The organism is Flavobacterium saliperosum (assembly GCF_900100625.1).
Classification (GTDB): domain Bacteria; phylum Bacteroidota; class Bacteroidia; order Flavobacteriales; family Flavobacteriaceae; genus Flavobacterium; species Flavobacterium saliperosum.
This window is the reverse complement of sequence record NZ_FMTY01000004.1, coordinates 162498-220168: the sequence shown is the minus strand read 5'-3', so window position 1 is coordinate 220168 and position 57671 is coordinate 162498. Positions and strand designations below refer to the sequence as shown.

Genomic DNA, 57671 nt, shown 5'->3' with positions numbered 1-57671 from the left:
CGGCTAACGCACCACAATAGATTTGTTTTTTTTAAGATTGGTTAACTAAACCGACACAACTGTAAAAAGCCTCAATTTGAGGCTTTTTTTAATACGATAAGGGTTTGGGAATAAGATTTTTTGTAGGTTTACTTTTTAAACAAAAGCATGAAGGCAAGCAAAAAATCGGCAGCAGTTGGATTTATATTTATAACGATGTTAATCGATATTATCGGATGGGGAATCATCATACCGGTAATTCCGAAATTGATTGCCGAACTCATCCATGGCGATATCAGTGTGGCATCCCAATACGGTGGCTGGTTAACGTTTGCTTATGCAATTACCCAATTTTTATTCGCGCCGCTAATCGGAAACCTGAGTGATAAATTCGGGCGCCGTCCCATTATTCTGATATCCCTTTTCTTTTTTGCCATGGATTATCTTTTACTGGCTTTTGCGCCAACAATCGCCTGGTTGTTTATCGGAAGGATTCTTGCCGGATTAACAGGAGCCAGTATAACAACGGCCGCCGCTTACATTGCTGATGTGAGTGACGAAACCAATCGCGCCAAGAACTTCGGGATGATTGGGGCAGCTTTTGGGTTGGGATTTATCATCGGTCCGGTTATCGGTGGGATTTTAGGACAATACGGCTCGCGGGTTCCGTTTTATGCCGCAGCAGTGCTTTGTTTTATTAACTTTTTATACGGTTATTTTATCCTTCCGGAATCCTTATCCAAAGCAAACCGAAGAGCTTTCAGTTGGAAACGGGCCAATCCGGTAAGCGCATTGCTCAACCTGAAAAAGTACCCGTCTTTAATCGGATTGATTGCCGCGTTGGTGCTGGTGTACATTGCCAGTCATGCGGTACAGAGCAACTGGAGTTATTTTACCATGTACCGTTTCAACTGGAACGAACGGATGGTTGGGATTTCATTGGGTGTTATCGGTTTGCTGGTGGGAATCGTGCAGGGCGGATTGATTCGATGGATTAATCCGAAATTGGGAAACAGTAAAAGCATTTATTTCGGATTGTTTTTGTATTCCATCGGAATGTTTCTCTTCGCATTCGCCACACAAGGCTGGATGATGTTTGTGTTCCTGATTCCGTATTGTTTGGGAGGCATAGCGGGCCCGGCTTTGCAGTCGGTCATTTCGGCTACCGTTCCCGCTTCGGAACAGGGGGAAATACAAGGGACGTTGGCGAGTTTGATGAGTGCCACATCCATTATTGGGCCGCCGTTAATGGCAAATACCTTTTACTTCTTCACCCACGATGAGGCACCGTTTAAATTTGCGGGCGCGCACTTTATTTTAGGCGGAATCCTGATGATTGTCAGTAGTATGATTGCCTACAGGACACTCAAAAAAAATTTTTGATTTATTTCAGATACAGATAATGATTGTAATAATCAATAATGGCTTTTCCTTTCAAAAGAATATCGGCGCCAATTATACCATGAACCGCTTTGGCTTTATATTGTTGCAATGCCAGATTCACATGACTCATGTCAAAAATCACCAATGAAAAAGCGTTGGTTTTCCAATGGGAAAGCTGGAGTAAATTATCGGTAGCCATTTGGGTATACATTCCCGTTGCTCCGGCGCCGGCCGCTTTGGTGGGCGAATCTTGGGCAATAATGTTAAAATAATCCACACTCTCAAATCCGATGCAGCTGTTGGAAGCGCCGGTGTCAAGAATGAAGCTGCCGGATACCCCATTGACCTTTGCTTTAATCAAAAGATGCTGGGTTTTGGAAACTTTGAATTTCACTTTCTTATACCCTTTTTTTCTAAGTAGTTCCTGCAGATTTTCCATGACTCAAAAATAAGGAAAACAAATTCAAAGTCATTAACTTTGCACCAAATTACAACTAATGATTTTTACCGATACGCATACCCATTTGTATTCCGAAGAATTTGCCGATGACCGCAGCGAAATGATTGAACGCGCCCTGAATAATGGTGTAAAACGTTTTTTCATTCCGGCTATCGATTCGTCGTACACGAAAAAAATGTATGATCTGGAACAGCAATATCCCGACAATATTTTCCTGATGATGGGACTGCATCCGTGTTATGTGAAAGAAAATTACGAAATCGAATTGGCCCATGTGGAAGCCGAATTGAAGAAGCGTAAATTTACCGCTATCGGAGAAATCGGAATTGATTTGTATTGGGATAAAACCACGTTGGACATTCAGAAAATCGCTTTTCAGAAACAGATACAATGGGCAAAGCAATACCAATTACCCATCAACATTCACTGTCGGGACGCTTTCGATGAAATTTTCGAAGTGTTGGAGCTGGAAAAATCACCCGATTTGTTCGGTATCTTTCATTGTTTTTCGGGAACCTACGAACAGGCCTTGCAGGCAATATCGTATAATATGAAGTTGGGAATTGGCGGCGTGGTCACCTTCAAAAACGGAAAAATCGACCAATTTTTAAATCAAATCGACATCAAACATATCGTTTTGGAAACCGATTCGCCGTATTTGGCGCCGGTACCGTATCGCGGAAAACGCAACGAAAGCAGTTACGTAACCTTGGTGGCCGAAAAGCTTTCAGAAATTTATCAGTTGCCGGTAGCGGAAATTGCCCGAATTACAACCGAAAATTCGCGTGAAATTTTCGGGATTTAACAAAGAAATCGCCTTTCATTCATAAAAATTTCGTTCATTTGTGAATTGTTAAAAATTAACTAATGCCAAAGTTCGACTCGATTCGCCAGTTTTATGACAGCGAAGTAAATACAGCCATTCAAAGCGTTGCGAATCATCCCATGATGAAGGCGCTGATGAGTTTTACTTTTCCCGATGTGGAAGAATCAGTTTGGATGGAACAGTTGAAAAGAACACATTCCATTCGTGATTTTCAGGTTAATTTCATTTATCAGTCCATTCAGCGCGTTTTGGAACGCAGTTCGGACGGACTGACAACGTCGGGTTTTGAGAAATTGGAACCCAATACCTCTTATCTTTTCATCTCCAATCACCGCGATATTATTCTGGACACGTCGTTGTTGAATGTCAGCCTGTTCGATCACGGATTGATAATGACGGCTTCCGCTATCGGAGACAATCTGGTGCAGAAATCCTTTTTGTTGACACTTTCTAAGTTAAATCGAAATTTTCTGGTACGCCGGGGATTGTCGCCAAGAGAGTTGTTACAGAGTTCGAAACTGATGTCGGAATTCATCTATCATTTGCTTTCCAAAGAGAACCGTTCGGTTTGGATTGCGCAGCGTGAAGGAAGAACCAAAGACGGGAATGATGCCACACACCAAGGGGTGTTGAAGATGTTGGCGATGGCTTCGGATGAAAAAAACCTGATGAACTATTTTAAGAAAATTAAGATTGTTCCGGTTTCCATTTCCTATGAATACGATCCTACAGACGCCCTGAAAATGCCGCAAATCATGGCAGAAGCCAACGACGAAATCTATATCAAGGAGAAAAACGAGGATTTTATCACGTTAATCAGCGGCATCATCGGTCAGAAAAAACGAATTCACATTCATGTGGGCGATGTTCTGGACAAGGAACTGGATAAGATTTCGGCTGAAAACGACAACAATAACAAACAGATTCAGGCGTTGGCACAGGTAATTGACGATTCGATTTTGTCGACGTATAAACTATGGCCCACGAATTTTATCGCATACGATTTGATTAACAATACCGATGAATTCTCAAATCAATATACCGAAAAAGAGAAGCAGCTTTTTGAACGCCGACTGGAAATGCGTTTGGGAAGCGAAGTGAATGCTTTGAAAGACAGTTTTTTAGCTATGTATGCCAATCCGGTAGTTAATAAATTGAAATATCAGAATGTCAACTAAGCCGAGAATATTATTGGTCTATACCGGAGGAACTATCGGAATGGTAAAGGATTCCGAAAGTGGCGTGCTTAAAGCGTTCAACTTCGACGAATTATTGCACAACATTCCCGAGTTAAAATTATTGGACTGCCACATTGAAACCTTTTCGTTCAAAGAGCCAATTGACTCTTCCAATATGAATCCGGAAAAATGGGTGGCGATTGCCGAAGCTATTGAAGAACATTACGATACTTTTGATGGTTTTGTGGTGCTCCACGGTTCGGATACGATGTCGTATTCGGCCTCTGCTTTGAGTTTTATGCTTGAAAATTTGACCAAACCGGTCATTTTTACCGGCTCGCAGTTACCAATTGGCGACTTGCGCACCGATGCGAAAGAAAACCTGATTACCGCCATTCAAATTGCGTCTTTGCAAAATAAAAACAAGCCAGTGGTTTCCGAAGTCGGACTCTATTTCGAATACAAATTATACCGCGGCAACCGTACGACCAAAATCAGTGCGGAACATTTTAATGCTTTCGCCTCGCCCAATTATCCGGAACTTGCCGAGTCTGGAGTGGATTTGAAAGTGAATACGGAGTTGTTGCTGAAAAAAGCACCCGGTAAAAAATTAAAGATCAACAAAACATTTGACGATAATGTTGTGGTGGTAAAAATGTTTCCGGGAATCAACGAAAGCGTTTTGTATGCCATTCTGCACATCCCAAATTTAAAAGGGGTCGTGCTGGAAACCTATGGTTCGGGGAATGCGCCCACAGAAGAGTGGTTCATTGCCATTCTGAAAAAAGCCATTAAAAAAGGGCTTCATGTGGTCAACGTAACCCAATGTTCCGGAGGAAGTGTGAATATGGGGAAATACGAAACCGGAATGCAACTGAAAAAAATCGGAGTGATTTCGGGTCACGACATAACCACCGAAGCCGCCATTACGAAGTTGATGTACCTTCTGGGTCAGCAAGTTGCGCCGTCCGTATTTAAAACGGTTTTTGAAACCGCTATACGAGGAGAATTAACGTAAAAATTTTTGAAATAAAGCTTCGAAATAACAAAATAAAATCGTTATTTCGCAATCTGAATTTAGAGAGGTGTCCGAGTGGTTGAAGGAGCTAGCCTGGAAAGCTAGTATATGGGTAACTGTATCGAGGGTTCGAATCCCTTCCTCTCTGCTAAATTTTAAAAGGCAATCTACGGATTGCCTTTTTTTATTACCTTAGTACAGAAAATCAAACAGTATGCATAAGTTTTTATTGTTGGCTTTATTTGTCATTACTCCTTTTCTCCTTTTTTCTCAGGAAACAGGTTCCAATGAAACGAAAACAGAAAATCTGAAAGTCGTCGATTCGCTTTTCAGAGAAGATCAGTTTTATGTGGCGTTAAGTTACAATTTGGTTCAGAACAGTCCGGCGGGTTTTAAGCAGTTTTCGTTTTCTCCCAGTATTTCTGCCGGTTTTCTGAGGGATTTCCCGATTTCCAAAAACCGCCATTGGGCTATTGCTCCCGGTATCGGATATTCCTATAACAACATCAAACAGTTTATCAGTACCGACGATCTTTTCCCTGAAAATCCACCGGTTCCGGCCGAAGAGGTTAAGACGAAAATAGTATCACACAGTATCGAAATTCCGTTGGAAATCCGCTGGCGCAATGCGAGCTACGACAGTCATAAATTTTGGAGAGTCTATACCGGTTTTAAAGCGCGTTATATCTTAAGTACAAATTTAAAATTGGAATCGGCCTCCATAGGCAGTGAGTCCTCAAACGTTGACGACAACATCAATAAATGGCAATACGGCATGTACATGTCCACCGGATACAATACCTGGAATATTCACGTCTATTACGGTTTGAATCCGATATTTAAAAACGGTTCGAAACTGTCGGATCTGAACATCGGCTTCATGTTTTATATTTTATAGCCAAAAATACCAAAGCGCAATCTGAGGGAGTGCGCCCACAAGAATTCCCACCAGCAATTCCCGCATCGTATGCGCCTGCATGTACAAACGGGACGACGCCACAAAACCAATCATTACGATAGAAAAAGCCACTAAGCTCACAAACGGAATGCCATAGTGAATCGAAATCGCCATGATAAACAAGGTCATGCCGGTAATGGCAATCATGTGGATGCTGGCTTTAAAATGGAGCACAATAAGCACTAAGGTTAAAATCGTGCTGATTAATGCCCCGAGAAAGAAATAGTATAATTCGGGAACCACTACCGTAGAAAAACTGTGTTCAATCAATACCAGATAAAACATCGCCTGAAAAGCCAGAGGCAAACGCCGCTCTTTTTTCTCATGCAGCATGATGCTGGATTTTGCCAGACCCAACGACTTTAAAAGGAAATACATCGAAATCGGTAAAAATACCGTCAGTATGGCAATCTGGAATAAAATCAGAAAGATTTCATACGGATAGAAAAAATCCTTGGTGACAAAAAAGTAAAACAAGGCCGCATACACCGAAACGAACAACGGATGAAAGAGATAGGAAAAGAAAGGAAGTATCTTTTTTAAATCCATTTTTTTAGTTTTTGAAGCGAATGGTTCGCGACGGTTTGGTTTCGCAGTTCCTGCTGTGCGCTTTATCTCCCGCCAGGGCGGGAGGATGCCGCTTCCATCAGGTCTGGGCGGTTTTCGTCTTTTTTGTCGGGCTACTTAAATTTTCTTGCGCATACGGGCTACCGGGATATCCATCAGTTCACGGTATTTCGCAATGGTGCGTCGGGCAATCGGATAGCCTTTTTCTTTTAGGATTTCGGCTAATTTATCATCCGGTAACGGTTTTTGTTTGTCTTCTTCTTCAATGACCGTTTTTAGAATTTTTTTGATTTCTATCGTAGAAACGTCTTCGCCCTGATCGTTTTTCATCGCTTCCGAGAAGAATTCCTTAATCAGTTTTGTTCCGTAAGGTGTTTCTACGTACTTACTGTTCGCTACTCGGGAAATGGTGGAAATGTCAAGGCCAATCATGTCGGCGATGTCTTTCAGAATCATGGGTTTCAGTTTCGATTCGTCCCCGTCGATGAAATACTCCTGCTGGTAATGCATAATCGCGTTCATCGTAACCAAAAGCGTTTCGTTACGCTGTTTGATGGCATCGATAAACCATTTCGCCGAATCCAGTTTCTGTTTGATGAACTGCACGGCATCTTTTTGGGAATTCGATTTTTCTCTCGAATCCTTATACGTTTGCAGCATTTCCTGATAATCTTTGGAAACGTGCAATTCCGGTGCATTTCTTCCGTTAATGGTCAGTTGTAATTCACCGTCCACCACACGTATTGCGAAATCGGGCACCACATGCTCCACGGTTTTGGAACTGCTCTCGAAGGATCCGCCCGGTTTTGGGTTCAGTTTTTCGATTTCGTCAATCGCTTTGCGCAACTGTTCCTGGGAAACGTCAAATTTCTGTAATAATTTATCGTAGTGTTTTTTCGTGAATGCGTCAAACTGCTGCTCGATAATGGAAATAGCCAGACTCACTGAATCTGTTGGGGTTTTGTGACGCAATTGTAACAGCAAACATTCCTGTAAGTCACGTGCGCCCACACCGGTAGGTTCCAGTTGGTGAATGATATGTAAAATGCGCTCCACGTTTTTCTCGTCAGTATAAATCCCCTGAGTAAACGCCATATCATCCACAATATCCTGAACGGTTCTGCGGATGTACCCCATGTCGTCAATGCTTCCTACCAAAAATTCGGCAATTTCGCGTTCGTCTTCCGACAGGATAAACGTATTCAGCTGATTGATCAAATCCTGGTGAAAACTAACCGGTGCAGCGAAAGGCAGGCTTCGGTCTTCATCGTCATCGCTGTAGTTGTTCGCCTGAAGTTTGTAATCGGGTGTTTCGTCGTTGCTCAGGTACTCGTCGATGTTGATTTCATCGGTATCGATTTTCTCGTTGTCAAAATCATCATAGTCATCGTACTCGTCTTCCGTTTCGTATTCGTCACTTTCCAACGATTCTTCCTTGCCGGCTTCCAAAGCGGGGTTCTCCACCAATTCCTCTTTCAGACGTTGTTCAAAAGCTTGTGTAGGCAATTGAATCAGCTTCATCAGTTGGATTTGCTGAGGCGATAATTTTTGGGATAACTTGAATTGTAGATTCTGTTTGAGCATTTACAGTGGGTTTTATGTAAAAGTTCCAAGCCTAAAGTTAATAAAAAACCCGAAACTTGGAACTGTAAACTATAAACTAAATTTTTATTAGAACTCGGCGTTTTGCGGTGTTCTTGGGAACGGAATTACATCACGGATGTTGGTCATGCCCGTTACGAACAATACCAAACGTTCGAAACCTAATCCGAATCCGGAGTGAACCGCACTTCCGAAACGTCTGGTGTCCAAATACCAGTACAATTCTTTTTCGTCGATGCCCAACACTTTCATTTTTTCCAAAAGCACATCGTAACGCTCTTCTCTCTGGGAACCACCTACAATTTCTCCGATGCCCGGGAACAGGATGTCCATCGCGCGTACGGTTTCTTTGCCAGGTTCCGTATTGTCATTCAAACGCATGTAGAACGCTTTGATGTTCGCCGGATAATCGAAAAGAATTACCGGACATTTGAAGTGTTTTTCCACCAGGAAACGTTCGTGCTCACTTTGTAAATCCACACCCCAATCGTCGATAGGGTATTGGAATTTTTTGTTTTTATTCGGTTTCGAATTTTTCAAAATGTCAACCGCTTCGGTGTACGAAACCCGTTTGAAGTTGTTGTCCATAACGAAGCTCAGTTTCTCCAATAAAGCCATTTCGCTTCGGTCGGCCTGAGGTTTTGATTTTTCTTCTTCCAACAAACGTTGTTCTAAGAATTTCAAATCGTCGCCGCATTTGTCCACCGTATATTTGATTACGTATTTGATGAAATCTTCCGCCAAATCCATATTGTCTGCCAAATTGTTGAACGCCACTTCCGGCTCAATCATCCAGAATTCTGCCAAGTGACGGGAGGTGTTCGAGTTTTCCGCACGGAATGTTGGTCCGAAGGTGTAAATCTGACCCAAAGCCATCGCATAGGTTTCACCTTCCAACTGTCCGGAAACGGTTAGGTTGGTTTCTTTTCCGAAGAAATCTTCTTTGTAATTTACTTTTCCGTCTTCGGTTCTCGGTGTTCCATCGAAGGGTAACGCGGTTACTTTGAACATTTCTCCAGCACCTTCCGCATCCGAACCGGTAATGATTGGCGTGTTTACATAGAAAAAGCCTTTTTCCTGAAAATATTGGTGTACCGCAAACGCTAATGTGGAACGCACACGCATGATGGCGCCAAAAGCATTGGTGCGGATTCGTAAATGCGCATTCTCTCTAAGGAATTCCAAAGAGTGTTTTTTAGGTTGCATCGGATATTTTTCGGCATCCGAATCGCCTAAAATTTCGATTTTGGAAACCTGAATCTCCACTTTTTGCCCGGCACCCTGACTTTCGGCCAAAGTTCCTACCACACAAACTGCGGCTCCGGTTGTGATTCTTTTTAAGGTTTCTTCGGGTGTGTTTGCAAAATCAACCACACACTGAATATTATTGATGGTTGAACCGTCGTTCAACGCGATAAATTGATTGTTTCTAAATGTTCTAACCCATCCTTTTGCTTTTACTTCATGCAGTCCCGGCGCGCTGTTTAGCAGGTCTTTAACTTTGGTGTGTTTCATTTTTAGATTGTTTTTTTATTCAATTTTCCGATAAAACTGAATTTTCAATAAATAAAAAATTAAATGCCTGCAAATGTAGTAAAAAGGCTGAAGAATTTAACCTTTTGAAGTTCAGATTTTAGAAAAGATTAAGGTTTCAAACACTATCTTTACCGGTAAATTAATTTCAACAACAATGAACTGGATTTTATTGGTTATCGCGGGTTTTTTCGAAGTGGGTTTTGCCTCCTGTCTGGGTAAAGCCAAAGAAACTTCGGGAACAACATCGACCTTGTGGATGGGCGGTTTTTTCGTTTGTCTGACCATCAGTATGTTACTCTTGTATAAGGCGACACAAACATTGCCGATAGGAACGGCGTATGCGGTGTGGACAGGAATTGGTGCCGTAGGGACGGTTTTAGTGGGGATTTTCGTATTTAAGGAGCCGGCTGATTTCTGGCGTGTCTTCTTTTTAACAACCCTGATTGCGTCTATTGTGGGGCTGAAATTCGTTTCGTCTCATTAGAATCCCAAATCAAGGACAAAACTTAGTTTTACAGAGATATTGTCGTTGAATGTAGGTAAGGCATTGTCTCCATAACGGTAGAATCCGGAAATTCCCAATCCGTTGTAAATGTTATTGAACTCCAATCCCGATTCGAAATAGCCGTCTTTCAGTGTTTTGTAGGCAAAGCCGCTGTGGTTAATCTGTTTTTTCGAATCTCCTATTGTTGCCCGGGTTACAAGAACGGTTGTCGGGTTCACCTTTTTAAACAGTTTTATCTTTCTTAATGCGTGTTTGAAGTGCAGTGCCACGTATTCGCTGGAGAAAAATTCATTGAAACGCATGGTTTCAAAACTGTTTTTTCCGGTAATGTTTAAACGTTGCAGGATGGCGTCGCGGTCTTGCGTGTTAGGAGAAATACTGTAAAGATGCGTGATGGGCACATCCCCAAAAGCAATTCCGGCCTGAAAGAGAAAGGAGGTTTTCTGCCCGTCAAGGTATTTTTTTTCGATTTCGGTTCGGAAGTCAAATTTTCCGAAATTCAGGTCATTGCCAAAAACTCCGGGTAAGGTATTCGAAAGTTGAAATGTGAATTTCGGAAATCTTTTTTCCGATTCGATTCTTCCGGATGGGGTTTGCATGTAATCGCTAAACGGATTCCATTGTACGGACAACGATGCGGTTGTTAAATTGTAATTGTTGTAGAATTTGTCCCCTGCCTGAAAGGTATAGTCGAATTTAGGGTCGATGTACGTTTGGGTCAGTTGCCAGACACTTTCCGTTTTTGGGATGATTTTGGTTTCCAAAAAAGCTTTCCAGGTTTTATGACTGAAAAACGTGGTTAAGTTGAAAGGCCGTGGGTCGTACAATCGGAATCGTTTCCGGTCAATATCAAAAATGGTACTACCAATTTCCTGTAAATCATCGGTATAGGAAACACTTATCCAGGAACCTGAAAAATTACCGATACGTGTCGATTGGCCCACACTGTATTTGAACCCGTCGTCTTTTAAACCATAAGCACCGTAGCCGTTCAGTCGAATGATTTTTGAAAATCCATCGTTGGTTATTCCGCCCAAGCCAAAACGAAATCCTTCGTAGTTGTTGTATTTTATCAATTGGCGGAGTTCCAGATCGACCGGACCTAAAGGAATAAATCCATTGATGACCTTTCGTCCGATTTTAATTTTTTGCTCGTATCCTTCTTTGGTTACCAAACTGTCTAAAGTGGAGTAGGTACTCATGCTTCTTACATCCAGACTGTCTTTGCGGAAGGGCGTCCAGTAGCTTTCGTTTTTTGAAATCGCATCTTCATTAATGTCAATGGCGATGTACTGGTGTTTGATTTTTACGGGCGTATTGAATTCGGTCTCAAAGTTTTTGGATTCGGAAAGGATATACACGAAATCGGAGGCAGATTTTTTTTGTTTTTTGCTTTCGTCTTCCACTTCTTCCTCATCGGGTGTGAATTTAATGGTTTCCCCTAAAATTTTCACGTCTCCCTTGTTGCTTCCTTTTACGATTTTAAAGGTGTTCTTTTCAGGAAACCAAGTGTCGTCTTCCTTGTAATACGTCAGGTAATTGGTGGCACTGATGTCGAGAATTCCTTTGGAACGGTATACGGATTTCGCTACGGCAAAACTTTCTTTATCGATGTACAGAATGCCCTCCAGTTTCGCCTTTCTGTTTTGGTTTTTATGCTTGAAATGAATCATGAATGCTTTTCGGTTGCCCAAAAATACGGTATCCAGAATTTTGTAATTGTAGTAACTTAAGGCGTCGTTGGCAATGGGATTGGGGTATTTGGTTTCGAAAAGTTCGATTTTGTCATCGTAAACGGAATACGATTGCAGTTTCAAACCGATGTACTCGTAAATGGGTTGTTTAAAACCCGCCATTCGGGTGGCCAAAACGGTTTCTTTCATGCCTTGCTGCTGACTGAACTGAATGTGCGATACTTTTTCCGTTTGATACAAATGCTGTTTCTGAATGATTTTCTTGAATTTGAAATCGGACGAATCCAGTTTCTGAAGTCGGGCCCCTACTTTTTCATAGATAAAAACGGAATCAATATCTCCTCTGATGGAATCCGGATTGGCGGTTATGATGAGTTTGTTGTAGGTTTTAAACTGAAAGCTGTTAAGTTTTTTCTGCGGATTGTTGATGTCCTTATAAATGATGGTGTTTTTGATGATGTCCAATGCCGGATTTCCACCGATGACCAGTTCATTGAGTCGCTGTGCTTTTTCGGAGAGTTTTACCGAATAAAATTTCTGATTGGTTTTTAATACAATGGTTTCCGGCTGAAATCCGGTATAGGAAACCGTGAAATTGTTAACGCCGGCGGTGTTTTCTATAATGAATTTTCCGTCGACATCCACAATGATGGTTTTTCCGTTACTCAGATGAATGGTGGCAAAAGGCAATGGTTTGTTGTTGCTGGTATTGCGAACAATTCCGGAAACGGGGTTCTGGGCATTACCTAAAATGCTGAATGTAAAAAACAGAAAGAGAAAAATTCGCATCAAAATAAGACGGACTTTCGGAATAATGGTTACAAAAGTAGGGTAAAGGTATGAAATAAAAAATCCCGATTAAAAATCGGGACTTAAATTATACTTTCATGATTTCAGCTTCTTTAATGGCTAAATGCTCATCGATTTTTTTGATGTATAGATCGGTAAGTTTCTGAACATCGTCTTCCGCTGTTTTACAGATGTCTTCCGAAGTTCCTTCTTTTTCCAATTTCTTGATGTCGGTATTGGCATCTTTACGGGCGTTACGGATACTTACTTTCGCGTCTTCCGCTTCCGCTTTGGCTTGTTTGACCAATTCTTTACGACGCTCTTCTGTTAATGGCGGAACGCTGATGATAATGTTGTCTCCGTTGTTCATCGGGTTAAAACCAAGATTGGCAATCATAATCGCTTTTTCGATAGGGTGCAGCATGTTTTTTTCCCAAGGGGTAACCGTAATGGTTCTCGCATCAGGAGTATTCACATTGGCTACTTGTGAAAGCGGGGTTTGTGAACCGTAATAATCCACGAAAACACTTCCCAACATTTGAGGAGACGCTTTTCCGGCACGAATGTTTAAAAATGATTTTTCCAGGTGTGCAATAGAACCACTCATGGATTCTTTCGTGCTATCTAAAATAAAAATGATTTCTTCAGTCATGATACTAATTTTTTATAAATCAATATTAAATATTTACTGTTGTTCCTACGGTGGCGCCTTCACAAACTTTCAATAAATTGCCTTGTTTGTTCATGTCGAAAACGATAATCGGTAATTTGTTTTCCTGACTCAAGGTGAAGGCTGTGGTATCCATGATATTCAATCCTTTGCTCAACACATCGTCAAAAGTGATGTAATCGTATTTTACGGCATCGGCATTTTTCTCCGGATCCGAATCGTAAACCCCGTCTACACGGGTTCCTTTTAAAATTACGTCGCAATCTACTTCAATTCCTCTCAAAACGGCTGCCGTATCCGTTGTAAAATAAGGATTCCCGGTTCCGGCTCCAAAAATTACAATTCGGTTTTTTTCCAAATGACGCACCGCTCTTCTTTTGATGTATGGTTCGGCAATCGCTTCAATTTTCAAGGCGGTTTGCAAACGGGTCTGCATTCCGGCATCCTCCAAAGCGCCTTGTAACGCCATTCCATTAATAACGGTAGCCAGCATTCCCATATAATCGCCTTGTACCCTGTCCATTCCGTTACTTGCACCGGCAACGCCTCTGAAAATATTTCCGCCTCCGATTACGATGGCAATCTGAACGCCTTTGTCGTGAATTTCTTTTATCTCGGCAGCATATTCAGCTAAGCGTTTCGGGTCGATTCCGTATTGTCTGTCTCCCATCAGTGCTTCGCCACTCAGTTTCAGAAGAATTCTATTGTATTTCATTGTTGCCTGTTGTTATTTCTCAATGGTCACACGGAACTCGGTTCCTCGTTTCATTGCGGTGTTTTGTTTAATGGTGCAAATATAGTTATAATCTGTTTTTTTGAAATAGGCAAACCAAAAATTATAATGCAAGTTCTTCGAATGATTTTTTTGCGGCATTGTAGCCAATATTGAAAATCGCATCCATTTTGGCTTTGCTGGTTTCAAACGTACTGTAAACGGCGAGTTCTTCCGGTTCAATAACCCAGTCACAAATGTTGAATTTGTGCATATTGGAATTGGCGGATAGCAGGTCGAAAGCCCTTGTGGTTACGGCTTTGATTGAGGACAAATCTTTAGCTTCAATTTTTTGTATCGGACTGACATAAACACCAATCAGTGTTTCACATCTTCCCTGCAGAATATCGGTCGGAAAATGGTTGAGAATGCCACCGTCGCTATACAGTTTTCCGTTCATTTCATAAGGCGAAAGTACTCCCGGAAACGAGGAGGAGGCTAAAATGGCGTCCACCACTTTGGTATCGGGGCCGAAAATTTTCAGTTTTCCTTTCACCAGATCGGTTGCGGTAATGTGGGTGTGAATTTTTAAATCGCCAATGCGCGTTTCTCCAAAAATGGCATGGAAGTAAAATTTAAAGGCATTCGAGTCGATTATTCCTGCCTTTTTAAACGTAAAATGTTTCCAGTTGAAAAAATAAATGGATTTGAAGAATTTCAGAATTTCTTCGGGGGACTTTCCGTTCGCATATAAAGCCGCGACTATGGAACCCGCACTGGTTCCGGCAATGTGATTCGGACGAATGTTCTTTTCTTCCAGAAATTTGATGGCTCCGGCGTGCGCCAGCCCTTTTGAGCCACCACCCGAAAGTACCAACCCTAATGATTTTGTTTTTAAATCCATTTGCAATCTTTGGCATAAAATTACACTTTTTGACCTTTCAAATGTGACTTTTATCACATTTCGAATCTGATTTTTGAAGTAACTTTGTAGTTAAAATAAGAAAAAATGAAATTCATCATACAACAGGCCTTGCAAAACAGTTGCAATTATGCCGACTACAGAGCAAAAGTGTCCCAGTTATTGAGCGAGGGGAAGTCGTCCGGAAATGAACAATCGGAAGATTTACTGCATTACAGTCAGCTGAACGAAGTGCGCATGAACCGTCTGGATAAAACAATCGTCGTTCCGGAAGACGTAAAACGCTCCTTGGCCAATCTGAACAAAAAATACATCTGGTTGGTATTGGCGGAAGGCTGGTGTGGGGATGCGGCCCAATTGTTGCCCATCATGCATAAACTGGATGAAATTGCAGCCCCAATTGATTTGCACATTGTTTTTCGTGATGAAAACGATTCGCTAATGCAGGAATTTTTAACCAATGGCGGAAAAGCAATTCCCAAATTGATCATACTGAATGCAGACAGCCATGAAGTATTAGCGGCGTGGGGACCAAGACCGGAAGGTGCTTCCCGACTGATCAAAGAATTTAAGGCGAAATTTGGGGTCGTAAATGAAGTGGCTAAAACCGAACTGCAGAAATGGTACCTGCACGATAAAGGGTTGTCGACCATGGAAGAAATTACGAAAATTATGCTTGCTTTGGACTAACCGAGGCTTCGAAATCAGTTGCTAAGATGGCGTTTTCTACCGAGAATTCGCCAATTTTTGTTCGGCGTAAGGCCGTTAAATGGGAACCGGAACCCAATGCCAATCCAAAATCAAAAGCCAGCGAACGGATGTACGTTCCTTTGCTGCACACTACTCGGAAATCAATTTCAGGTAAGGCGATTCGGGTCAGTTCGAATTCATGAATGGTGGTTTTCCGATGCGCGATTTCCACTTTTTCTCCGGCGCGGGCGTGTTCATACAAGCGTTTTCCGTCTTTTTTAATAGCCGAAAATACCGGTGGTTTCTGGTCGATTTCGCCTACGAAGCTTAGTCGTGCTTTTTCAATCAGCTCAGGGGTAATGTGTTCGATGGGAAAAGTGGCATCGATTTCGGTTTCCAGGTCATACGAAGGGGTCGTGGCACCGATGTGAAACGTTCCCGTATACTCTTTGGGCATTCCCTGCAATTCCGTAATGCGTTTGGTGAATTTTCCGGTGCAGACAATCAGTAAGCCGGACGCCAACGGATCCAATGTTCCCGCGTGTCCTATCTTGAATTTCTTCGGAAGTCCCAATTTGTTGATTAAGGTATATTTCAACTTATTCACCGCCTGAAAGGAGCTCCATTTTAAGGGCTTGTCAATCAGCAGAATTTGTCCGTTTATGTAATCTTCGGGAGTCAGCAAAGCGTATTATTTTAAATAGGTGAAGTAAACCAAAAGTCCGATGCCAACCACAATGCGGTACCAACCCCAAGGTTTGAAACCGTATTGTTTGATGATTCCGATGAAAAATTTAATCGCCAATATTGCTACGATAAACGCCACAACATTGCCAATCAGGAACAGTTTTATATTTTCGTCTGATAGTAGAATCAGTTCGTAACCTTTCATTTGGGAATGCTCGTAGGTTTTGATGAAAACCGAATAGCAAGTCACCGCCAACATGGTAGGAACGGCTAAGAAAAAGGAAAATTCCGCCGCGGCATGACGGGTCAATCCCTGCTGCATTCCGCCAATAATCGAAGCGGCCGAACGACTCGTACCGGGCATCATGGCCAAACACTGCCATAAACCGATGGTTACCGCTTTTTTTATGGTGATGTCTTCTTCATTCGCGATGGTTGGGTTCTGAAAACGGCTGTCGATGAAAAGCAGAATCACGCCACCAACAATCAATACAATGGCGATGGGAATCGGGTTACCTAAAACGGCCTCGATTTTATCGTCGAAAAATTTTCCCAACACCAAGGCAGGAATTACGGCACAGGCTAATTTTATGAAGAAATTCAGCTTGGAGAAATCGAAAAATTTCTTCCAATACAAAGCGACTACCGCCAAAATGGCGCCAAACTGTATGGAAACCTGAAACAGTTTCACGAAATCGTCTTCCTGTATGCCGAAATACGAACTGGCAAATACCATATGGGCTGTTGAAGAAACCGGCAGATATTCGGTTAAACCTTCAATAATGGCAATGATTAGGGCTTGAAAAAGATCCATTTTTTTAGACTTTCTTAGACTTCTTAGATATTGGATTTCTTAGATTTTTGGACTTCTTAGATTTTGGATAAAAGTCTAAGGAGTCTAATCTTCTAAATGGTCTAAGTTAGTCTATTTGTTTACTTTTCTTAAAAATCGAATAAATCGTGATTCCGAAACCGATTAAAACCACCGTAGGTGCCAAACGGATTCTGCGGAAACTGAAAATATCTTCGCTGAACACTTTCGGGTCATCGCTTCCGCCGCCAGCCATCAGGATAAACCCTAACGCAATCACTCCCAATCCGATTAAAAGAATTTTATAGTTGCTGCTTTCAAAAAGAAAGTCCGGTTTTTGTTTGTTTTCCATACTGTCATTGCGAGGAACGAAACAATCTCATCCTCATTGTTAAGTTCTAAATTAATATAAATCGTCAGTTCTCAGATTCAAAAAGCGCTGTGTTGCGAAGAACGTACTAATCCACGTAATCACGATTCCTATAACCAAAATACCCAGGGAAATTATCGCCATGGATACATAATCTTTGGCAATGCCAAGACTTGGGAACAAGCCGTCCACATAGAACGTTAAGGCAATAAGCGCCACGATGGCCAATCCGGCACCGATTAATCCCAAGCGGATACTTTTCCAGATGAATGGTTTGCGAATGAACGATTTCGTCGCACCCACCATTTGCATCGTTTTGATGATAAAACGGTTGGAATACACCGACAAACGCAACGAACTGTTAATCAACAACATCGAAATCACTCCGAAAACACTGCTGATAATCAAAATCCAAAAACTGATTTTTTTGATGTTTTCATTCGCCAATTCCACCAGTTTCTTATCGTAAATCACTTCCGTAACCATTTCATTGGTCTTGATGTCGCTTTCAATCTGTCTGATTTTAGCCGCTTCCACGTATTCTCCTTTCAGGTGAATGTCGAACGAATTCGGTAGCGGGTTCATACCAAGAAACTCAAGGAAATCTTCCCCTACAATGTCTTTGTTGTTTTTGGCCGCCTCATCTTTGGAAACGAAAACGAAATCTTTCACGAACGCCGAACTTTTCAGTTTCGCCTCGAAAGCCTTCAAAATCGTATCGTTCGCCTCGTCTTTGAAGTAAACCGACATCGGAATGTCCTCTTTAAAACTGTTCGATATTTTTTCGGAATGGATTACAAACATGCCCAATGCTCCCAAAAGGAACAGCACTAAAAAAATGCTCAAAACCACAGAAAAATAAGAAGAAATAAGTCGTCTTTTTTGAAACTTCTCGAAGGATGATGCCATATAACTCTAAATTAAGCCGTAAAAATAATAAAGAAAATCGTTTTTAACCTTTATAACGTCCAAAGTTTTAACTTTCTTATAATATAATGTAAATTTGCCGCACAATTTTTTAGTCCGGAGCGTCCCGATAGCTATCGGGAGTTTCGGGCTGTATCGGTTGTCCTTATTCCCGCTTTCCGTTCCTCCCGATGAAAAATCGGGATCCACTGCAATCGGGGCTATTAGAAAAACTATTGAACTATTTATAAACTCAGCAACTCAGTTACTTAGTAACTCATAAAGAATGAAGTATTTTCACAACGAAATCGAAGCCAAATGGCAACAGTATTGGGCAAAAAATCTAACGTTTGCCGCGCAAAACAATTCCGATAAACCAAAATATTATGTTTTGGACATGTTTCCCTATCCTTCCGGAGCGGGATTGCATGTTGGGCATCCGCTTGGGTATATCGCCTCGGATATTGTGGCGCGATTCAAACGTCATAAAGGATTCAATGTGTTGCATCCGCAAGGCTACGACTCGTTCGGATTACCGGCCGAGCAGTATGCGATTCAAACCGGGCAACATCCCGATACAACCACGAAAGAAAATATTGCCCGTTACCGCGAGCAGTTGGATAAAATCGGTTTCTCGTTTGATTGGAGTCGCGAAGTGCGTACCTCGAATGCCGATTACTACAAACACACCCAATGGATTTTCATTCAGTTGTTCAATTCCTGGTACAACATCACTTCGGATAAAGCCGAAGACATTTCCACATTGGTAGCCCTTTTCGAAAAAGAAGGGAATGCTAATGTGAAAGCCGTTTGCGATGACAACATCACACCCTTTTCAGCAACGGAATGGAACGCGCTTTCCTCGGAAGCACAACAAAGAATCCTATTACAATATAGATTAACCTATCTGGCGGAAACCGAAGTAAACTGGTGTCCGGCATTGGGAACCGTTTTAGCGAACGACGAAATCATAAACGGTGTTTCCGAACGTGGCGGTCATCCGGTCATCCGTAAAAAAATGACCCAATGGTCCATGCGCATTTCGGCTTATGCAGAACGTTTGTTGCAAGGTTTGGAGACCATCGACTGGACCGAATCGTTGAAAGAATCGCAAAGAAACTGGATCGGAAAATCAGTCGGTGCTTCGGTGACTTTCAACTTGAAAAATCATGATGAGGTAATTGAAGTATTTACTACCCGTCCTGATACGATTTTCGGGGTAACGTTTATGACCTTGGCGCCGGAACACGAATTGGTGATACAAATCACCACTCCGGAACAAAAAGCAGCGGTAGAAGCGTATGTGGAAGCCACCGCAAAACGTTCGGAACGTGAGCGTATGGCTGATGTAAAAACCATCTCCGGCGTTTTCACTGGAGCCTATGCCGAACATCCATTCACCAAAGAACCGATTCCGGTTTGGATTGGCGATTACGTGTTGGCAGGCTACGGAACCGGGGCGGTTATGGCAGTACCTTGCGGCGACGAAAGAGATTATGCATTTGCCAATTTCTTCAAAGGCACCCACGGGATGCCGGCGATTAAAAATATTTTCAATCAGGACATTTCGGAAGCAGCGTTCGGAGCCAAAGAAGGTTTCGAATTGGTGAACTCCGATTTCCTAAACGGTTTGGATTACAAAACCGGAACGAAAAAAGTAATCGAACAATTGGAAGCCATCGGCGCCGGAAAAGCGAAAGTGAACTACCGTTTGCGTGATGCGGTGTTTTCCCGTCAACGTTATTGGGGCGAACCGTTCCCGGTATATTACGTGAACGGCTTACCGCAAATGATTGCCAAAGAACACTTGCCAATCGTTTTACCGGAAGTGGAAAAATACTTACCGACCGAAGACGGCCAGCCACCATTAGGTAACGCTACCGTTTGGGCTTGGGATACTGTCAATAATGTAGTAGTTGCCAACGAAAAGATAGACAACCAAACTGTTTTCGCTTTAGAATTAAACACCATGCCGGGTTGGGCAGGAAGTTCGTGGTACTGGATGCGTTACATGGACGCACAAAACGACAACGAATTCGCCAGCCAGGACGCCTTACAATATTGGGAAAACGTGGATTTATACATCGGCGGAAGCGAGCACGCGACCGGTCACTTATTGTATTCCCGTTTCTGGAATAAATTCCTGAAAGACCGCGGTTTTGCCCCAACCGAAGAACCGTTCAAAAAACTGATTAATCAGGGAATGATTTTGGGGATGAGTGCGTTTGTGTATAGAGTTCAGGATTTTAATGCAAAATCGAAAAATGAGAATTTAAAAATCAATCTATTGGATAGATTATATGTCGTTTCTCATTCTATTCTAAAAGATCAAGAAAAATTAAAAGAAATTTATATTGAGGTGGCTAAAATGAGTCCTGAAAATAATTCTTTTCAAAAAGTTGTTTCAAATATAGAAGATTTCGAATTAGAGTTAAGTGTTAGTCCAATACATGTTGATTTATCAGTTATTAATGATATTACCAATGAATTAGATATTGAAGCATTTTTGAATCATCCTCTTTATTCGGATTTTGAAGGAGCTGAATTCATGACAGACAACGGAAAATACATCGTAGGTCGCGAAGTGGAAAAAATGTCCAAATCCAAATACAACGTAGTCAATCCGGACGACATCTGCGAGCAGTACGGCGCCGATACGTTGAGACTTTACGAAATGTTCTTAGGTCCATTAGAGCAGGCCAAACCTTGGAACACGGCTGGAATTACCGGAGTATCCGGCTTCCTGAAAAAACTATGGCGTTTGTATTTCGACGATAACGGTTGCATCGTAACCAACGACGAGCCAAGCGCCGATATGTACAAATCGCTACATAAAACCATCAAAAAAGTAACCGAAGACATCGAGAATTTCTCGTTCAACACTTCGGTTTCGCAATTCATGATTTGCGTGAATGAACTGGCACAAGCAAAATGCCATCACCGTGCGATTTTGGAGCCGTTAGCGATTCTGGTTTCACCATACGCCCCACACATCGCCGAAGAATTATGGAGCGCCTTGGGTCACGAAGGATCCATCGCCACCGTAGCCTTCCCGATTTTTGAAGCGAAATATTTAGTGGAAAGCGAAAAAGAATATCCGGTTTCCTTCAACGGAAAAATGCGTTTCACAATTAAGTTGCCGTTGGATTTATCCGCCGCCCAAATCGAGGAAATCGTCATGGCCGACGAAAGAACACAACAACAATTGCAAGGCAGAACGCCAAACAAAGTAATTATCGTTCCGGGGAAAATCATCAATTTGGTTGGATAAGTTTTTCACCGCTGATTCGCAGATTTTTTTCGTTGGATTACCCAGTTATTAATTGGGTTTTTTATAGAGAAAAAATATACAATTGAAACAATTCAAAGGGAATTACCAAATTTGATTCTACAACGATTTATTGTGATTTGGTTATGATGTTGTTTAATAACTTTTAAATCAGTAAAAAAAATCTGCGCATCTGCGGCTTAATAAAAGTTTTAAAAAGCGAACCCGAATTCTAACAAGAATTTGGGTTTTTCTTTTGTAACATTTTACAGTTTTTACGTATAATAAGAAAGCTAAAAAAATGAAGAAACACGAAGTGCATATTTTGAAAAAATCGGCCGGTTTTGGCGGAATGAAAGAAGAGCTGTCCAAAGAAGTGGAACATTTTCTGAATAAGAAATCGGCAGAAGGCTATGAGGTAATCAATGTGTCGTTTACCTATTACGAAGCGACGGAGCTTATCGCTTTCATCACGCTTTGCCGTTAATTTAATAAAACTTTAACCTGTCAAAATTGCATTAACCGTCTGTCAGATTTGAATTTGGCGTGTAATTTGAGTAACTTTCATAACTTAAATAAGTAAAAAAGAAAAACACTATGTTAGGATATTATATTTTATTGGGCGCGATTGCGCTGGCGAGTTTTTTGGTGAGTTCGCGATTAAAGAGTAAGTTCGCGAAGTATTCGAAAGTGCATTTGCGCAACGGGATGTCCGGTGCCGAAATCGCCGAAAAAATGTTGGCCGACAACGGTATTTACGATGTAAAAGTCATTTCCACACCGGGAATGCTAACTGACCATTACAATCCGGCGAACAAAACCGTGAATCTGAGTGAAGGCGTTTACAACCAACGCAATGCTTCGGCGGCGGCGGTAGCGGCGCACGAATGCGGTCACGCGGTGCAACACGCGCAGGCGTACCAATGGTTAACGATGCGTTCGCAAATGGTACCGATGGTCAATGTGTCTTCCTCGTTATCCCAATGGTTAATTATGGGTGGGTTGATTTTGGGTATCGGTGCAAAATCGTCCATCGGATTTTATGTGGCGGTGGCCGGTTTGGTTTTAATGGCTATTGCTACCGTATTCAGTCTGATTACGTTGCCGGTGGAGTATGACGCGAGCAACCGCGCGTTGGCATGGCTCAAAAGCAAAAACATGTTAGGTCAGGAAGAATATGCCGGAGCCGAAGACGCCTTAAAATGGGCAGCCAGAACCTACGTAGTAGCCGCTTTGGGTGCCGTTGCTTCCCTGTTGTATTGGGCGCTGCAGGTTTTCGGAAGAAGAGAATAAGCACTGTATTTATAAAGCATGAAATCCGTTACATAGTAGCGGATTTTTTTTTTGGAGCGAAGGTTTGGGCTTTTTTGCAGTCCTTGTTCCCGCTTTCCGTTGCAATTACCTTTGTCAAAGTTCAAAACTTTGACAAAGGTAATTTACACTGCAATCGGGGCTAGGTAGGAAACCATTTTTCTTTTTGTGTCGTTTCAAATAACCAAATCCACCAATAACCAAATTACAATTGTATCTGTCGTTCAATCTGTTGGTCCAGCGATATAAACGTCTCCGTTCGGGACACCCCGTCAATCGCCTGGATTTTTTTGTTCAGCAGTTGCATCAAGTGTTCGTTATCCCGACAAATGATTTTAATTAAGATACTCCAGTTTCCGGTGGTGTAATGGCATTCCAGTACTTCCGGTATTTTTTTCAGTTCTTTCACTGCTTCCGGGTTTCGCGCCGCTTTGTCCAGATAAATCCCCACAAAGGCCATCGTGCTGTAGCCCAAAACCTTGGTGTTTAACACAAATTTCGACCCCGAAATCACGCCGGCCTGTTCCAGCTTCCGCAACCGCTGGTGAATCGCGGCACCGGAAATGCCGATTTTGTTGGCAATCTGTAAAATGGGTTTTCGGGCGTCTTCCATCAGGTCGCGCAGGATCTGTTTGTCAATACCGTCGATTTCTATTTGTAAGTGATTTAGTTTCATTGTTGATAATATGAAAGTTATTATAGCTTTAACGATTTAAATATAGTCATAATTTTTAGTTAAAGGTTCAAATTTTTTAAAAGTGTAAAAAATTACGCATCTATATAGTAAGGAATGTTTCGTTATCCGTGAAGCAATTTCAATTTAGTGTCAATTTACTACTAACCCCAAATCTAGTAAAATGAAAAATTCAATTTTTAAATTAGTTTTTGCAGTGATGGTTTCACTGTTGAACGGTGTTGCGGCAACGGCCCAGAATATTGAGGCGGTTCCCGAAAAGCCGATTACCAAAAAAGCACTGGAAAATCAAATGAGTCAGATTTTGGTCAACTCTGCCAATTACAACGATGTGAAGCTGGTTAAGAAGGTGGCTTTGGAAGAATTGCATTCCGATGTAATGACCCTGCTTTCCCGAAACGAAAACGACTTATCCGATGCCAGAACCATCATCGAAAACAAGAACTCCGAGATAAAGAAACTGAAAAGCGACGTGGCGGCAGCCAATGCTAAGGTTGTAGCGTCCGATACATCCAATGAAACTTTCCTGTTTTTCGGAATGCAACTCGACAAGAATCTGTATCATGCCATCATGTGGTCGTTGGTGTTAACATTGCTGATCACCGTAATTTTTTCTGCCATTCGATTCAAAAAAGCAAACGAGATTACCAAGAATTCAAAAACCATATTAACCGAAGTGGAAGACGAGTTGGAGACCTTTAAGCGCAATGCCATCGAAAGAGAGCAGAAACTGAGACGCCAGCTTCAGGACGAAATCATCAAACAAAAGAAAATGGCAGAAGCCTCATAAAAAAATCCCCCGTTACAAGCGGGGGATTTTTTTATTTATAGCCTTTGTATTCGACTTCTTTTTCATGGAAAATCACACCGTATTCCTCAAGCTCTTTTAAAATAGGAAGATACACTTCTTTGTTTAACGGTAATTGCACACCCGGTGTTTTGATGTTGCCGTTCAGGATTTGTAAGGTTGCCATCGCTACGGGTAATCCTACCGTTTTGGCCATTGCGGTATACGTTTGGTCGTCGCCAAGGCAAACCATGGTGGCATCGATTTGTTTTTTCACGCCGTTCAATTCGTATCCGAATTTGTGGTACATTACGATCATGTCCTTGTCGTCGGGTTGTAACGACCAGCTGTCGGTTAAAATTTTCTCCAGAATTTGTGCCGGAGTCGCGTTTTTCAGACCTACAATCTTATTTGGGTTGAACAAATCCAGTTCCAGTAACTTGTCCCACATCACATCATCCTGATCGATTTTCAGTTGGTGACGCAATTTGATTTCCACGGAATCCGTTGGATGATACGGTAAAAATAAATTGATGAATTCTCGGTAGCTCATGGTTTCCGAATCGTCAATAACATACGAATCGTCCGTCATGCCCAATTGCACGAACATGTCCCAGGCTTTGGAGTACCCTACACGACGAATTGTGCCTCTGAAAACCGTTGATGCATCGTTCAATCCGTAAACGCTTCGGTATTTTAACGAATCGCGGTTGGCATACCCTTCGAATCTTCCGTAGCCATCCACTTCAAGAAACTCAGTTCTTCGGAACAATTTGTTGTACGGAATGTATTTGTATTTGCCTTCCTGAATGAATTTGGCAGCGCCGCCCTGTCCGGCCAAAACCACATTTCTTGGGGCCCAGGTAAATTTGTAATTCCAAAGATTGGTATCCGATTCCGGAGCAACCAAACCACCACAGAACGATTCGAATAAAATCATTTTTCCGCCTTTTTCACGAATCTCATCAATCACTTTCATAGCGCTCAAATGGTCGATTCCCGGATCAAGTCCGATTTCATTCATGAAAATCAGGTTGTTTGCTTTTGCCGCTGCATCCAATTCCTGCATGGCATCGGAAATGTAAGAAGCCGTAACCATGTGTTTTTTGTAAGTAATACAGTCTTTGGCTACCTCAATATGTAAATGCGCGGGCAACATCGAAATTACGATGTCCGCTTTCTGAATTTCTTCTCTGCGCTGGGTTTCGTTAAAGATGTCTAATGCGATAGCCGTGGCATTTGTATGGTTTTGTGTTTTTTTCTGCGCCAATTCCAAAGACAAATCGCCAATGGTAAGATGCAGGTTTTCACTTTCCGATTTTTCCAACAGGTATTTAATAAGCGAAGACGCCGAACGACCCGCTCCGATAATCAGAATATTTCTCATGATGAGGTATGTTTTAAAAAGTCCACGAAAATAAGAATTTGTTATATTCTTTGGAAGCAGAAAACAAGATAAGTTTCATTATTTAACTTTTAAATTGTGCTAACTTTGGGCATAATTTGAAATTATGGATAAAAAAATCATTGGTGTCGCTGCTTTTATGGGGGCAGTGGCTATTGTCTTAGGCGCTTTCGGAGCACACGGCTTGAAAGAGGTTTTAAGTGAAACGGAGCTGATTACTTTTGAAACCGGTGTCCGATATCAGATGTATCATGCGTTGTTTCTTCTTTTTGTGGGGACAACAGGTTTGATTGACGGGAAAACCAAGAAAACAATTCTTTGGTTGACAGCTGTTGGTGTGCTTTTCTTTTCGGGATCCATCTATCTTTTGGCAACCGCTTCACTCGCATCTCTTAACGTGAAATTTCTCGGTCCGATTACACCGATTGGAGGGCTGTTAATGATTTCGGCGTGGATAGTGCTTTTTGCTAAAATTCAGGGTAAAAAAACAGAATAATTGGTTAAAAAAACCTATCTGAAATTAAATTTTTTTATTTTTGCGTTCTTAAAAACAAACAAACAACACATTTTAATTATGAATGTTACCAAAACAATTTCATTAGAGAAATACGGAATTAATAACACAGTTGAAATTGTCTACAATCCGTCATTTGATTTCTTGTATAATGAAGAGCTGAATCCTGCGTTGGAAGGGTATGAGAAAGGGCAGTTGTCTGAACTTGGCGCAGTAAATGTAATGACTGGTGTATTCACGGGAAGATCTCCTAAAGATAAATATATTGTAAAAGATGATGTTACCAAAGATACGATTTGGTGGACTTCTGAAAAAGCAGTAAACGATAACAAGCCAATTACACAGGATACCTGGAATGCTTTAAAAGAAACTACGGTGAAGCAGCTTTCAGGAAAACGATTATTTGTGGTGGATGCTTTTTGCGGCGCCAATGAAGATACCCGTTTGAAAGTACGTTTCATTATGGAAGTGGCCTGGCAGGCACATTTCGTAAAAAACATGTTCATTCGTCCTACGGAGGCAGAATTGGAAAACTTCGGTGAGCCTGATTTTATTGTAATGAACGGTTCCAAAACCAGTTTCAAAGACTATGCGGCGCACGGATTAAATTCGGAAGTATATGTGGCGTTCAACCTTACCGAGAAAATCCAGTTAATTGGAGGAACGTGGTACGGTGGAGAAATGAAAAAAGGTTTGTTCTCCATGATGAACTACTACCTTCCGTTAAGAGGAATTGCTTCCATGCACTGTTCTGCCAATAAAGGGAAAGACGGTGATGTTGCGGTATTCTTCGGCTTGTCCGGAACAGGAAAAACAACCTTGTCAACCGATCCGAAACGTGAATTAATCGGAGACGATGAGCACGGATGGGATAACGACGGGGTTTTCAATTTCGAAGGCGGTTGTTATGCCAAAACCATCGATTTAAGCAAAGAAAATGAACCGGATATTTACGGAGCCATCAGAAGAAATGCATTGCTTGAGAATGTTACTCTGGATGCTGACGGTAAAATTGATTTTAAAGACGGTTCCGTGACACAAAACACACGTGTTTCATATCCTATCGATCATATTGAAAATATTGTAAAACCGGTTTCCAAAGCAGGTCACGCTTCAAAAGTGATCTTCTTAACGGCAGATGCTTTCGGAGTAATGCCACCGGTTTCCAAATTGACTCCGGAACAAACAAAATACTATTTCTTATCTGGTTTCACGGCTAAATTAGCAGGAACGGAAAGAGGGGTGACACAACCGGAGCCAACGTTCTCTGCGTGTTTTGGCAAGGCATTCTTGTGTTTGCACCCAACAAAATACGGGGAAGAATTGGTGAAGAAAATGGAAGAACACAATGCAACGGCTTATATGGTGAATACAGGCTGGAACGGAACAGGAAAACGTATTTCAATTAAAGACACGCGTGCCATCATCGACAGAATCTTAGACGGTTCATTGGAGAAAGCGGATACGCAAATCGTTCCAATCTTCAACTTGGAAGTACCAACGGCTTTGGAAGGGGTAAATACGGAAATCCTTGATCCAAGAAATACGTATGCGGAGGCTTCCGAATGGACTGCAAAAGCAGAGGATTTGGCGAGAAGATTTATCAAAAACTTCGTTCAGTATACGGATAATGAGGAAGGCAAGAATCTTGTGAATGCAGGACCTCAATTATAAAAATAAACAGTATTGATATAAGGATCCCAATCGAAAGGTTGGGATTTTTTTTGTTTAAAACGGATATGCTAAATTTTAAAGTAAGTATACCGCCACAAATTTACTGATTTATTCATTGCTTTTTCAATCTGCGAATTTGCAAATGTCATTTGGAAATAAAAAAAAGCAGCCAAACGGCTGCTTTTTCAATATAAAAAGTAAAGTTATTTGTCCTTAGATTCTTTATTAGCTTTAATAATGTATTTTTCCAAAGCCATGGTCATCGAAGGTGTTTCCGGTGTTGGCGCCATGATGTCGACTCTTAAACCGTGTTCCAAGGCTTCTTTTTGGGTGGTACTTCCGAAAACGGCGATACGGGTGTTGTTCTGAACGAAATCAGGGAAGTTTTTAAATAACGACTTGATTCCTGTCGGACTGAAAAACGCCAAAACATCATAATATACGTCTTTTAAATCGGAAAGATCACTCATTACGGTTTTGTAGAAAGTTCCTGGTAACCAGTTTACTTTTAAGGCGTTTAAGGTTTGTGGGATATCCGCATTCAATTGGTCGGATGATGGTAAAAGGAATTTCTCGTCCTTGTATTTTTTAATAAGTGGCGACAAATCGACAAAGTCTTTCTGACCCACATAAATTTTACGTTTTCTGTAGACTACATACTTCTGTAAATAGAAAGCGATGGCTTCCGACTGGCAAAAATATTTCAAATCTTCCGGCACTTTGTAGCGCATTTCCTCTGCGACTCTGAAGAAGTGATCTACCGAGTTTTTGCTGGTTAGGATAATCGCCGTGAAATTGTTCAGGTCGATTTTCTGTGCGCGGACTTCTTTGGCCGAAACGCCCTCTACGTGAATAAAAGGCCTAAAGTCAACTTTAATTTTCAGTTTTTGCTGAAGCTCAAAGTACGGTGAATTCTCCACTTTAGGCTCTGGTTGAGAAACCAAGATAGTTTTCACTTTCATATTTTAAATAAAATCAATTATTCTAACTTTTTGTAAACCAATAGTACATGAAATAATAGGGCGCTATTTCAAGTGCGCAAAGATACAAAATAAAATAAAAGAACTTACTCAGAATTAAGTTTTGATAATTCTTTAATGAAAAGAAGTATGTTATCATGTTAATTATCAAAATGATAGAAATAATAACGAGAAGCAGTGTTTTTGACAAGAAATCGTTATAGAAAAGCAAAACGTTCAGCGGTAAAACCAACAATCCGACATAGGTCCGGTAATTCACTTTCTGTAAATTAAACTGTTCGTTGAATTCTTCAATATTGAAAGTGGTGGCGATAATTTTCTCAATCAGGTATTTCGAAAGAATAAAAACCCCTAATAAAGTGATAATCTGGATATAGGAAATCCAATTCGTTTTGGTGGTGTAGCCGAAATAACTGAGCGTTAACTGTATTAAAAAAGAAAACGAAATCAATTGGACAAAAAACATGGAAATGGTAAACCAACTGTTCATGTTACCACTGTCTTTGTAAATTTTAAGGTATTTGTCTGAAATCGCAATGCGAATGAATTCGGCGAAACGTACTTCAAAAACGGCACGATTAACTGCTATCAAAGTAAAACACAGGACAAACAATACCGTTGCCCAATCTTTATTTTCGATTATTCTCTCGTTAAATACTAAATCCATCATAGCGGAGGTAAAAATACTAATTTTTAATGTGAATTGTACATCTTGTTTCGCTGACAGGCAGAAATAAAGAGAATCATCGGATTGAAAGGAATACCGTTAAAAACATACAATCGCGATTTGTTGTAAATTTATTATAATTTTATTGTGAATCCACCGTTAGAAATAATGTATTTTTGCACGTAAATTTAGAGTAAAATGAGCAGAGGCGTAGTTATTATTCCTACTTATAATGAAATAGAAAACATAGAAGGCATTGTTCGTGCCGTATTTGCCCTGAGCACTCCTTTCCATGTTTTAATAGTAGACGATAATTCGCCCGACGGAACAGCCCAAAAAGTGGAGGAACTGCAGCGTGAATTTCCCGAACGATTGCACCTTGAAAAGAGAGCTAGAAAAGCGGGTTTGGGAACGGCTTACGTTCATGGTTTTAAATGGGCTTTACAAAACGGTTTCGACTATATCTTTGAAATGGATGCCGATTTTTCCCATAACCCTAAGGATTTGGAACGTTTATATGAAGCTTGTGTTAACGGAGCGGATATGGCCATCGGGTCGCGTTACGTAACGGGAGTGAATGTGGTCAACTGGCCGCTTAATCGCGTTTTGATGTCGTATTTTGCTTCGGTGTATGTTGATTTTATCATGGGAATGAAAATTCATGATGCCACCGCCGGTTTTGTTTGTTATAAGCGAAACGTGTTGGAAACCATCAATCTGGATAAGATAAAATTCATCGGGTATGCGTTTCAGATTGAGATGAAATACCGAACGTTTGTCAATAAATTCAAAATTGTCGAAGTGCCGATTATCTTCACCGACCGTACCAAAGGACAGTCTAAAATGAGCAATGCCATTATTAAAGAAGCCATATTCGGAGTGATTACATTGCGATTAAAAAAAATATTCAATACACTATAATAGAATGAATTCAACGTTAATTAAGAATGCGAAGATTGTAAATGAGGGGGTAATTTTTGAAGGCGATGTACTGATTGAAGGCGAATTCATAAAAGAAATAGGCACCGACATCAGTCATAAATCATCTATTTCTCAGGTCATTGATGCCGAAGGGAATTATCTGATTCCCGGTGCTATCGACGACCAGGTGCACTTTCGCGAACCGGGTCTCACCCATAAAGGCGATATCGCATCCGAATCCCGTGCCGCGGTGGCCGGAGGAGTAACCTCATTTATCGAACAGCCCAATACCGTTCCCAATGCGGTTACGCAGGAATTGTTGGAGCAGAAATATGAAATCGCTTCCCGTACATCGTTTGCGAATTATTCGTTCATGATGGGCGGAACCAACGATAATCTGGAGGAAGTTTTAAAAACGAACCCACGTAATGTGGCGGGAATCAAATTGTTTTTAGGTTCTTCGACCGGAAATATGCTGGTGGATAACGAAGAGGTACTGGAAAAGATTTTCTCAAGTACGCCAATGTTAATCGCAGTGCATTGCGAAGACGAAGCTACCATAAAAGCCAATCTGGAACGTTACAAAGCCGAATACGGCGATGCTATTCCAATGAAGTTTCATCATTTGATCCGCAGTGAAGAGGCGTGTTATTTATCGTCTTCAAAAGCGATCGAATTGGCGAAAAAAACCGGTGCACGATTGCATATTTTCCATGTTTCCACCGCAAAAGAAACCGAACTGTTTACGAACAAAATTCCGTTGGAAGATAAAAAAATCACCGCGGAAGTTTGTGTACACCATCTTTGGTTTACCGATGCGGATTACGAAACGAAAGGCACCTTAATCAAATGGAATCCGGCTGTAAAAACGCAAGCGGATAAAGACGGACTTTGGAAAGCCTTATTGGATGACCGTATCGACGTTATCGCAACCGATCACGCACCTCATACCTGGGAAGAAAAACAAAATCCCTACACGAGTGCACCTTCGGGGGGGGCGTTAGTGCAACATTCTGTGGTCGCCATGTTTGAAGCGCATTTGCAGGGAAAAATTTCCGTAGAAAAAATCGTGGAGAAAATGGCGCACAATCCGGCTAAAATTTTCAAAATAGAAAAAAGGGGCTTTATCCGTGAAGGATACTATGCGGATTTGGCCATCGTTAATACGGCGTTACCTTGGACGGTTAATAAAGACAATATCCTGTATAAATGCGGATGGTCACCTATGGAAGGGACGAATTTTAAATCGAGAATTTCCCATACTTTTGTAAACGGACAGTTGGTGTATGCCAATGCGAAAGTGAAGGAAGCCCATTTCGGACAACGTTTATTATTTGAAAGATAAGATGAAGAGAATAAGTGTACTATTTGTTTTGCTTTTCGTTTTCGGTTGTGGAAACGGCGCAGTGGAAAAACCGGAAAATCTTATTGAAAAAGAGGTGATGGTGGACATCCTGTATGAGTTGGCACTAATCCAATCGGCAGAATCAAACAATCCAATCGTTTTTTCGCAAAATGAAATAAAGGTGAACGAGATGATTTACAAGAAGTACAATATTGACAGCGCTTCTTTTGCACAGAGTAATCGCTACTATGCCTCCGACCCTCATAATTATCAAAAATTATTCAAGAAAGTTTCCGAAAAAATAGCCGCCCAAAAAGAAGCGCTTAACCAACAGTCCTTGAAGGAAACAGGAAAAACTATTGCGCCTTCCGATGCGCCTGCGATACAGTAATCAGGCATTCTCTCATGGGACGGAACGCATAATTCAGCTGGGAAATAACTTTTGAATTGTCATACGTTTCAAGTGAATGCGATGATTTTGAAGTCGCTCTGGTAAATGTTTGCTTTTTGAAGAACAGCTTAGACAACAACCAGTCGATTCGCCAATATAGAGAAGTCATATAGGGTCTTGCATAAAGGTAAGGCCTTTTTTTCTGCATGGCATCGGCAATACTATTCAGCAGATTCTGAAGGGTAATGTTTTCAGAAACGATGGTAAACCGTTCTCCGGAAATCGGACTTTTCATAAGTTGGATCATAATAGCAACCACATCGTCAACCGAAGTGATTCCGGTAGAACCTTTGGTGTAAAAAGGAAACCCGTTTTGGATTTTCTGTAAAAGCAATCCGCTGCCGGCAGTGCCGAATCCCTTTCCGAAAATTACGCCCGGGTTCACAATCACAATGTCCAAACCTTCCTGGGAGGCTCTCCAGACTTCCGTTTCGGCGCCGTATTTGGTTAGGGCATAATCGCCGTGATTTTTTTCCGGATTCCATTCGGTTTCTTCTGTAATGACGGTTTCTCCTTCTTTCACATCACCCAAAGCCGCAATGGAACTCACATGACATATTTTTTTTACGTTGAAATCAATACAGCAGTTGACCACATTGGCGGTGCCTTCGATATTGGTTTTTCTTAGTTTTTCTTCGTCGTGGGTGTCAAACGAAATCAGCGCCGCACAATGATAAACATGGGTAACGTTTTCAAACGCTTTTTCCAGAGCGGGAATGTCGGTAATATCCGCTTCCATCCACTCGATTTTATCAAATAAAGCGATTTGATTCTCCATCCGGAAAAGGTTTTTTGTCTTTTCAACCGATGATTCACTACGATAGATGGCACGAACGGCTTCATTTTCCTGAAGTAAATGCAGCAGCAGATGCGCTCCTACCAAACCGGTTCCGCCTGTAACTAATATCATATGGCGAAATTACGAATTATGAATCAGGAATTGTCTTTTTTTTTGAAGAACCGATGCGGTAAATTCCCGGACAAACAAATACCCGACCCGAGCGAAAGCGAATAGATGAAATAATCCACAATAAATTTTATCTTTGTGCTCACGAAGCCTTAATGGCGGAACCGACGTAAGTAAATTGAGTATACAGATGAAAAATTTTATTGAAGAAGTGACTTGGAGAGGAATGCTCCACGACGTAATGCCGGGCACGGAAGAACATTTGATGGAACAGATGCGCGTGGCGTATGTGGGAATTGACCCAACAGCGGATTCATTGCATATAGGACACTTGGTGGGGGTAATGTTGTTGAAACATTTTCAGTTAAGCGGACACAAACCGTTGGCGCTGGTAGGTGGTGCAACGGGAATGATTGGTGATCCTTCCGGAAAATCAAACGAAAGAAACTTGTTGGATGAAGCTACGTTGCGTCACAATCAGGAGGCGATTAAAGGACAGTTAGCGCGATTTTTGGATTTCACTTCCGATGCGCCCAATGCGGCCGAGTTAGTCAACAATTACGATTGGATGAAAACGTTTTCATTTTTGGATTTCATTCGTGATGTCGGCAAACACATTACGGTGAATTACATGATGGCCAAAGATTCGGTAAAGAAGCGATTATCCGGTGAAACGGCGGAAGGCATGTCTTTCACGGAATTTACCTATCAATTGGTACAGGGTTACGACTTTTTACATTTGTACCGCGCCAAAAAATGTACGTTGCAAATGGGTGGAAGTGACCAGTGGGGCAATATTACCACGGGAACGGAATTGGTGCGTCGTATTGAGGGTGGAAAAGCCTACGCGTTAACGTGCCCGTTAATTACCAAAGCGGATGGTTCTAAATTTGGTAAATCGGAAGGCGGTAACATCTGGTTGGATGCCGAAAGAACGTCTCCGTATAAATTCTATCAATATTGGTTGAACACGTCGGATGCCGATGCGGAGAAATACATCAAAATTTTCACGTTCTTAGACAAAGAAACGATTGAAAAACTAATTGCAGAACATAATGAAGCGCCTCATTTGAGAGTGTTACAGAAACGTTTGGCCGAAGAAATCACGGTGATGGTACATTCGCAGGAAGATCTGGATAATGCTATTGCGGCTTCGAGTGCTTTCTTTAGTCCGAGTATGGATGAATTGAAAAAGTTAGATGAGAAAACGTTCCTGGAAGTTTTTGATGGTGTGCCGCAAGCGGAAATTTCTATGGATGATTTGAATGCAGGTTTGGATATGATTGCCGCATTAGCCGCAAAAACAAACTTCTTAGCTTCAAACAGCGATGCCCGAAGAGAATTGAAACAAAATGCGATTTCTTTAAACAAAGAAAAAGTAGCGGAAGACTATATGATTTCTCCGAAGGATTTAATCAACAATCAGTTTCTATTGTTGCAGAAAGGAAAGAAAAATTATTATGTGATCAAGGTTAAATAACCATCAGGTTACAACCCCGAATATCCGAATTATCAAAACGTCCCAACACTTCGAAAGAATGGTTGGGATATTTTTTTCCCAAATCCTGCGTAGCGATGAACGAGCAGGAGTTAAAGTTGGCCAAGTCAATCACGTTGATGCCGCCGGTTTTTCCTTCGGAAACGTAGCTTAAAGCATCTTCTGTGTCGCGAATGAGGATTTCCATCCAGGGCGGACATTCGAAAACGCCGTCACCTAACGAATAGGCTTGCGAAAGCAGTTCCGTCATACCGTATTCGGAATGGATTTTGGAAACGCCAAAACCTTTGCATAAGATGTCGTGCAATTCCTCACGGATGATTTCCTTGCGCTTGCCTTTCATGCCTCCGGTTTCCATGAGGATGGTATTCTTCAGTTGGAAGTTTTGTTGCTCAATCAAATCCAATAACGCATAGGTTACGCCAATCAGGATTACATTTTGACCGGATTGGTCTAAAGCGATCAGCTTTTCGGTCAGTTCGTCGTAATTGTGCAGGTAAAAACCGCTTTCCGGTTGGTTGGAGCGTTCAATTAAATCTTCCACCATGTAAATTAGGGAAGATCCTTCGCGTTCCAAATAGGAAGGAAGCAATGCCAAAACCACATAATTTTCAATGTTTCCGTAAAATTGAGAAAAGCCCAGGCGGAAACTTTCTTCGTAATACTTCAGGTCGGTTACCAAATGATGACTGGTGTTGGTTCCGGTGGTGCCGCTGCTGGTAAAGGTAATCTGAACCGGTTCGGTGGAACTGATAACCTCGTGCGATTTGAAAAACTGTATCGGTAAAAACGGAATTTCAGCAATCGATTTCACGTTCGTTTTGTTTTTCTTTAGCAAATTGCAAAAGTTTTGGTACACCAAATTGTTGTCATATTGATGACGAAACACTTTGAGGGTAATTTTCTCAAACTCTTTTTTGGAAGCAATGTGAAATATGTCGGACGTAGATACCATGTGGCAAATGTACAAAAATAAAAAAGCACCAACTTTCGCTGATGCTTTCTTTATAAGTGTAAAAAAGGAATTATTTGATGACCAATTTTCTGGTTGCCGTTTTTCCTTCTTCGATGATTTTAACTACATAAACTCCTGCATTTAAGCTGGAAACGTTTACTAACTCGCTTGAAGTGGTGGTGTTGAAAACCTGTTTTCCGGTTACGTCGTAAATAGTTATGTTTCTTTCTGAATTAAGATCGGATGAGATGAATAATTTCCCGTCAACAACCGGGTTAGGATATACTTTTAAGCCGGCGATGTTGTTTTCTTTTACACCTAAGACCAAAGAAGTAACATCGGCATAAGTGGTTCCGACTTTAATCTCGTCAATTTCCACTTTTGGCGTGGCAGAAGCATTTCTTAAAGTAATTGATGCAAAACCGTTAAATGAAGTTGAAGTACCCGCATTGTTTACAATGCCACCGGCTGGTTCTGCGCCACCCAGACTTGAAGGATTCACCCATAAGGTAGCTGTTGTTGAATTGTCTACGGCTTTCTCTACTTTCACCACAACCAAATAGGTGGTGCCATACGTTAAATCGACTGGATTTGCCGTATATGGTGGGGTTGATCCAGAAGAGTTGTTTTGGATTAATAATTGGTAGTTCGCGCCTGAATTTGTAGATACGGCAGCCAATCGACCCGCCAATTGATTGACTGAAGCGCCGCTGGAATTCCCGAAGGACATGAAATAACTGTTAGTTCCTGTTAATGTTGTGGCTGTCGACAATTGTGTATTATCGATAATGTTAATTAGTGCAGAATAATATAGCGTGGTAGTTGTGGTGGTGAAACCTCTGTTGATGTCTCTTGGGGTTGTGGCATTGCTTCCCGGTAAAAGGATTTTGTTTCCTGTTGATGGCGCTATGCCGGCATAAGAAAGGTTACCGGAAATCACTTCAATTGGACTTGCATTTGAAGTACTGTGCGTAGCCCAGTTGTTATTGATAACGCCGTCATTTGTAGTAGCTGTTCCTCCCACATTGCTTCCGGCAGGAAAATCAAAACCTTCGTAGATTAGGGTTTGTGCAAACGATAATGAGGAAGTCAGGACAAGTAATAAAATGTAAATTTTTCTCATAAAAGTATTTTTTTGTTACAAAAATAATAAAAAAGCACCAACTTTCGTCAGTGCTTTCTTTAAAAAGATATAATAAGGAATTATTTTACCACTAATTTTCTAGTTGCCGTTTTCCCTTCTTCTGTGATTTTTACGAAATAAACGCCTGTGTTTAAAGAAGAAACGTTTACAACTCCATTAGCGATGTTGCTGGTTAAGACTTGCTTTCCAACGATATCGTAAACCACAATCGATTTTTCTGTATTAGAATCGGAAGAAATGAATATGTTTCCGTCTTTAACAGGGTTAGGGTATACCTTAAGACCTGAAATGGCATCGAAACCAACAGTAGATAAAGTAACGTCTGTTGTTGATCTGGATACAACCTGAGCGGTTCCGTTAAAATCAGCCACTAAAACCACTCTGTTTGCTGCTCCTGAAGGCACAGTGGTTCCGATATAATTTGCTTCAGAAAATAATGTTCTGAAAAAGATGTCGCCCGTTGTGTCATTAAGGTTGTAATTTTGTGAAGTAGCGAATGCTAAAGTTCCGTCAGCAGTAGTGAAAGTGGCATTGTTGATTTGTACCAATTCACTTTCGTACAATTCAAGATTGGCAACAATATCAGCAGCAGTAACCACCTGAGGAGTTATGGTGTTTCCGGTTGATGGTTTTGTGGCGTCTTGGTTAGGAAGCAATTGCATTGTTCCACTGAAATTGGAAAGAAGACCTCTAACGTTAGAAATACCGTCTCCAATTACAAATGGAGTAGTGATAATTGAGGTGTTGTCGTCAATTAAAATAGCTCCGGTAGCATCCTGAATGTATTTTTGGTTTCTTGTGGTTCTGGCATAGGTTACTACGGCTTGACCGGTAAAGTTTACATACGCATTAATTCCAGCGGCTCTTACATCAGCGATAGTGTTGGCATTGATATAGCTTGCAACCTCAAAAGTAACGGTAGCATTTACTGCAGGTGCTATTGGGTTGTGGGCATTATCCACAAGTTCCATATAAACCACATAAGTTGTTCCTGGAGTTGTTGGGATGTTGATAGGAGTGGTGTCGTATTTCATAACGATTCCACCTCCGTTAATAGTGTAATGGATATGTCCGTCACCTGTTCCGTTCGCTACGTTAAAGTTGTTGATATTGAAAACGACATTAACGGAAGTGGTTTCCGGTGATAAGAAAGCCATGTTTACCGGAGCCGTGATGATTAAACTTGGAGCGGTAGAACAGCCAATATGAGATCCGATTTGTCCCCATTCGGCATCAATCCCATAAACGGTCCATTCAGAAGTGGCATCATCCGTACCGAAAGAGCTTAAATTTACAGGATTCGGACTGCAAACATTTGACTTTCTCACGATTGTGTGATTTACTGTTCCGTCAGCAGTACTTCCCACAGCCCATGCTGTTCCGGGATCAGTTCCGATGCTTCCTATAACATCGATTACAACGCCTAATTTTTTTAAAGCAATCGCATCGTCGCCATTAAAGTTACAGGTGCTTGAAGACGCGTCTCCGGCAGCAATAATGGTTGCGTTGGAGCTAGTGTTGTATAAAACATACACATCACCGGCAGCTAACATTGTTCCTGCAGTGAAGGTATGGGTGTTGGTAGCGGTAACGGCTCCGTTTGCATATAATTCAACGGAATAATTGCTCAAGTCAACTGCGGCATTCGTTCCGTTATAAATTTGTAAAAATTTATTGTTGCTGGAACCTTCGGAATACATACCGAAATATAAGTCGGTAGCCTGACCAAAAGAGAATGCTGAAGTTAGCATTAACAATAAAGCGTAAATTTTTTTCATGTGAATGATTTTTAAAAATTGGACTACAAAGATAGGCAGTATTTACAAATTGTAAAACTTTTCCATGTAAAATTAAGATTAAATCGACGAACGACTTTAATTGTAATTATTTAACAATCAGCTTTCTGGTAGCCGAAGCTTCTCCTTCTCTGATTTTAATAATGTAAACACCGGCGTTGAGGTTGCCTATATTCAGCTCTTTGGAACTGATGGTAGTTTGGAGGATGCGTTTGCCCAATACATCGAAAATTTCTATCTCTTTTTCAAGAGCCAGTTTGGAAACGATGTATATTTTATCGCCATTGGTTGGATTAGGATAGATGCTTAACCCTTCAATAGTGCTTTCCTGAGTTCTCCCTACAGTAGCGCTTTTACCTTCCTGAGCTGAAACAGTCAGTGAAAATAAACTAAGTGCGATAAGAATAATATAAATGTAGTTTTTCTTCATGGGAAACAATTATTGTGTAAATATAAAAAATATATTTCAAAGTTTATGCCAAAAAAAACGCTCTTAATGTTAAGAGCGTTTTTTATAACATAAAAGTGTATTTTTTATTGAATCAGATTTACTCCGTTAACGATAGACCAAGCGCCTGAAGTCAACGTTGCTCCTGTTGTGGTTGTGCTTGTAGTGTAGTTTCCGGTAGGGAAAGTTACCGTAAACGTTGCGTCTTTAGCGGCAAATTGTGATGTCCCATCGGTAATCTTCACGTTTAACATTTTAATTTTTCCGCCATCAACCTGGTTGGTGTTAGTAGCGACATCCTGGATTCTAACGGCGGTTGCACCAGCCGTTGTGTATCCTGAAATAACCACATTGTTATATTCTCCGTTACCTTCTTTTTTGAATTGGATAGCATCATATTCTGCTGCAGACGTACCTCCTTCGGTAACGGTTCCGGCTGCTCTTTTTAGGGTGATGTTTGAAACTACCGGCCAGAAAGCATTGTTTACCGATTTTGCTTCGATTTCCATCCCGTAGTTACCGGTTTGTGTCTGATAGGCATACCAGTTGGTGTTTTCCTGTCCTCTCCATCCGTCTTGCCAGTCGAAAGAATCATCAAAATTTCCGTATGAAATCAGGTTTTTGGTGCTAACCGTACCTCCGTAAAATTCAAATCCGTCATCGGCCCCTTTGTAGGCTACCAAATTTTCCAATACGGTTCCGGTTCCTACCGAGTAGAACGAGAATCCGTTCATTTCACTGGTGTTGTCGGTTAGTTTTTTTCCGGCATATTCCACACGAACGTATTTTAAAGAACCTCCGTTATGTGTTGCATTCGTACCTCCGTAGGTTAAATTGTTTCCGTCTTCTGATGTTGCCGTAGTATTTCCGTTAGAGCCTACGATCGGAGCGTCTCCAAACATGATAATACCACCCCAAGATCCAGGAGTGCTGGATGCTTCCGTGAAAACGATAGGCTGTGCCGCTGTACCGTTCAAGTATAATTTTCCGCCGTTTTCCACCAATAAAGCGTCTGCTGTACCGTCCGAGTTGTTAGCGGTAATCGTGGAACCTGCTTCAATGGTTAAGGATCCGCCGTTTTTGATTTTTACGGTTCCCTGAAGGGTATAATTTCCTAAAGGGTATGTTTTAGCAGTAGTGATATCTCCGCTTATTTCACCGGTAGGGATGGGTTGTACTGTTCCTTCGTCATCATTTGATGAACAACTTCCTAATGTTAAAGCTAAAACGGATAAGCTAAATACTAATTTTTTCATAATTGTTTTTTTGTTGTTTATTTGAAGCAAATGTATAATCGATTCAGAAAAAGGGAGTTAACTTAATATTATTGTATTATTATGATTGAATAAAATCGATGTAAAATTTGTGTAAACAGGTTGTAAAAGAAAAGCCGCTTACTATAAGCGGCTTTGTTTTTAGAAAGTATAGGACATGTTTAGCGAAAATCCGCGACCTCTTTTATAGCTTTCGGTAATCAGTGAACTTTCGTTGATGGTGACTTTACTGTTGTCTCCAATTTCCATTTTGTATAACGGATTCAGAAGGTTATCCACGGCAAATTTCACGTCGATGTTTTTGGACAGTTTACTCGACCAGATAAAGTCCAGTTTCTGGAATGGCTTTTCATACATGTGGTCGGTTCCGGCAGATCCAACGGCAAAGATTCTTTCTCCGTAAACACCATAGACCAACGACATCGAGTTTTTCATGGTTTCGCTGAATTCGAAATCGTATTTTAAATCGGAATTGATAACCCATTCGGAAGCGCCCTGAAGGTTTCTGTTCGGACTGTTTTCAAGGGATGATGATCCGTAATCCACCTTCACATCCGTTTTCATTAAGGAAGTGTTGAATCCGAAAGAGAAATTATCCAACGCTTTCGTGATTCTGTTAAGTTGTAACAATAACTCGATTTCTGCTCCAAAAAGGTTCGCTTCTTTGGAGTTTACGGTGGTAATTAACTGACCGCTTCCTCCAGCGCCGCCTTTAAAAATGGTTTCAATCGGATTTTTGATGTGTTTCCCGAATACCCCCACCGCAATCATTTCTTTGCTGTTCGGAAACAACTCGTACTTGAAATCCACGTTATAGTTGTCACTGTTCTTTAAATTCGGATTTCCCACTTTTGAGGTTCCGTCCGGACTGATGTAGGCAATCGGCAACAATTCCATGGTAATCGGTCGTGTGATGGTTTTGGAGCTGCTGAAACGCAGGTTGCTTTTCTCGTTCAATTCGTATTTGGCGTTTATGGACGGTAAGATTTCCAGTTTGTCTTCGTTAACCTTTGAGTAAGGCCCGTTGATAATGCTTCCCACCGGTCTGAATTTGATTTCGCGATTCGAACTTTCCATACGAATACCTCCGTTTATCTCCAATTTGTTTCCGAAGTTGAAAAAGGCATTGGCATACCCGGCGTTAACCATTTGGTTCATTTTTACTTTGTAATCCGAGTTGGACTCTTCTTTGACGGCTAAGATTCCGTTGTTAATATCATCAACAATGAACGCATCGATTTCGTTCAGTGGTGCCGTGTAATTTCTGTTGGTGGTACGTTGTCCGGAAAAGATTCTGTACGTCGATTTTAAATCGTTTTCAAAAACATTATACCCTAATGATAAACGATTCGATTTTCCGTTTTCCTTTTCGTTGAATTTGAAGTTGTATTCCAACAATCCGGAAGTATAATAGTTACCTTTAATGTCCAGATACTGACGGTTCAGATGGTTACCTCCATAGGAAGTATTGATTTCAGTATCGCTTACTTTTTCACCGATGATGAATTTTCTGTCGGGTTGCTGATAGCCCGTTTTTACATACGAACCGCCGACTTTCAGAGCATGTTTTCCGTCGGAGGTGATTTTTAAATTACCCAACAACTGTGAGTTCAGGTAATCGTTCTGATCAAATTGATTGGTACGGATTAAAATATTCGGATTACTGGACTGATTCGCCGTATACCCCAATTGGTCCTGTATTTTACTGTCGGTCGCTCTTAAATAGAAGGTGTTGGACAACAAATCAAATCGGTTAGCCTTGAATTTAATGCCCACCAATGCCGACGAGGAAGTTTGGTAGCTGTAGCTTTCTTTATTGAAGTTGTTGTCGTAATCGCCGCCGCCTAAAATGAAAGTTCGGTTAACCCCTTTTCGGATTATGTACTTGTTTTCGCTGTTCAGGGATAAGATATAGCTGAGGTTCGCCCCATTTTTCAGGCCGAATTTCTCCGAATGTAACAGGCCGATGCTGGAGTTTATCGGACTGGATGTTTTGTCTACATTCCAGGAGTTGTCTTTGTAGGCCTCGTTGTATTGCTCCGGTGTCAGTCTAACGCCCGAAGGGACATTTCCGAAAGCCGGTGACAGTTTACGGTCTTTACCGTTCATTCCCAAAAAACCTTGGGTGTTGTTGGCATCGCTGTGCATTAAGAAATCTTCCCCGTTGTTGGCGGTTGTATATCCAAAACCGATATTCAATTTCGTGATGCTTTTTGCCTGAGAGGTTTCGATGTTAACGGTTGCTCCTGCAAAATCACCGGATATGTTCGGGTTGAATGTTTTGTACACGTTTAATACGCCTACGATATCCGTGGGAAACAAATCCAACGGGATGATTTTCGTGAATGGACTGTTGGACGGCGCCTGCAAATCATTAATCAACAAGTTGTTGTAACGGTCCTCCAAACCACGAACGAATAGTCCTCTGGATTCGACTTTGGTGATTCCGGTAATTTTGGTCAGACCTTCTTCCACATCGCTAACCCCTTTTCGGGAAAGTTCCTGTGCCCCAATGGATTGTTTGATTTCCACCGCTTTTTTTTGTTCTACCAAAAGGGCGGTTTCTTTTTCGCGGTTTTGTTCCACTTTAATTATCACATCCTGAAGTTCGACCCCTTTGGATCCTAACCCCTGATTGATGGTTTTGGTTTCGTCCGCTTTTATCGTAAAAGGAACTTCAATGCTTTCATAGCCTAAAAAGGAAACTACTAATACGTGATTCCCTTCCGGAACGGATAAGGAATATTTTCCCTGTTCGTCGGTGTTAACACCAATGGTGGTTCCTTTAATCATTACCGTGGCAAAAGAAAGCGCTTCATTATTCATATCTTTGTCGGTAATGGTCCCTGTAACAGTTCCTTTTTGTGCAAATGCAAATAGGGTAAATAAAAGGGTTGTTACTAAAAATTTAAGTTTCATCGTTGTGTTATTTAATTTTTTTGCAAAGGAACCCAGCAAAGGTTAACCTGACGTTACTCGCCAGTTATGCTTTTGTTTGGCTTTTATTACCAAATTGTTAAGACATTAAATAATCGTTAACACGAAGAATGTTATGTTCATCCTTTTGTATTATCTTTACCTTTACATCCCGAAAACACATAACAGTGTCCATTTATGAAAAAGAAAGACATTAAGATTTTATTGGTTGATGACGAACAGGATATTCTCGAAATTGTAGGATATAATTTAACTCAGGAAGGGTACCAGATTGTAACGGCAACTAATGGTAAAGAGGCGATTACCAAGGCCAAAAAAGAGTTGCCGCAACTTATTATTATGGACGTGATGATGCCGGAAATGGACGGAATGGAAGCTTGTGAAAACATTCGCAAAATCCCGGAACTGGCCAACGTTATCATTACTTTTTTAACCGCGAGAAGCGAAGATTACTCCCAGGTAGCCGGTTTTGATGCCGGAGCCGACGATTATATAGCCAAGCCCATCAAGCCGAAATTGCTGGTAAGTAAGGTAAAGGCATTGTTACGACGCTTGAAAGAAGACGAGCAGAAATCGGATGTTTTGAAAATCGGCGATATCGAAATCAATCGCGAAGAGTATAAAATCATCAGTAGCGGAAAAGAAATCATTCTGCCGCGAAAAGAATTCGAATTGTTCTACCTGTTGGCTTCCAAACCCGGAAAAGTATTTAAACGCGAAGAAATCCTGGATAAGGTTTGGGGTAATGAAGTGGTTGTGGGCGGAAGAACCATCGACGTGCACATCAGAAAACTAAGAGAAAAAATCGGAGACGATTTGTTTAAAACCATAAAAGGAGTAGGCTACAAGCTGGAACTGTAAATGAGCATAAACTTCAAGAAATCCTATAAGTTTGCCGTAAAATCGTCGTTCTACATCTCATTGTTTGCGACCGGTTTTACGGCTATTTTGTTGTACTTTTTTTTTGAAATCAACTATACCTTTATTGCTCTTTTCGGATTGGCTACCCTGGCGTTTTCCTTTTTTGTGCTGCAGTATCGTGTAGAGAAATTCATTTATAAAAGAGTAAAGAAAATCTACGATGATGTTTCGCTTCTGGACTCCACCACCCTGCGAAGTCAGCCCATCACTACCGATATGGCCACGTTAACCCATGATGTCCAGAAATTCGCCAAAGAGAAAAAAATCGAAATTGAAATGTTGAAAGTCCGTGAGGAATACCGCAGGGAATTTCTGGGTAATGTTTCACACGAATTAAAAACGCCTTTGTTTACCGTACAGGGTTATCTTTCCACATTGTTGGATGGTGCGATGAACGATAAGACCATTCGTAAAAAATATCTCGAACGTGCCGAAAAAGGAGTGGAGCGGTTGATAAATATCGTAAAAGATCTGGATATGATTTCCAAACTGGAAACCGGCGACCTGAACCTGAATTTTACCCGATTCAATATCGTGGACGTTATTCAGAATGTTTTTGACCTGTTGGAAATGAAAGCCGATCAAAAAAGCATCATGCTTATGTTCGACATGAAATACACCAAGCCGATTTATGTTTATGCCGACCAGGAAAAAATAGAACAGGTGCTCACCAATCTGATTATGAATTCGGTTAAATACGGAAAAGAAAAAGGAACGACAGAAGTCAGCATCGAGAATTTAACCAACAGTAAGATTATCGTGCGGATTACGGACAACGGGGAGGGGATTCAGAGTCAGTACATTCCCCGATTGTTCGAACGTTTTTTCAGGGTGGATAAAAGCGGGGCACGCTCTGAAGGCGGTTCCGGTTTGGGTCTTTCCATCGTGAAACACATTATCGAAGCCCACAACGAGAAAATTTACGTGGAAAGCAAGTACGGGTTCGGTTCCGAATTCTCATTTACTTTGGAAAAGGCCAAATAACTCCGGCCAGTCCGGGGCCTCTTTAAGGACATTTTGCAATCCTTTGTACATGTCGATTTGCAGCAGATGTGCCGTTTTAAAACTGTCCTGTTTGCAGGAAGGAACCAAGCCTTTTTTCTTTAGTTTCTTTGCGAGATATTCCTGTTCGTATTGTCCCGGCGTCGGGATGAAAAATGCTTTTTTGTCCAAATGTGCCAAGTCCATGATGGTGGTATACCCCGATCGGCATAAAACCATTTTACTCTGATTGAAAGCGGTTTCCAATTCCGAAGAATTCATGAAATTATAACTCGTAATGTTAAAGCGTGAAGTGATTTTCTGCTCGTTTTCCACAACACCGCGTATGAAAATGATTTTGCCGTCGTAATTTTTCAGCTCTTCATTGAGTTTGTTTTCCAATAGGGTGCGTTGCGGTTCCGGCCCGGACAGAATGACCATTAAATCATAGATTTCCTCCATCGGTTTTTTATGTAATCGGCTTAGCGGACCGATATACCGGATGTTGAGTTCGGTTTTGGCTAAATGACCGAGTTTTCCCGACAAATTCGGTTTTCCGGAAACATCGGGAACCCAACAGATGTCAAATTTTTCGATGAACCAATGGTGAATTTTAGTGGTAAACCATGAGGTGTTTCCGGTTAAGACATTCAGCTGGTGCGTAATAAAAACGGAAGGCACTTTTTTGGAATGAACGCCCAAACGGTTATCCGAAATAATACCTTCAATACCATATTCCGTCAGCCATTTTTCAACCTGTTTTTGTTCGTTTCTTACCGCACGGAACATATTCGGAAGTTGTTTGAAAAGTTTCCATTTGAAATTTTCGCCGTTTTGGGCATATTGGATTTTATAGGAAGGCAGTTCCAATGCAAGCAAATCCGGAAATTCCTTTTTAAGCAACGCCAAGGCAACCCCGTCAGAAGCAATCACCGGTTCAAAACCGTTGTCTTTCAAAACTACAATTATTGGAATGCACCGTGTGGCATGGCCCAAACCCCAATTTAAAGGCGCTACTAAAATTCTTTTTTTTCGCATTTTGCAAACCCGAAAGGGATGTTTTTTTTAACTGTTTAATAACCAAATATTTATATGTGAATGGTTATTTTTGACCCCGAAATAATACTGCAAGGTAAAACTATTTTTATTGCCGTATATTTCCTTAATTTTACCAAAATTTTAAATAAAGTCGTGGGAAGTAAAAATAAGTTAAAAAGATTTAAGGAAAACGCTACATTTGAGAATGTTTTTCAGCCAACAAGAGAAGAGGTTGTTAATGATGAATTTCCGTTAAAAGGCAAGTGGAATAAGGAGTTTTTTAAAAATGACCATCCTTTGGTTCTGGAATTGGGTTGTGGTAAAGGAGAATATTCGGTCGGATTGGCCAATCGCTATCCGGAGAAAAATTTTATCGGAATCGATATCAAAGGGGCACGATTTTGGAGGGGTGCTAAAACTGCGGTTGACGGCGGAATGCACAATGTGGCTTTTCTGCGTACCCAGATTGAATTGATTGAGCATTGTTTTGCTGAGGGTGAAGTGGATGAAATCTGGATTACCTTTCCGGATCCGCAGATCAAATACAAGCGTACCAAACACCGAATGACGAATTCCGAATTCCTGCAACGCTACAAAAAAATATTGAAAAAAGACGGGGTGATGAACCTGAAAACCGACAGTGAATTCATGCACGGATACACCCTCGGATTGCTTCACGGAGAAGGACATGAGGTAATGTATGCCAATCATAACGTCTATAAAAACGAAGGCGCTCCCGAGGTGGTAACGGCAATTCAGACGTTTTATGAAAGTCAGTACCTGGAGCAGAACAAACCGATTACATACATTCAGTTTAAAATAAAATAGATGAATTACTTTTTGCCACTCATATTAGGATTTACAGCCGCTTCGGTTGGGGTAGCCCCTCCGGGACTGCTTAATATGACGGCGGCTAAAGTAAGTGCTGTCGACGGAAGAAACAGAGCCGTTATTTTTGCCTTAGGAGCAAGCGTAACGGTTATTTTTCAAACGTATATCGCGGTTTTGTTTGCCAAATTTATCGACAGAAACCCCGATGTGATTGTACTTTTACAGGAAATCGGATTGTTTATTTTCTCCGGACTCACCTTTTATTTTTTCTGGGCCGGTAAGAAGAAAAAGAAGCAACAGGAAGAACTCAAAATGAAAAGCAAGACCAGTCGTTTTTTTCTGGGAATGCTGCTTTCGTTGCTGAATTTATTGCCCATTCCCTATTATGTTTTCTTAAGCGTTTGGTTCTCTCGAAAAGGATGGTTTTTCTTTAACCAATCCTATATATGGCTCTTCGTATTAGGAGCCGTGGTGGGGTCGTTTTTGATTTTCTACTTGTATATTCTGTTCTTCAAGAAAAAAGAAGTGGATAAACCTTCCTTTTTAATGACCAACGGGAATTACATTATCGGAACCGTTACCGGAATTATTTCGTTAGTGACTCTTTTTAAAATCATCAACAGCTAAAATGGCAACGGATAACAACAATTTTTTCGAAAGAGTCTATGATGTTGCCCGACAGATTCCTTACGGAAAAGTGACTTCATACGGTGCGATTGCCAAAGCGCTCGGTGCCGCCCGATCGGCAAGAATGGTAGGTTGGGCCATGAATGCTTCCCATCTGAAAGAGGATATTCCCGCCCATCGCGTTGTCAACAGAAAAGGCGTGCTTACCGGAAAACACCATTTTGACGGCACCAATTTAATGCAACAATTGCTGGAAAGCGAAGGGGTAAAAATCAAGGACAATCAGATTGTCGATTTCGATAACCATTTCTGGCAACCGGAAGTACAATCGTAATTCAAAATATTCACAAAACTTTTGCGGTTTGCCTTTTCTCTATTAAACTTTTCAAGTTATCTTTGCAATCTAAAATCAGTCTTAATAAAGAACTGAAAAAGAAAGATTTAAAGTAGTCCCCTATAGTTATGAAATTAGACAGAAAAGAAATTCTTAGTGCCTTGGAATCCATTTCCATTGCGGGTGAAGGAAAAAATATGGTCGAAAGCGGCGCGGTACAAAACGTAATCACTTTCGGCGACGAAGTCGTGGTGGATTTGTTATTGACCACTCCGGCCATGCATATCAAAAAACGTGCAGAGGTCGACATCATCAAAGTGATCCACGAAAAAATATACGACAAGGCAAAAGTTAAGGTGAATATTAAGGTGGAAGCACCTGAAAAACCACAAATCAAAGGAAAATCCATTCCCGGAATCAGCAACATTATTGCCGTTTCTTCCGGAAAAGGAGGCGTAGGAAAATCTACCATCACAGCGAATTTAGCGGTAACTTTAGCGAACATGGGCTTTAAAGTAGGTGTTTTGGATGCCGATATTTACGGTCCTTCGATGCCAATCATGTTCGACGTTGAAAAATCAAAACCGATTTCGGTGGATGTAGACGGAAAATCGAAAATGAAACCGATTACCAGCTATGGCGTGGAAATCCTGTCCATCGGATTCTTCACCAGTCCGGATCAGGCGGTTATCTGGAGAGGTCCTATGGCGGCAAAAGCCTTAAACCAAATGATTTTTGATGCCGATTGGGGCGAACTGGATTTCATGTTGGTGGATTTACCACCGGGAACCGGAGACATTCATTTGTCTATCATGCAGTCGTTGCCTATCACGGGAGCGGTTGTGGTGAGTACGCCTCAGGCAGTAGCTTTGGCCGACGCTAAAAAAGGAGTGGCAATGTTCCAAAACGAAAGCATCAATGTGCCGGTTTTGGGAATCATTGAAAACATGGCCTATTTCACTCCGGAAGAATTACCCAACAACAAATATTACATCTTCGGGAAAGAAGGCGCCAAAAATCTTGCAGAAGATTTAAACGTACCATTCTTGGGCGAAGTGCCCATCGTACAAAGCATTCGTGAAGCGGGTGACTACGGTCGTCCTGCTGCCTTGCAAACGGCATCGGCGGTACAAACGGCTTTCGAAACGTTGGCCAGAAGCGTAGTGGAAGAAACCGTGAGAAGAAACGACAACTTGCCACCAACCGAAGCAATCAAGATTACCACAATGGCAGGCTGTTCTGCTGTTAAAAAATGATGATTATTAGGCTTTTAGACTTTCAGGCTAACAGGATGTCTAACAATCTAACAATCCAATAATCTAAAAAGATGAATACAGAAGAACTTAAGTTAAGCGTAGAGAAAGCACTGGATGAAATCCGTCCGTTTCTGAATTCCGATGGAGGTGACATCTCTTTGGTTGAAATACAGGAAGGAAAGCACGTGAAAGTGCGCCTGGAAGGGGCATGTACCTCATGTAAAATCAACCAAATGACACTGAAAGCTGGGGTAGAAACGACCATTAAAAAATATGCGCCACAAATAGAAACGGTGGTAAACATAGCATAATTTTTTGGGCGTGTTCGCCGCGGCGAACGGGCTATCCGCTGTATCTGTCATTGCGAGCTTGCGCGGTAATCTCACAAAGCCAGGATGTCGCTCCTATCCCTCACGCAAAACTGATATAAATCATGTTTGGTGACTTTGCAACTTTGTAACTTTGTTACTTTGAAACTTATAAAAAATGATTGAAACAGATATACTTATTATCGGCGCGGGTCCTACGGGACTTTTTGCCGTTTTTGAAGCCGGACTTTTAAAATTAAAATGCCATATCATTGACGGTTTGCCGCAACCCGGCGGACAGTTAACCGAATTGTATCCCAAAAAACCGATTTTCGATATTCCGGGCTATCCTACCGTTGGGGCCGGGGAACTTATCGACAATCTGATGGAACAGATCAAACAGTTTCAACCCGGATTTACCTTGGGTGAGATTGCCGAAACAATAGATAAGCTGGACGACGGAACGTTTATCGTAACCACAAATAAAGGGACTGCGCATAAAGCCAAAGCCGTTGCCATTGCCGGTGGCTTGGGCAGCTTCGAACCCCGAAAACCGATTCTTAAGGATTTGGAATTCTACGAACAGGAAGACCGTGGCGTAGAATATTTCGTGAAAGATCCGGAAAAATTCAGAGGAAAAAAAGTGGTGATTTCCGGAGGAGGCGACTCGGCGTTAGACTGGAGTATTTTCCTTTCCAATGTGGCTTCGGAAGTGACGTTGGTGCACCGCAGAAACGAGTTCCGTGGCGCTTTGGATTCTGTGGAAAAAGTACAGGAACTGAAACATGCCGGAAAAATCAAAATGGTTACTCCGGGAGAAGTTATCGGATTTAAAGGGTCGGAACGCATCGAGTCGGTGGATATTGAAGTCAACGGCGCCCGTATGAATGTCGTGACCGATTATTTCATCCCGCTTTTCGGATTGACACCAAAATTAGGCCCTATCGCAAATTGGGGACTTGACATCGAAAAGAATGCCATTAAAGTAAACAATGCGCTGGATTACCAAACCAATATCGATGGGATTTACGCTATTGGTGATGTGAATACGTATCCGGGAAAATTAAAACTGATTTTGTGCGGATTCCACGAAGCGACCTTGATGTGTCAGAGCGTGTATAACCGCATCAATCCGGGTAAAAAATATGTATTGAAGTACACTACGGTTTCCGGTATCGATGGTTTCGACGGAAGCCGAAAAGAAGCCGAAAAAGCAGTCGTTAAATCAATAGAATAGTAGTTAGTAGTTAGTAATTAGTGGTTAGTAATTAGTAGTTATTAATTGTAAAGAGTATTTAGTTTATGGCGGTTCAGAAATTTGAGGATTTGATTGTCTGGCAGAAATCTCAGGATTTTGCGGTTCACATTTATAATCAATTTGCGACTTGTAAGGATTATGGTTTTAAAGACCAGATTACAAGAGCTTCAATTTCAATATCGAATAATATTGCTGAAGGATTTGAACGAAAATCCAACGCTGATTTTTCTAGGTTTTTGTATTTTTCACTCGGTTCTGTAAGTGAAGCACGTTCAATGCTTTATATTGCTACTCGATTAGGATTTGTACCTGAGAATAATACTAAAGAAATGATAGAAAAGTCTAATGAAATATCAAAAAATATTATATGGATTGGTCAATTCTTTGAGCAAAACAAACCTAACTACTAATTCCTAATATCTAACTCCTTAATGAAAGATATCACTATAAAGATTATTGACCGTGAAGGTGTAGCTCACGAAGTGCAGGCACCAACCGACATGAACATGAATATCATGGAACTGGTTCGGGCCTACGAACTGGCTCCGGAAGGCACCATCGGCATCTGTGGTGGTATGGCCATGTGCGCTTCTTGTCAGTGCTACGTTCTAAACGATGTGGAATTGCCGGAGAAAAATCCCGATGAGGAAGCGATGCTCTGGGAAGCCTTCAATGTGAAAGAAAACAGCCGGCTGGGTTGCCAAATCCATATAACGGAGTCCATTGACGGATTGGAAGTCGAATTGGCACCGGAAGCATAATAAAATAAAAAGTCCCGATAGTACATCGGGACTTTTTTTATGTGGTTGCTAAATGCATTTCGTTGTCTTGTTCAGGTGAACTTGTTGAAGCATCTTGTTTAGCATTGCTTTATAAAAACCTTTGATATTGAACAAGGTCCTTCATGTCAAGCTTTCTAGTGGTTTTGGTTTATTCTATTGTATTAAAGTTGCCAATTTTCTTGTCTTTGAAAGAATGGATACAAGAGCTTCAAAAGAATATTTCAGTAACCAAATTGCATGAAGTCGCTATCGAATTAATTTCTCCCATTCCAAACCGCTAATATCAATCAACTTTAGTTTGCTTTTTTCAGCAATTTTGATATCGTTGATGTTTAATGTCAAATCAGCTTTTGCTCCAAGTGGTATAATCAGACTGTGCTTTCCGGGTTTGACTTTGGTTACATAATGGTTCTTGATTTTTCCGGTATCAAACTTTGAAAGTTCGTTTATCGGCCAAGATTTAATTACTTCGTTTTTTTCGTTCAGAATTTGAATTTCTATTAAGAAAGAACCGTAAACATCTGCGCCTTCTGTGCGGTACATCTCAAAACTCAGCTCCGAGTTATTGGTTCGGATATTTGAAATTTCGATTTTCGGCTTTACAGATTTGTTGTGTAATTTACCCCAAAGCCCACCATGAAAATATTGATTCGTGAACAGGGTTAAACCAAAAATAATTAAAGAAATCACTAATACTAATGGCTTCGGATTTTGTATTGGTAATTTACCGGAGCCTATCCAGAAGAACCCTTTAGAGGTTGTGAATCTGTAATTTTTACGGATTAAATATTTGTCTAACGAATAGGCATCACTTCCCGATAAAAACAAGGTAAAGCCTCCTGCGATTCCCAAAACGCCAATTTGCCATTCGTCCAGGCAAGTAGTGCCCAGCCATCCTGAACCTAAAAGTATTCCAAGCGCTAAGCCAAAAACACCTAAACTCATTGCTCTTGTAAATAAGCCAAGAATAATAAATAAACCTACCACCGCTTCAATTATCGTAAATATAACCATTGCGGTTTGTAATTGTTCGGGATGTGTTACCAAATGTTCGATGATGGGTTTAATGCCTAAAGCGTTGGGTAAAAAGTGATTGAATTTTTCACCGATGTATCCAGCTTCATCAGGGATCAATTTATTTTCTAAAATCAGTCTTCGCCAAAAGGCAGAGAAATAGGTCCAACCGATAACTAAACGCAATGATAGTGTGAATAAACCCGCTAAATTTTCTGAGTGGTTGCTATTGCTGTTGTTCATGATATTTATAAAATTACTGTTTTGTATTCTTGTTCTTGTAAACCGAACATGTATATAAGTCCGTTTTCTGTTAGGTGGGTTTCTTCAGGAAGTAAGGTTTTGTCAACCTTGAATTGCGTTATTGAAAGTCCGCAGACCAAAATCTTTAATCCGTGTTGGTTTACGGCATTGTGTATCAGATTTTGTAACGCTTTATCAAGAGAGATTTCCTTTGCCAGTTCCCCACAGCTTACTATTTGAAAATCAATTTTCCGACTTTTGGTTTTAAATTCAATTCCGGTCTGAATAGCCGCTTTCAAATGCTGTACTTTCATTACAAGCAAAGCGTATTTCCCCTTTTTATGGATGACTTGCTCTGTTTTTTGAATGTTTTCAGTCGTTTGAGCATTCAAGTTTTCTGCTCCAAATGTTAGTAGCGTCAGTATTAAAATGATATATGATTTCATGGTTTTATAATTATTTTTTGTGATTTTGTAAGTTTTGTGTTATTGATAATTATTGTGAAACAAATTGTTATCTGTTTTTATTAGTGATTTAGACGGGAATAAAGATCAGCGAAAATGAAACAGGCAACTGGTTTAAAAAACCAAGTGATAAGGTGAATCACCGATAAACAGCTCATAACCTAATGAAAGGAATAATAGATTTGAGAGGTCCAAAAATGAAGGGAAAGGACGGAAAGCAGCAAGCAGAATAGGAACTGCTATTTTCTCGGGTTGGATGATGTATGTTACACCAGCGGTGATAAAAATACCACTTGCGCACCTGCGAAAAACAAGAGCGGATGATCCGTTCACTTCGGGCGATTTATTCATTTTTATGATTTCTTTATTTGATTAAAGCCGACTATTAAAAACGAAATAGTCCGGTAAATCAAATAAGAAAACGTTCGAAGAGAATGTAAGAGGGGATTTTTTCTTTCTGTTTGTTGTAGCAATCAGATAGAGATGATTTGTTTATTGTTGTAGTGGATAGGTATCCAATACCAATGCTTGTATTGGGAAGAAAAACTTTGTCTGATTGTTGCTGAGTGTCTTGTTTTTCTTGTTGAACAAAAGAAGAACAAATTGTTCTTGAAGTTACGGGTTTTGCGTGTTGAGTCGTTTCGATGTGCATCCACTCCTGCAACTCTTTCTTTACAGAACACGGTAGTGCCAAAAGCATTGTAAGTGCCAAAAGCAAGATTTTCCTGTATAGTGATTGCGTTAATACCATTTTCCAAATGTAATAAAAATATATAGTTTCGTTTTGGTATTGGCTTTTTTTTAAGAATTCAGTTATTGGCGATACGTATGTTTAGGAGTTTTTACTACCGTATTTTATTCTATCTACAACTGTGTCTTTTGGTCTTAAATGAGTTAATGTCGTTTCTTAATGTTTTTTCTGAATGATATGCTTTGTGATGTTTTCCAATCACTAAATATTTTATGAAGAAGTATAGTATAAATGTTTTTATGCTTTTTAATGTCATAATGGTGTAACAAAATTTTCATTCTGAAAAAAATGTCACAGTTTTGGTAACAAAAAAATCAAAATGAAAAAAATGTTACGAATCAAGTCGCTGTTGTTTTTAATTTATGGGAAGACTTTACTCTGAAATATTAGTGGATTTGTTATAGGATTTTTAGCAATAAGACCCCGACCGTTCCGAGTTACAATTCTTTGCTGTCGGGGTAAATTTCAAAATTTAGTTTTGTTATTGCTAAATGACGGAATCACACAATGCATTGTAAATGATGTGTCAACTCTAAATAAAAGTCAAGTGCTGCTGCTTTAGATATTAATATAGTGCTTAGAGATGACTAGTATTCTTCCATCTACACCCATTACATAAATATACTTATCATTTGGATCTGTAGACGTTTCTAGGTATCCTGTTTTAAAAAAGGAAGTTTTTGTAATGTGGTCTAATAGCAATTCTTGATAAGCTGGATTAGGCGGACTAGGAATAATGTTAATTTCACTATAAAAACCGGTAAGTTCTTTTCGTGTTCCATCTGTTGCGAACAGGTAATCATTATCTACGCAAAAATCACCTAATTGCTCTCCAAAAGCCTCATATTGAATTGTATAAAATAACGTAAGATTTTCGTCGTTAACTAACTTTAAAACTTTGTCCTGAAATTGAAAATATACTCCAGTATTAGAAAATCTGAACTTGTTTTTATAACCATAAATTGATAAACTACTGTCGTAATAAGTACTTAAATCTTTTGTAGTGACTTGTCCACTGGGTTTTATGATGAAAAGTTTTTTTTCTTGATATGAAAGGGCGTATAAATTAGACGAAACTTGTGAGGTCGAATAATAAAGACTACCCTCGGCAGTAAGAGAACACACTGTTTCAAAAGGAAGATTTCCATATCTGATTTTTACTACATGTAAATTACTGTTACTTACTGTACCTCCTCTAAAAACAGCCCAATCTTGTCCAAGATCATCTTTTAATATGCTCCCATGGCTATTCATGTCAGAAGGGTTAAAATTGTGTATAGGTGCATTTTCTTGACTAATTGTATTACCGCTCGACATATTGAGAGTTTTGTAGACAGGTGTTTCAAAAGCATTAAAAATGCCAGCAATAAAAATTTCGTGCTCGCTTAACAATTCAGAATTCCAATGTAGTGGAGTTTTATCAGCAAGATAATCATTACCGGAAGTTGTATTGTATTGAACTGTTTCCCAACTGCCATTTAATATGTTTTCCTGTTCTAAGTTATATCTGTATATCCAATCATCCCCATCGTTTAGATTGCCAACTGTCATGTATAAGCCACTGTCTGTTGCTAAAAAATCTGTTGAAATATTTATGCTTTCATCGAAATTGGGTATATTAACAAATTCACCAAAACGGCTACTAATAGGATCGCTGTTTTTTATTTCGTCATCTTTGGAACAGCTTCCAAAAGAAAATAAACTGCCTAAAATAAGAATTTTAATGGGTGTGAATTTCATATAGATTAAGTTTTAAAGGATTAATTTTTTTAAAGAACATGAACCCGCCGTAATTGTAAAAGAATTACTCCATGTATATCCTGAACAGGTTGCCGTATAGCTATAGTTTCCTGCCGGTAATGTGAAGTTTGCACAGCCACTTGTCCCACAGTTTGTCAATCCATTAGTAAAGTACGAATTTATTGTTCCTGTTTGGCCGTTACTTATTGTTACCGAAATTGGACCACAGCCATGGTCACTTTGTGTCCAAAAAGTTATGTTGCCCGTAGTGTCTCCGCCGCCACCGCCGCCACCGCAGGGATACGTGCTTGAGGGATAATAAGCTTCAGGATCAAACTCGTTTTCAAAACCGGCAGGAACTCCCACAACTATATGATCGGAATATGTAGACAATGGAAAAACAAGTGTTTCGCCATTTGCAGGAACTACAAATGTAATAGAATTAGAATTGTAAGTACCTGTTGCTACTTCGTTACCACTGTAACATTTTGTAACCGTTGAACTTGTGAATTTCAAGTAAGTGTTGGTGTCTTCACTTCCACGCCATATAGTATTTGTAAGGGAACTGCCACCGCTTCCACCACCGTCATTGTAATCATCTGTGTTGGTTTCTTCTTCACAGCCTAAAAATATAAATAGGGAACAGCAAAGTAAAGTCTTGATAGTTTTTAAAATGTAAAGATTCTTCATAGTTAAAAAGTTTAGTGTGTTTGATTTACTTGTTGGTAATGCTTTAGAATTCTTCTTTATCTAATAAATTGAAATATTGATTATTCCTCGTATTATTCATAAAATTTTTTCTCTGTCTTCAGTTGCGTTTTTGTTTTGCTTTGGCTGAAAGTGAGTAATAATGTAAAAGGGATGGGATGTTTTTTCATGAAAAGAATAAATATAAAATTGATTGTTTATTTTTGTTAAACAAGTTTTACAATTTATTTAACAAATAATATATTATTTGAAATCAGCAACCTATAGCTACAAGTAGTGATTTTTAACCAATGAATACATTTAAACTTTTAATAATTAGTTCGGAGTTTGTGGTTAAAAAAACATAATCCATTTTGACAATGCGGATGAACGGTTAAGCTCAAAGATGTTTGAAAAATTTGACTTGGAAACCGCAAACAAAAAATAATTGAAATGGCATAAAACTATAAAATACCAAATACTAATTTTAAAAATTGGCATCTGGTATTTTTAATACTTAATAAACTTTTTACTTAATTCCCCTTCTTCTGTTGTAACTTTTACAATATACATCCCTTTAGAAAGTTTAGTTACATTAATAGTTTCATTATTATAATTTTCTAAAACTAATTTGCCTTGTAAATCTATAATTTTTACTGTTTTAATACGTGTGAAATTATTTAAATGCAGTTGTAATACCTCATTAACAGGATTTGGGTAAATTGTTAATGCTTGTAATGGGTTAAAACTTGGAGTAGCCAAACTTGTTTCGCTATGTAAACCAATTAAAAATGCCGAGGAGTTGTTGTCTTTATATGTTGTAAAATAACCACCCACAAGGATTTTGCCATCAACTTGTGGTGCTATGATTCCAACACCATTATTAAACCCTGTTCCGATATTAAAAGTAGTGTCATTAGTGCCATCGGTATTTAAACGAATGATTCTGTTTTCAGCAACACCCTTATATGTTGTAAAGCTACCACCCACAAGGATTTTACCATCAGCTTGTGGTGCTATAGTGTGAACAGAATCATTAAATCCTGTTCCGATATTAAAAGTAGTGTCATTAGTGCCATCGGCATTTAAACGGATAATGTCATTTTCAGCAACACCATTATAGTTTGTAAAATGACCACCCACAAGGATTTTGCCATCGGCTTGTGTTGCCATAGTGTAAACAAAATTATTAAACCC

General features: G+C 40.5%; 58 protein-coding genes and 1 tRNA gene (1 of these 59 only partly in view). 29 read left to right on the top strand and 30 right to left on the bottom strand.

The genetic code is table 11. From position 1 onward, the window contains the following. Window positions 1-20, top strand: the 3' portion of a protein-coding gene (locus BLQ05_RS09640; RefSeq protein WP_023576105.1) for a C1 family peptidase. 952 nt of this gene lie to the left of the window's left edge; the window shows 20 of its 972 coding nt (coding positions 953-972); the start codon falls outside the window, past its left edge; its stop codon occupies window positions 18-20. A gap of 127 nt (window positions 21-147) precedes the next feature. Continuing rightward, complete coding sequence (locus BLQ05_RS09635) at window positions 148-1362, top strand: TCR/Tet family MFS transporter (protein WP_023576104.1); 1215 nt, start codon at window positions 148-150, stop codon at window positions 1360-1362. 1 nt (window position 1363) lies between these two features. On the opposite strand, the gene BLQ05_RS09630 is transcribed toward BLQ05_RS09635, so the two are convergent. Continuing rightward, window positions 1364-1801, bottom strand: coding sequence for a retropepsin-like aspartic protease (locus tag BLQ05_RS09630; RefSeq protein WP_023576103.1), 438 nt, complete (start codon window positions 1799-1801; stop codon window positions 1364-1366). Between the two features lie 58 nt (window positions 1802-1859). Here BLQ05_RS09630 and BLQ05_RS09625 point away from each other — a divergent pair, with 58 nt between their 5' ends. From BLQ05_RS09625 to BLQ05_RS09605, 5 genes are all read left to right on the top strand, one after another. Then, window positions 1860-2627 carry a TatD family hydrolase gene (locus BLQ05_RS09625; protein WP_023576102.1) on the top strand — a complete coding sequence of 256 codons (768 nt, stop codon included), beginning with the start codon at window positions 1860-1862 and terminating at the stop codon, window positions 2625-2627. Between the two features lie 62 nt (window positions 2628-2689). Continuing rightward, a complete protein-coding gene (locus BLQ05_RS09620) occupies window positions 2690-3826 on the top strand; it encodes a 1-acyl-sn-glycerol-3-phosphate acyltransferase (protein WP_023576101.1) in 1137 nt (378 codons plus the stop codon). Continuing rightward, complete coding sequence (locus BLQ05_RS09615) at window positions 3816-4844, top strand: asparaginase (RefSeq protein ID WP_035654280.1); 1029 nt, start codon at window positions 3816-3818, stop codon at window positions 4842-4844. The genes BLQ05_RS09620 and BLQ05_RS09615 overlap by 11 nt, the downstream gene beginning before the upstream one ends. A gap of 61 nt (window positions 4845-4905) precedes the next feature. Further along, window positions 4906-4992, top strand: a tRNA-Ser gene (locus BLQ05_RS09610). Window positions 4993-5058: 66 nt separating this feature from the next. Further along, a complete protein-coding gene (locus BLQ05_RS09605) occupies window positions 5059-5742 on the top strand; it encodes a porin family protein (protein WP_023576099.1) in 684 nt (227 codons plus the stop codon). On the opposite strand, the gene BLQ05_RS09600 is transcribed toward BLQ05_RS09605, so the two are convergent. From BLQ05_RS09600 to asnS, 3 genes are all read right to left on the bottom strand, one after another. Then, the gene (locus BLQ05_RS09600; protein WP_023576098.1) at window positions 5737-6351 is read right to left on the bottom strand and encodes a hypothetical protein; all 615 of its coding nucleotides are present in this window, start codon (window positions 6349-6351) and stop codon (window positions 5737-5739) included. The two genes, BLQ05_RS09605 and BLQ05_RS09600, sit on opposite strands and share 6 nt — an antisense overlap. 135 nt (window positions 6352-6486) lie before the next feature. Beyond that, window positions 6487-7953 (bottom strand): RNA polymerase factor sigma-54, encoded by a 1467-nt coding sequence (gene rpoN, locus BLQ05_RS09595; protein WP_023576097.1) that lies wholly within the window; start codon window positions 7951-7953, stop codon window positions 6487-6489. 87 nt (window positions 7954-8040) lie between these two features. After that, entirely contained in the window at window positions 8041-9486 is a 1446-nt protein-coding gene (gene asnS / locus BLQ05_RS09590) for an asparagine--tRNA ligase (RefSeq protein ID WP_023576096.1), read from the bottom strand. 175 nt (window positions 9487-9661) lie between these two features. On the opposite strand from asnS, the gene BLQ05_RS09585 reads away from it, so the two are divergent. Further along, window positions 9662-9991, top strand: a complete 330-nt coding sequence (locus BLQ05_RS09585) for a DMT family transporter (protein ID WP_023576095.1) — start codon at window positions 9662-9664, stop codon at window positions 9989-9991. Here BLQ05_RS09585 and BLQ05_RS09580 read toward each other — a convergent pair. The 4 genes from BLQ05_RS09580 to BLQ05_RS09565 form a co-directional block, all read right to left on the bottom strand. Then, entirely contained in the window at window positions 9988-12495 is a 2508-nt protein-coding gene (locus BLQ05_RS09580) for a DUF5686 family protein (RefSeq protein ID WP_023576094.1), read from the bottom strand. The two genes, BLQ05_RS09585 and BLQ05_RS09580, sit on opposite strands and share 4 nt — an antisense overlap. Window positions 12496-12583: 88 nt before the next feature. Then, on the bottom strand, window positions 12584-13147 hold the full coding sequence (gene frr / locus BLQ05_RS09575; protein ID WP_023576093.1) for a ribosome recycling factor: 564 nt from the start codon (window positions 13145-13147) through the stop codon (window positions 12584-12586). Between the two features lie 25 nt (window positions 13148-13172). Then, window positions 13173-13880 carry a UMP kinase gene (gene pyrH, locus BLQ05_RS09570; protein ID WP_023576092.1) on the bottom strand — a complete coding sequence of 236 codons (708 nt, stop codon included), beginning with the start codon at window positions 13878-13880 and terminating at the stop codon, window positions 13173-13175. Between the two features lie 121 nt (window positions 13881-14001). Beyond that, complete coding sequence (locus BLQ05_RS09565) at window positions 14002-14781, bottom strand: patatin-like phospholipase family protein (protein WP_023576091.1); 780 nt, start codon at window positions 14779-14781, stop codon at window positions 14002-14004. A 105-nt stretch (window positions 14782-14886) separates the two neighbouring features. On the opposite strand from BLQ05_RS09565, the gene BLQ05_RS09560 reads away from it, so the two are divergent. Further along, complete coding sequence (locus BLQ05_RS09560; RefSeq protein ID WP_023576090.1) at window positions 14887-15489, top strand: thioredoxin family protein; 603 nt, start codon at window positions 14887-14889, stop codon at window positions 15487-15489. Here BLQ05_RS09560 and truB read toward each other — a convergent pair. From truB to BLQ05_RS09540, 4 genes are all read right to left on the bottom strand, one after another. Then, entirely contained in the window at window positions 15470-16171 is a 702-nt protein-coding gene (gene truB, locus BLQ05_RS09555) for a tRNA pseudouridine(55) synthase TruB (protein WP_035654332.1), read from the bottom strand. The two genes, BLQ05_RS09560 and truB, sit on opposite strands and share 20 nt — an antisense overlap. A gap of 9 nt (window positions 16172-16180) precedes the next feature. Then, window positions 16181-16990: an undecaprenyl-diphosphate phosphatase gene (locus BLQ05_RS09550; RefSeq protein ID WP_023576088.1), complete on the bottom strand. Its 810-nt coding sequence runs from the start codon at window positions 16988-16990 to the stop codon at window positions 16181-16183. A gap of 106 nt (window positions 16991-17096) precedes the next feature. Continuing rightward, complete coding sequence (locus BLQ05_RS09545; protein ID WP_023576087.1) at window positions 17097-17339, bottom strand: DUF3098 domain-containing protein; 243 nt, start codon at window positions 17337-17339, stop codon at window positions 17097-17099. A 51-nt stretch (window positions 17340-17390) separates the two neighbouring features. After that, window positions 17391-18266, bottom strand: coding sequence for a cell division protein FtsX (locus BLQ05_RS09540; protein WP_023576086.1), 876 nt, complete (start codon window positions 18264-18266; stop codon window positions 17391-17393). A gap of 283 nt (window positions 18267-18549) precedes the next feature. On the opposite strand from BLQ05_RS09540, the gene BLQ05_RS09530 reads away from it, so the two are divergent. From BLQ05_RS09530 to BLQ05_RS09520, 3 genes are all read left to right on the top strand, one after another. After that, window positions 18550-21534 (top strand): leucine--tRNA ligase, encoded by a 2985-nt coding sequence (locus BLQ05_RS09530; RefSeq protein ID WP_023576084.1) that lies wholly within the window; start codon window positions 18550-18552, stop codon window positions 21532-21534. A gap of 298 nt (window positions 21535-21832) precedes the next feature. Then, a complete protein-coding gene (locus tag BLQ05_RS09525; protein ID WP_023576083.1) occupies window positions 21833-22018 on the top strand; it encodes a hypothetical protein in 186 nt (61 codons plus the stop codon). Between the two features lie 110 nt (window positions 22019-22128). After that, window positions 22129-22824: a zinc metallopeptidase gene (locus BLQ05_RS09520; RefSeq protein ID WP_023576082.1), complete on the top strand. Its 696-nt coding sequence runs from the start codon at window positions 22129-22131 to the stop codon at window positions 22822-22824. A 223-nt stretch (window positions 22825-23047) separates the two neighbouring features. On the opposite strand, the gene BLQ05_RS09515 is transcribed toward BLQ05_RS09520, so the two are convergent. Beyond that, entirely contained in the window at window positions 23048-23518 is a 471-nt protein-coding gene (locus BLQ05_RS09515) for an Lrp/AsnC family transcriptional regulator (RefSeq protein ID WP_023576081.1), read from the bottom strand. 181 nt (window positions 23519-23699) lie between these two features. On the opposite strand from BLQ05_RS09515, the gene BLQ05_RS09510 reads away from it, so the two are divergent. After that, window positions 23700-24326 (top strand): hypothetical protein, encoded by a 627-nt coding sequence (locus BLQ05_RS09510; RefSeq protein ID WP_035654278.1) that lies wholly within the window; start codon window positions 23700-23702, stop codon window positions 24324-24326. A 31-nt stretch (window positions 24327-24357) separates the two neighbouring features. Here BLQ05_RS09510 and BLQ05_RS09505 read toward each other — a convergent pair whose 3' ends face one another. After that, window positions 24358-25710, bottom strand: coding sequence for a saccharopine dehydrogenase family protein (locus BLQ05_RS09505; protein ID WP_023576079.1), 1353 nt, complete (start codon window positions 25708-25710; stop codon window positions 24358-24360). A 124-nt stretch (window positions 25711-25834) separates the two neighbouring features. On the opposite strand from BLQ05_RS09505, the gene BLQ05_RS09500 reads away from it, so the two are divergent. Both BLQ05_RS09500 and pckA read left to right on the top strand, forming a co-directional pair. Beyond that, the gene (locus BLQ05_RS09500; RefSeq protein WP_023576078.1) at window positions 25835-26224 is read left to right on the top strand and encodes a DUF423 domain-containing protein; all 390 of its coding nucleotides are present in this window, start codon (window positions 25835-25837) and stop codon (window positions 26222-26224) included. A 78-nt stretch (window positions 26225-26302) separates the two neighbouring features. After that, window positions 26303-27916 carry a phosphoenolpyruvate carboxykinase (ATP) gene (pckA, locus tag BLQ05_RS09495; protein WP_035654330.1) on the top strand — a complete coding sequence of 538 codons (1614 nt, stop codon included), beginning with the start codon at window positions 26303-26305 and terminating at the stop codon, window positions 27914-27916. A 203-nt stretch (window positions 27917-28119) separates the two neighbouring features. Here pckA and BLQ05_RS09490 read toward each other — a convergent pair whose 3' ends face one another. Further along, window positions 28120-28878: a uroporphyrinogen-III synthase gene (locus BLQ05_RS09490; protein ID WP_023576076.1), complete on the bottom strand. Its 759-nt coding sequence runs from the start codon at window positions 28876-28878 to the stop codon at window positions 28120-28122. Window positions 28879-28900: 22 nt separating this feature from the next. Then, window positions 28901-29566 (bottom strand): DUF4271 domain-containing protein, encoded by a 666-nt coding sequence (locus BLQ05_RS09485; RefSeq protein ID WP_023576075.1) that lies wholly within the window; start codon window positions 29564-29566, stop codon window positions 28901-28903. 195 nt (window positions 29567-29761) lie between these two features. On the opposite strand from BLQ05_RS09485, the gene BLQ05_RS09480 reads away from it, so the two are divergent. From BLQ05_RS09480 to BLQ05_RS09470, 3 genes are read left to right on the top strand one after another with little or no spacing between them, the layout of a single operon-like run. After that, window positions 29762-30484, top strand: coding sequence for a polyprenol monophosphomannose synthase (locus tag BLQ05_RS09480; protein ID WP_023576074.1), 723 nt, complete (start codon window positions 29762-29764; stop codon window positions 30482-30484). Between the two features lie 4 nt (window positions 30485-30488). Further along, entirely contained in the window at window positions 30489-31829 is a 1341-nt protein-coding gene (locus tag BLQ05_RS09475; RefSeq protein ID WP_023576073.1) for a dihydroorotase, read from the top strand. Window position 31830: 1 nt separating this feature from the next. Continuing rightward, window positions 31831-32220 carry a DUF4296 domain-containing protein gene (locus BLQ05_RS09470; protein ID WP_023576072.1) on the top strand — a complete coding sequence of 130 codons (390 nt, stop codon included), beginning with the start codon at window positions 31831-31833 and terminating at the stop codon, window positions 32218-32220. Here the strand turns inward: BLQ05_RS09470 and BLQ05_RS09465 are convergent. Beyond that, window positions 32186-33190, bottom strand: coding sequence for an NAD-dependent epimerase/dehydratase family protein (locus BLQ05_RS09465; RefSeq protein ID WP_023576071.1), 1005 nt, complete (start codon window positions 33188-33190; stop codon window positions 32186-32188). The two genes, BLQ05_RS09470 and BLQ05_RS09465, sit on opposite strands and share 35 nt — an antisense overlap. Window positions 33191-33377: 187 nt before the next feature. On the opposite strand from BLQ05_RS09465, the gene tyrS reads away from it, so the two are divergent. Continuing rightward, window positions 33378-34667, top strand: a complete 1290-nt coding sequence (gene tyrS, locus BLQ05_RS09460) for a tyrosine--tRNA ligase (RefSeq protein ID WP_023576069.1) — start codon at window positions 33378-33380, stop codon at window positions 34665-34667. On the opposite strand, the gene BLQ05_RS09455 is transcribed toward tyrS, so the two are convergent. The 6 genes from BLQ05_RS09455 to BLQ05_RS09430 form a co-directional block, all read right to left on the bottom strand. Beyond that, complete coding sequence (locus tag BLQ05_RS09455; protein ID WP_023576068.1) at window positions 34660-35640, bottom strand: LuxE/PaaK family acyltransferase; 981 nt, start codon at window positions 35638-35640, stop codon at window positions 34660-34662. The genes tyrS and BLQ05_RS09455 overlap by 8 nt on opposite strands. Before the next feature lie 70 nt (window positions 35641-35710). After that, window positions 35711-36763 (bottom strand): T9SS type A sorting domain-containing protein, encoded by a 1053-nt coding sequence (locus BLQ05_RS13665; protein ID WP_023576067.1) that lies wholly within the window; start codon window positions 36761-36763, stop codon window positions 35711-35713. 80 nt (window positions 36764-36843) lie between these two features. Then, a complete protein-coding gene (locus BLQ05_RS09445; RefSeq protein ID WP_023576066.1) occupies window positions 36844-38562 on the bottom strand; it encodes a T9SS type A sorting domain-containing protein in 1719 nt (572 codons plus the stop codon). Between the two features lie 106 nt (window positions 38563-38668). Further along, window positions 38669-39010 (bottom strand): T9SS type A sorting domain-containing protein, encoded by a 342-nt coding sequence (locus tag BLQ05_RS09440; RefSeq protein WP_035654274.1) that lies wholly within the window; start codon window positions 39008-39010, stop codon window positions 38669-38671. 104 nt (window positions 39011-39114) lie between these two features. Then, a complete protein-coding gene (locus BLQ05_RS09435; protein WP_023576064.1) occupies window positions 39115-40284 on the bottom strand; it encodes a hypothetical protein in 1170 nt (389 codons plus the stop codon). 159 nt (window positions 40285-40443) lie between these two features. After that, the gene (locus BLQ05_RS09430) at window positions 40444-43221 is read right to left on the bottom strand and encodes a TonB-dependent receptor (protein ID WP_023576063.1); all 2778 of its coding nucleotides are present in this window, start codon (window positions 43219-43221) and stop codon (window positions 40444-40446) included. A gap of 195 nt (window positions 43222-43416) precedes the next feature. On the opposite strand from BLQ05_RS09430, the gene BLQ05_RS09425 reads away from it, so the two are divergent. Then, the gene (locus BLQ05_RS09425) at window positions 43417-44100 is read left to right on the top strand and encodes a response regulator transcription factor (RefSeq protein ID WP_023576062.1); all 684 of its coding nucleotides are present in this window, start codon (window positions 43417-43419) and stop codon (window positions 44098-44100) included. After that, window positions 44101-45144, top strand: coding sequence for a sensor histidine kinase (locus BLQ05_RS09420; RefSeq protein WP_023576061.1), 1044 nt, complete (start codon window positions 44101-44103; stop codon window positions 45142-45144). On the opposite strand, the gene BLQ05_RS09415 is transcribed toward BLQ05_RS09420, so the two are convergent. Continuing rightward, a complete protein-coding gene (locus BLQ05_RS09415) occupies window positions 45118-46179 on the bottom strand; it encodes a glycosyltransferase (RefSeq protein WP_023576060.1) in 1062 nt (353 codons plus the stop codon). The genes BLQ05_RS09420 and BLQ05_RS09415 overlap by 27 nt on opposite strands. Before the next feature lie 153 nt (window positions 46180-46332). On the opposite strand from BLQ05_RS09415, the gene trmB reads away from it, so the two are divergent. From trmB to BLQ05_RS09375, 8 genes are all read left to right on the top strand, one after another. Next, window positions 46333-47007, top strand: coding sequence for a tRNA (guanosine(46)-N7)-methyltransferase TrmB (trmB, locus tag BLQ05_RS09410; RefSeq protein WP_035654324.1), 675 nt, complete (start codon window positions 46333-46335; stop codon window positions 47005-47007). After that, window positions 47008-47637: a LysE family transporter gene (locus tag BLQ05_RS09405; RefSeq protein ID WP_023576058.1), complete on the top strand. Its 630-nt coding sequence runs from the start codon at window positions 47008-47010 to the stop codon at window positions 47635-47637. Window position 47638: 1 nt separating this feature from the next. After that, the gene (locus tag BLQ05_RS09400) at window positions 47639-47971 is read left to right on the top strand and encodes an MGMT family protein (protein ID WP_023576057.1); all 333 of its coding nucleotides are present in this window, start codon (window positions 47639-47641) and stop codon (window positions 47969-47971) included. Between the two features lie 128 nt (window positions 47972-48099). Beyond that, entirely contained in the window at window positions 48100-49227 is a 1128-nt protein-coding gene (locus BLQ05_RS09395; protein ID WP_023576056.1) for an Mrp/NBP35 family ATP-binding protein, read from the top strand. A gap of 71 nt (window positions 49228-49298) precedes the next feature. Continuing rightward, entirely contained in the window at window positions 49299-49538 is a 240-nt protein-coding gene (locus BLQ05_RS09390; RefSeq protein ID WP_023576055.1) for a NifU family protein, read from the top strand. Between the two features lie 175 nt (window positions 49539-49713). Then, window positions 49714-50772, top strand: coding sequence for an NAD(P)/FAD-dependent oxidoreductase (locus tag BLQ05_RS09385; protein WP_023576054.1), 1059 nt, complete (start codon window positions 49714-49716; stop codon window positions 50770-50772). 65 nt (window positions 50773-50837) lie between these two features. After that, a complete protein-coding gene (locus BLQ05_RS09380; RefSeq protein WP_023576053.1) occupies window positions 50838-51203 on the top strand; it encodes a four helix bundle protein in 366 nt (121 codons plus the stop codon). 21 nt (window positions 51204-51224) lie between these two features. After that, window positions 51225-51554 (top strand): 2Fe-2S iron-sulfur cluster-binding family protein, encoded by a 330-nt coding sequence (locus tag BLQ05_RS09375; protein ID WP_023576052.1) that lies wholly within the window; start codon window positions 51225-51227, stop codon window positions 51552-51554. 267 nt (window positions 51555-51821) lie between these two features. Here the strand turns inward: BLQ05_RS09375 and BLQ05_RS09370 are convergent, their stop codons facing one another. From BLQ05_RS09370 to BLQ05_RS13790, 6 genes are all read right to left on the bottom strand, one after another. Next, window positions 51822-52832 (bottom strand): TQO small subunit DoxD, encoded by a 1011-nt coding sequence (locus BLQ05_RS09370; RefSeq protein ID WP_023576051.1) that lies wholly within the window; start codon window positions 52830-52832, stop codon window positions 51822-51824. A 5-nt stretch (window positions 52833-52837) separates the two neighbouring features. After that, window positions 52838-53278 (bottom strand): hypothetical protein, encoded by a 441-nt coding sequence (locus tag BLQ05_RS09365; RefSeq protein ID WP_023576050.1) that lies wholly within the window; start codon window positions 53276-53278, stop codon window positions 52838-52840. 132 nt (window positions 53279-53410) lie between these two features. After that, complete coding sequence (locus BLQ05_RS13825; protein WP_143000939.1) at window positions 53411-53647, bottom strand: hypothetical protein; 237 nt, start codon at window positions 53645-53647, stop codon at window positions 53411-53413. A gap of 958 nt (window positions 53648-54605) precedes the next feature. After that, complete coding sequence (locus BLQ05_RS09355; protein ID WP_023576048.1) at window positions 54606-55787, bottom strand: hypothetical protein; 1182 nt, start codon at window positions 55785-55787, stop codon at window positions 54606-54608. A gap of 12 nt (window positions 55788-55799) precedes the next feature. Continuing rightward, the gene (locus tag BLQ05_RS09350) at window positions 55800-56477 is read right to left on the bottom strand and encodes a carboxypeptidase-like regulatory domain-containing protein (protein WP_023576047.1); all 678 of its coding nucleotides are present in this window, start codon (window positions 56475-56477) and stop codon (window positions 55800-55802) included. Between the two features lie 507 nt (window positions 56478-56984). Then, window positions 56985-57671 (bottom strand): T9SS type A sorting domain-containing protein (locus tag BLQ05_RS13790; protein WP_176756873.1); only part of this gene is annotated, 687 nt, incomplete at its 5' end.

Bases quoted from the DNA above. Each gene is read 5' to 3' on its own strand.
- BLQ05_RS09635 (WP_023576104.1), top strand. From the start codon at position 148: ATGAAGGCAAGCAAAAAATCGGCAGCAGTTGGATTTATATTTATAACG.
- BLQ05_RS09630 (WP_023576103.1), bottom strand. From the start codon at position 1,801: ATGGAAAATCTGCAGGAACTACTTAGAAAAAAAGGGTATAAGAAAGTG.
- BLQ05_RS09625 (WP_023576102.1), top strand. From the start codon at position 1,860: ATGATTTTTACCGATACGCATACCCATTTGTATTCCGAAGAATTTGCC.
- BLQ05_RS09620 (WP_023576101.1), top strand. From the start codon at position 2,690: ATGCCAAAGTTCGACTCGATTCGCCAGTTTTATGACAGCGAAGTAAAT.
- BLQ05_RS09615 (WP_035654280.1), top strand. From the start codon at position 3,816: ATGTCAACTAAGCCGAGAATATTATTGGTCTATACCGGAGGAACTATC.
- BLQ05_RS09605 (WP_023576099.1), top strand. From the start codon at position 5,059: ATGCATAAGTTTTTATTGTTGGCTTTATTTGTCATTACTCCTTTTCTC.
- BLQ05_RS09600 (WP_023576098.1), bottom strand. From the start codon at position 6,351: ATGGATTTAAAAAAGATACTTCCTTTCTTTTCCTATCTCTTTCATCCG.
- rpoN (WP_023576097.1), bottom strand. From the start codon at position 7,953: ATGCTCAAACAGAATCTACAATTCAAGTTATCCCAAAAATTATCGCCT.
- asnS (WP_023576096.1), bottom strand. From the start codon at position 9,486: ATGAAACACACCAAAGTTAAAGACCTGCTAAACAGCGCGCCGGGACTG.
- BLQ05_RS09585 (WP_023576095.1), top strand. From the start codon at position 9,662: ATGAACTGGATTTTATTGGTTATCGCGGGTTTTTTCGAAGTGGGTTTT.
- BLQ05_RS09580 (WP_023576094.1), bottom strand. From the start codon at position 12,495: ATGCGAATTTTTCTCTTTCTGTTTTTTACATTCAGCATTTTAGGTAAT.
- frr (WP_023576093.1), bottom strand. From the start codon at position 13,147: ATGACTGAAGAAATCATTTTTATTTTAGATAGCACGAAAGAATCCATG.
- pyrH (WP_023576092.1), bottom strand. From the start codon at position 13,880: ATGAAATACAATAGAATTCTTCTGAAACTGAGTGGCGAAGCACTGATG.
- BLQ05_RS09565 (WP_023576091.1), bottom strand. From the start codon at position 14,781: ATGGATTTAAAAACAAAATCATTAGGGTTGGTACTTTCGGGTGGTGGC.
- BLQ05_RS09560 (WP_023576090.1), top strand. From the start codon at position 14,887: ATGAAATTCATCATACAACAGGCCTTGCAAAACAGTTGCAATTATGCC.
- BLQ05_RS09550 (WP_023576088.1), bottom strand. From the start codon at position 16,990: ATGGATCTTTTTCAAGCCCTAATCATTGCCATTATTGAAGGTTTAACC.
- BLQ05_RS09545 (WP_023576087.1), bottom strand. From the start codon at position 17,339: ATGGAAAACAAACAAAAACCGGACTTTCTTTTTGAAAGCAGCAACTAT.
- BLQ05_RS09540 (WP_023576086.1), bottom strand. From the start codon at position 18,266: ATGGCATCATCCTTCGAGAAGTTTCAAAAAAGACGACTTATTTCTTCT.
- BLQ05_RS09530 (WP_023576084.1), top strand. From the start codon at position 18,550: ATGAAGTATTTTCACAACGAAATCGAAGCCAAATGGCAACAGTATTGG.
- BLQ05_RS09525 (WP_023576083.1), top strand. From the start codon at position 21,833: ATGAAGAAACACGAAGTGCATATTTTGAAAAAATCGGCCGGTTTTGGC.
- BLQ05_RS09520 (WP_023576082.1), top strand. From the start codon at position 22,129: ATGTTAGGATATTATATTTTATTGGGCGCGATTGCGCTGGCGAGTTTT.
- BLQ05_RS09515 (WP_023576081.1), bottom strand. From the start codon at position 23,518: ATGAAACTAAATCACTTACAAATAGAAATCGACGGTATTGACAAACAG.
- BLQ05_RS09510 (WP_035654278.1), top strand. From the start codon at position 23,700: ATGAAAAATTCAATTTTTAAATTAGTTTTTGCAGTGATGGTTTCACTG.
- BLQ05_RS09505 (WP_023576079.1), bottom strand. From the start codon at position 25,710: ATGAGAAATATTCTGATTATCGGAGCGGGTCGTTCGGCGTCTTCGCTT.
- BLQ05_RS09500 (WP_023576078.1), top strand. From the start codon at position 25,835: ATGGATAAAAAAATCATTGGTGTCGCTGCTTTTATGGGGGCAGTGGCT.
- pckA (WP_035654330.1), top strand. From the start codon at position 26,303: ATGAATGTTACCAAAACAATTTCATTAGAGAAATACGGAATTAATAAC.
- BLQ05_RS09490 (WP_023576076.1), bottom strand. From the start codon at position 28,878: ATGAAAGTGAAAACTATCTTGGTTTCTCAACCAGAGCCTAAAGTGGAG.
- BLQ05_RS09485 (WP_023576075.1), bottom strand. From the start codon at position 29,566: ATGATGGATTTAGTATTTAACGAGAGAATAATCGAAAATAAAGATTGG.
- BLQ05_RS09480 (WP_023576074.1), top strand. From the start codon at position 29,762: ATGAGCAGAGGCGTAGTTATTATTCCTACTTATAATGAAATAGAAAAC.
- BLQ05_RS09475 (WP_023576073.1), top strand. From the start codon at position 30,489: ATGAATTCAACGTTAATTAAGAATGCGAAGATTGTAAATGAGGGGGTA.
- BLQ05_RS09470 (WP_023576072.1), top strand. From the start codon at position 31,831: ATGAAGAGAATAAGTGTACTATTTGTTTTGCTTTTCGTTTTCGGTTGT.
- BLQ05_RS09465 (WP_023576071.1), bottom strand. From the start codon at position 33,190: ATGATATTAGTTACAGGCGGAACCGGTTTGGTAGGAGCGCATCTGCTG.
- tyrS (WP_023576069.1), top strand. From the start codon at position 33,378: ATGAAAAATTTTATTGAAGAAGTGACTTGGAGAGGAATGCTCCACGAC.
- BLQ05_RS09455 (WP_023576068.1), bottom strand. From the start codon at position 35,640: ATGGTATCTACGTCCGACATATTTCACATTGCTTCCAAAAAAGAGTTT.
- BLQ05_RS13665 (WP_023576067.1), bottom strand. From the start codon at position 36,763: ATGAGAAAAATTTACATTTTATTACTTGTCCTGACTTCCTCATTATCG.
- BLQ05_RS09445 (WP_023576066.1), bottom strand. From the start codon at position 38,562: ATGAAAAAAATTTACGCTTTATTGTTAATGCTAACTTCAGCATTCTCT.
- BLQ05_RS09440 (WP_035654274.1), bottom strand. From the start codon at position 39,010: ATGAAGAAAAACTACATTTATATTATTCTTATCGCACTTAGTTTATTT.
- BLQ05_RS09435 (WP_023576064.1), bottom strand. From the start codon at position 40,284: ATGAAAAAATTAGTATTTAGCTTATCCGTTTTAGCTTTAACATTAGGA.
- BLQ05_RS09430 (WP_023576063.1), bottom strand. From the start codon at position 43,221: ATGAAACTTAAATTTTTAGTAACAACCCTTTTATTTACCCTATTTGCA.
- BLQ05_RS09425 (WP_023576062.1), top strand. From the start codon at position 43,417: ATGAAAAAGAAAGACATTAAGATTTTATTGGTTGATGACGAACAGGAT.
- BLQ05_RS09420 (WP_023576061.1), top strand. From the start codon at position 44,101: ATGAGCATAAACTTCAAGAAATCCTATAAGTTTGCCGTAAAATCGTCG.
- BLQ05_RS09415 (WP_023576060.1), bottom strand. From the start codon at position 46,179: ATGCGAAAAAAAAGAATTTTAGTAGCGCCTTTAAATTGGGGTTTGGGC.
- BLQ05_RS09405 (WP_023576058.1), top strand. From the start codon at position 47,008: ATGAATTACTTTTTGCCACTCATATTAGGATTTACAGCCGCTTCGGTT.
- BLQ05_RS09400 (WP_023576057.1), top strand. From the start codon at position 47,639: ATGGCAACGGATAACAACAATTTTTTCGAAAGAGTCTATGATGTTGCC.
- BLQ05_RS09395 (WP_023576056.1), top strand. From the start codon at position 48,100: ATGAAATTAGACAGAAAAGAAATTCTTAGTGCCTTGGAATCCATTTCC.
- BLQ05_RS09390 (WP_023576055.1), top strand. From the start codon at position 49,299: ATGAATACAGAAGAACTTAAGTTAAGCGTAGAGAAAGCACTGGATGAA.
- BLQ05_RS09385 (WP_023576054.1), top strand. From the start codon at position 49,714: ATGATTGAAACAGATATACTTATTATCGGCGCGGGTCCTACGGGACTT.
- BLQ05_RS09380 (WP_023576053.1), top strand. From the start codon at position 50,838: ATGGCGGTTCAGAAATTTGAGGATTTGATTGTCTGGCAGAAATCTCAG.
- BLQ05_RS09375 (WP_023576052.1), top strand. From the start codon at position 51,225: ATGAAAGATATCACTATAAAGATTATTGACCGTGAAGGTGTAGCTCAC.
- BLQ05_RS09370 (WP_023576051.1), bottom strand. From the start codon at position 52,832: ATGAACAACAGCAATAGCAACCACTCAGAAAATTTAGCGGGTTTATTC.
- BLQ05_RS09365 (WP_023576050.1), bottom strand. From the start codon at position 53,278: ATGAAATCATATATCATTTTAATACTGACGCTACTAACATTTGGAGCA.
- BLQ05_RS13825 (WP_143000939.1), bottom strand. From the start codon at position 53,647: ATGAATAAATCGCCCGAAGTGAACGGATCATCCGCTCTTGTTTTTCGC.
- BLQ05_RS09355 (WP_023576048.1), bottom strand. From the start codon at position 55,787: ATGAAATTCACACCCATTAAAATTCTTATTTTAGGCAGTTTATTTTCT.
- BLQ05_RS09350 (WP_023576047.1), bottom strand. From the start codon at position 56,477: ATGAAGAATCTTTACATTTTAAAAACTATCAAGACTTTACTTTGCTGT.